General features: G+C 72.0%; 50 protein-coding genes, 1 tRNA gene and 1 rRNA gene (1 of these 52 only partly in view). 12 read left to right on the top strand and 40 right to left on the bottom strand.

What is annotated here, in order from left to right; genetic code table 11:
* The 4 genes from HQQ85_RS00260 to HQQ85_RS00245 form a co-directional block, all read right to left on the bottom strand.
* Positions 1–288: the beginning of an SPFH domain-containing protein gene (locus HQQ85_RS00260; protein WP_173180516.1), read on the bottom strand. It extends 1,263 nt beyond the left edge of the window; 288 of the gene's 1,551 nt are visible here — the first part of the coding sequence; the start codon lies at positions 286–288; the stop codon falls past the left edge of the window.
* A gap of 85 nt (positions 289–373) precedes the next feature.
* Positions 374–1,408 carry a Gfo/Idh/MocA family oxidoreductase gene (locus HQQ85_RS00255; RefSeq protein ID WP_173180515.1) on the bottom strand — a complete coding sequence of 345 codons (1,035 nt, stop codon included), beginning with the start codon at positions 1,406–1,408 and terminating at the stop codon, positions 374–376.
* A gap of 23 nt (positions 1,409–1,431) precedes the next feature.
* Positions 1,432–2,079 (bottom strand): hypothetical protein, encoded by a 648-nt coding sequence (locus HQQ85_RS00250; protein ID WP_173180514.1) that lies wholly within the window; start codon positions 2,077–2,079, stop codon positions 1,432–1,434.
* A gap of 7 nt (positions 2,080–2,086) precedes the next feature.
* Entirely contained in the window at positions 2,087–4,774 is a 2,688-nt protein-coding gene (locus HQQ85_RS00245; protein ID WP_173180513.1) for a phosphoenolpyruvate carboxylase, read from the bottom strand.
* Positions 4,775–4,841: 67 nt separating this feature from the next.
* Here HQQ85_RS00245 and HQQ85_RS00240 point away from each other — a divergent pair, with 67 nt between their 5' ends.
* On the top strand, positions 4,842–6,659 hold the full coding sequence (locus tag HQQ85_RS00240) for a DEAD/DEAH box helicase (protein ID WP_173180512.1): 1,818 nt from the start codon (positions 4,842–4,844) through the stop codon (positions 6,657–6,659).
* A 28-nt stretch (positions 6,660–6,687) separates the two neighbouring features.
* Here the strand turns inward: HQQ85_RS00240 and HQQ85_RS00235 are convergent, their stop codons facing one another.
* The 7 genes from HQQ85_RS00235 to HQQ85_RS00205 all read right to left on the bottom strand — a co-directional run bounded on the left by HQQ85_RS00235 (position 6,688) and on the right by HQQ85_RS00205 (position 14,626).
* A complete protein-coding gene (locus tag HQQ85_RS00235; RefSeq protein ID WP_173180511.1) occupies positions 6,688–7,668 on the bottom strand; it encodes a LacI family DNA-binding transcriptional regulator in 981 nt (326 codons plus the stop codon).
* A 127-nt stretch (positions 7,669–7,795) separates the two neighbouring features.
* Positions 7,796–8,698 carry a tagatose-bisphosphate aldolase gene (locus HQQ85_RS00230; RefSeq protein WP_173180510.1) on the bottom strand — a complete coding sequence of 301 codons (903 nt, stop codon included), beginning with the start codon at positions 8,696–8,698 and terminating at the stop codon, positions 7,796–7,798.
* A 112-nt stretch (positions 8,699–8,810) separates the two neighbouring features.
* Positions 8,811–10,196: an L-fuculokinase gene (locus HQQ85_RS00225; RefSeq protein WP_173180509.1), complete on the bottom strand. Its 1,386-nt coding sequence runs from the start codon at positions 10,194–10,196 to the stop codon at positions 8,811–8,813.
* A gap of 462 nt (positions 10,197–10,658) precedes the next feature.
* A complete protein-coding gene (locus HQQ85_RS00220; protein ID WP_173180508.1) occupies positions 10,659–11,426 on the bottom strand; it encodes an SDR family oxidoreductase in 768 nt (255 codons plus the stop codon).
* Positions 11,427–11,463: 37 nt separating this feature from the next.
* Positions 11,464–12,213, bottom strand: a complete 750-nt coding sequence (locus tag HQQ85_RS00215) for an SDR family oxidoreductase (protein WP_173180507.1) — start codon at positions 12,211–12,213, stop codon at positions 11,464–11,466.
* Positions 12,210–13,127 carry a class II aldolase/adducin family protein gene (locus HQQ85_RS00210; RefSeq protein ID WP_173180506.1) on the bottom strand — a complete coding sequence of 306 codons (918 nt, stop codon included), beginning with the start codon at positions 13,125–13,127 and terminating at the stop codon, positions 12,210–12,212. The genes HQQ85_RS00215 and HQQ85_RS00210 overlap by 4 nt, the downstream gene beginning before the upstream one ends.
* A complete protein-coding gene (locus HQQ85_RS00205) occupies positions 13,124–14,626 on the bottom strand; it encodes a rhamnulokinase family protein (RefSeq protein ID WP_173180505.1) in 1,503 nt (500 codons plus the stop codon). The genes HQQ85_RS00210 and HQQ85_RS00205 overlap by 4 nt, the downstream gene beginning before the upstream one ends.
* A 97-nt stretch (positions 14,627–14,723) precedes the next feature.
* Here HQQ85_RS00205 and HQQ85_RS00200 point away from each other — a divergent pair, with 97 nt between their 5' ends.
* On the top strand, positions 14,724–15,485 hold the full coding sequence (locus HQQ85_RS00200) for a DeoR/GlpR family DNA-binding transcription regulator (RefSeq protein ID WP_173180504.1): 762 nt from the start codon (positions 14,724–14,726) through the stop codon (positions 15,483–15,485).
* A gap of 155 nt (positions 15,486–15,640) precedes the next feature.
* On the opposite strand, the gene HQQ85_RS00195 is transcribed toward HQQ85_RS00200, so the two are convergent.
* Genes HQQ85_RS00195 through HQQ85_RS00185 form a run of 3 tightly spaced genes read right to left on the bottom strand, consistent with a single transcriptional unit; the run spans position 15,641 to position 19,019 of the window.
* Positions 15,641–16,627: a 1-phosphofructokinase family hexose kinase gene (locus tag HQQ85_RS00195; protein WP_173180503.1), complete on the bottom strand. Its 987-nt coding sequence runs from the start codon at positions 16,625–16,627 to the stop codon at positions 15,641–15,643.
* Positions 16,624–17,388: a DeoR family transcriptional regulator gene (locus HQQ85_RS00190; RefSeq protein ID WP_173180502.1), complete on the bottom strand. Its 765-nt coding sequence runs from the start codon at positions 17,386–17,388 to the stop codon at positions 16,624–16,626. The genes HQQ85_RS00195 and HQQ85_RS00190 overlap by 4 nt, the downstream gene beginning before the upstream one ends.
* Positions 17,385–19,019: an FGGY-family carbohydrate kinase gene (locus tag HQQ85_RS00185; RefSeq protein ID WP_173180501.1), complete on the bottom strand. Its 1,635-nt coding sequence runs from the start codon at positions 19,017–19,019 to the stop codon at positions 17,385–17,387. The genes HQQ85_RS00190 and HQQ85_RS00185 overlap by 4 nt, the downstream gene beginning before the upstream one ends.
* Before the next feature lie 193 nt (positions 19,020–19,212).
* Between HQQ85_RS00185 and HQQ85_RS00180 the strand changes: the two genes are divergently transcribed.
* Both HQQ85_RS00180 and HQQ85_RS00175 read left to right on the top strand, forming a co-directional pair.
* Positions 19,213–20,016 carry a DeoR/GlpR family DNA-binding transcription regulator gene (locus HQQ85_RS00180; protein WP_173180500.1) on the top strand — a complete coding sequence of 268 codons (804 nt, stop codon included), beginning with the start codon at positions 19,213–19,215 and terminating at the stop codon, positions 20,014–20,016.
* Positions 20,013–20,831: a class II fructose-bisphosphate aldolase gene (locus tag HQQ85_RS00175; RefSeq protein ID WP_173180499.1), complete on the top strand. Its 819-nt coding sequence runs from the start codon at positions 20,013–20,015 to the stop codon at positions 20,829–20,831. Before HQQ85_RS00180 ends, HQQ85_RS00175 begins: the two co-directional genes overlap by 4 nt.
* Positions 20,832–20,947: 116 nt before the next feature.
* Here the strand turns inward: HQQ85_RS00175 and HQQ85_RS00170 are convergent, their stop codons facing one another.
* The 5 genes from HQQ85_RS00170 to HQQ85_RS00150 form a co-directional block, all read right to left on the bottom strand.
* Complete coding sequence (locus HQQ85_RS00170; RefSeq protein WP_173180498.1) at positions 20,948–21,943, bottom strand: ABC transporter substrate-binding protein; 996 nt, start codon at positions 21,941–21,943, stop codon at positions 20,948–20,950.
* Between the two features lie 49 nt (positions 21,944–21,992).
* Positions 21,993–23,114, bottom strand: coding sequence for an ABC transporter permease (locus tag HQQ85_RS00165; protein WP_216851387.1), 1,122 nt, complete (start codon positions 23,112–23,114; stop codon positions 21,993–21,995).
* Positions 23,111–23,872 carry an ATP-binding cassette domain-containing protein gene (locus HQQ85_RS00160; protein WP_173180497.1) on the bottom strand — a complete coding sequence of 254 codons (762 nt, stop codon included), beginning with the start codon at positions 23,870–23,872 and terminating at the stop codon, positions 23,111–23,113. The genes HQQ85_RS00165 and HQQ85_RS00160 overlap by 4 nt, the downstream gene beginning before the upstream one ends.
* 111 nt (positions 23,873–23,983) lie before the next feature.
* Positions 23,984–25,036, bottom strand: coding sequence for a class I mannose-6-phosphate isomerase (locus HQQ85_RS00155; RefSeq protein ID WP_173180496.1), 1,053 nt, complete (start codon positions 25,034–25,036; stop codon positions 23,984–23,986).
* Positions 25,033–26,175, bottom strand: a complete 1,143-nt coding sequence (locus HQQ85_RS00150; protein ID WP_173180495.1) for a LacI family DNA-binding transcriptional regulator — start codon at positions 26,173–26,175, stop codon at positions 25,033–25,035. The genes HQQ85_RS00155 and HQQ85_RS00150 overlap by 4 nt, the downstream gene beginning before the upstream one ends.
* Before the next feature lie 85 nt (positions 26,176–26,260).
* Between HQQ85_RS00150 and HQQ85_RS00145 the strand changes: the two genes are divergently transcribed.
* Entirely contained in the window at positions 26,261–27,481 is a 1,221-nt protein-coding gene (locus HQQ85_RS00145) for an HAD-IA family hydrolase (RefSeq protein WP_173180494.1), read from the top strand.
* Between the two features lie 118 nt (positions 27,482–27,599).
* The gene (locus HQQ85_RS00140) at positions 27,600–29,939 is read left to right on the top strand and encodes an excinuclease ABC subunit UvrA (RefSeq protein WP_173180493.1); all 2,340 of its coding nucleotides are present in this window, start codon (positions 27,600–27,602) and stop codon (positions 29,937–29,939) included.
* 238 nt (positions 29,940–30,177) lie between these two features.
* Here HQQ85_RS00140 and HQQ85_RS00135 read toward each other — a convergent pair whose 3' ends face one another.
* Positions 30,178–31,659, bottom strand: a complete 1,482-nt coding sequence (locus HQQ85_RS00135; protein ID WP_173180492.1) for a mannitol dehydrogenase family protein — start codon at positions 31,657–31,659, stop codon at positions 30,178–30,180.
* Between the two features lie 39 nt (positions 31,660–31,698).
* On the bottom strand, positions 31,699–32,361 hold the full coding sequence (locus HQQ85_RS00130) for a nucleoside/nucleotide kinase family protein (RefSeq protein ID WP_371741706.1): 663 nt from the start codon (positions 32,359–32,361) through the stop codon (positions 31,699–31,701).
* 217 nt (positions 32,362–32,578) lie between these two features.
* Between HQQ85_RS00130 and HQQ85_RS00125 the strand changes: the two genes are divergently transcribed.
* Positions 32,579–33,307, top strand: a complete 729-nt coding sequence (locus HQQ85_RS00125; RefSeq protein WP_173180490.1) for an SDR family oxidoreductase — start codon at positions 32,579–32,581, stop codon at positions 33,305–33,307.
* A gap of 345 nt (positions 33,308–33,652) precedes the next feature.
* Complete coding sequence (locus HQQ85_RS00120; protein WP_173180489.1) at positions 33,653–34,636, top strand: LacI family DNA-binding transcriptional regulator; 984 nt, start codon at positions 33,653–33,655, stop codon at positions 34,634–34,636.
* Between the two features lie 70 nt (positions 34,637–34,706).
* Here the strand turns inward: HQQ85_RS00120 and HQQ85_RS00115 are convergent, their stop codons facing one another.
* Positions 34,707–35,855, bottom strand: a complete 1,149-nt coding sequence (locus HQQ85_RS00115; RefSeq protein WP_173180488.1) for a Gfo/Idh/MocA family protein — start codon at positions 35,853–35,855, stop codon at positions 34,707–34,709.
* On the bottom strand, positions 35,852–36,742 hold the full coding sequence (locus HQQ85_RS00110) for a class I fructose-bisphosphate aldolase (RefSeq protein WP_173180487.1): 891 nt from the start codon (positions 36,740–36,742) through the stop codon (positions 35,852–35,854). Before HQQ85_RS00110 ends, HQQ85_RS00115 begins: the two co-directional genes overlap by 4 nt.
* Before the next feature lie 154 nt (positions 36,743–36,896).
* Here HQQ85_RS00110 and HQQ85_RS00105 point away from each other — a divergent pair, with 154 nt between their 5' ends.
* Both HQQ85_RS00105 and HQQ85_RS00100 read left to right on the top strand, forming a co-directional pair.
* Positions 36,897–38,003, top strand: coding sequence for a carbohydrate kinase family protein (locus HQQ85_RS00105; RefSeq protein WP_173180486.1), 1,107 nt, complete (start codon positions 36,897–36,899; stop codon positions 38,001–38,003).
* Positions 38,004–38,008: 5 nt separating this feature from the next.
* Positions 38,009–39,121, top strand: a complete 1,113-nt coding sequence (locus HQQ85_RS00100) for a LacI family DNA-binding transcriptional regulator (RefSeq protein ID WP_173180485.1) — start codon at positions 38,009–38,011, stop codon at positions 39,119–39,121.
* 10 nt (positions 39,122–39,131) lie between these two features.
* On the opposite strand, the gene HQQ85_RS00095 is transcribed toward HQQ85_RS00100, so the two are convergent.
* Both HQQ85_RS00095 and HQQ85_RS00090 read right to left on the bottom strand, forming a co-directional pair.
* A complete protein-coding gene (locus tag HQQ85_RS00095; protein WP_173180484.1) occupies positions 39,132–39,524 on the bottom strand; it encodes a PPOX class F420-dependent oxidoreductase in 393 nt (130 codons plus the stop codon).
* Positions 39,525–39,636: 112 nt separating this feature from the next.
* Positions 39,637–39,710 (bottom strand) — tRNA-Pro (locus HQQ85_RS00090).
* A 239-nt stretch (positions 39,711–39,949) separates the two neighbouring features.
* On the opposite strand from HQQ85_RS00090, the gene HQQ85_RS00085 reads away from it, so the two are divergent.
* Together HQQ85_RS00085 and HQQ85_RS00080 are read left to right on the top strand one after the other, a co-directional pair.
* Complete coding sequence (locus HQQ85_RS00085; RefSeq protein ID WP_173180483.1) at positions 39,950–40,618, top strand: TetR/AcrR family transcriptional regulator; 669 nt, start codon at positions 39,950–39,952, stop codon at positions 40,616–40,618.
* Between the two features lie 147 nt (positions 40,619–40,765).
* Entirely contained in the window at positions 40,766–41,710 is a 945-nt protein-coding gene (locus tag HQQ85_RS00080) for an ROK family protein (protein WP_371741705.1), read from the top strand.
* 164 nt (positions 41,711–41,874) lie between these two features.
* Here the strand turns inward: HQQ85_RS00080 and der are convergent, their stop codons facing one another.
* The 15 genes from der to rrf form a co-directional block, all read right to left on the bottom strand.
* Positions 41,875–43,416 carry a ribosome biogenesis GTPase Der gene (der, locus tag HQQ85_RS00075; RefSeq protein WP_173180481.1) on the bottom strand — a complete coding sequence of 514 codons (1,542 nt, stop codon included), beginning with the start codon at positions 43,414–43,416 and terminating at the stop codon, positions 41,875–41,877.
* A gap of 51 nt (positions 43,417–43,467) precedes the next feature.
* Positions 43,468–44,202, bottom strand: coding sequence for a (d)CMP kinase (gene cmk / locus HQQ85_RS00070; RefSeq protein ID WP_173180480.1), 735 nt, complete (start codon positions 44,200–44,202; stop codon positions 43,468–43,470).
* A complete protein-coding gene (locus tag HQQ85_RS00065) occupies positions 44,199–45,311 on the bottom strand; it encodes a prephenate dehydrogenase (RefSeq protein WP_173180479.1) in 1,113 nt (370 codons plus the stop codon). The genes cmk and HQQ85_RS00065 overlap by 4 nt, the downstream gene beginning before the upstream one ends.
* Positions 45,308–46,159, bottom strand: a complete 852-nt coding sequence (locus HQQ85_RS00060) for a pseudouridine synthase (protein ID WP_173180478.1) — start codon at positions 46,157–46,159, stop codon at positions 45,308–45,310. Before HQQ85_RS00060 ends, HQQ85_RS00065 begins: the two co-directional genes overlap by 4 nt.
* Positions 46,156–46,770: an SMC-Scp complex subunit ScpB gene (gene scpB / locus HQQ85_RS00055; protein WP_173180477.1), complete on the bottom strand. Its 615-nt coding sequence runs from the start codon at positions 46,768–46,770 to the stop codon at positions 46,156–46,158. Before scpB ends, HQQ85_RS00060 begins: the two co-directional genes overlap by 4 nt.
* Positions 46,760–47,635 carry a ScpA family protein gene (locus HQQ85_RS00050; protein ID WP_173180476.1) on the bottom strand — a complete coding sequence of 292 codons (876 nt, stop codon included), beginning with the start codon at positions 47,633–47,635 and terminating at the stop codon, positions 46,760–46,762. The genes scpB and HQQ85_RS00050 overlap by 11 nt, the downstream gene beginning before the upstream one ends.
* A complete protein-coding gene (locus tag HQQ85_RS00045; RefSeq protein ID WP_173181652.1) occupies positions 47,619–48,452 on the bottom strand; it encodes a ParA family protein in 834 nt (277 codons plus the stop codon). Before HQQ85_RS00045 ends, HQQ85_RS00050 begins: the two co-directional genes overlap by 17 nt.
* Positions 48,453–48,573: 121 nt before the next feature.
* On the bottom strand, positions 48,574–49,500 hold the full coding sequence (gene xerD / locus HQQ85_RS00040) for a site-specific tyrosine recombinase XerD (RefSeq protein ID WP_371741704.1): 927 nt from the start codon (positions 49,498–49,500) through the stop codon (positions 48,574–48,576).
* 10 nt (positions 49,501–49,510) lie between these two features.
* A complete protein-coding gene (locus HQQ85_RS00035; RefSeq protein WP_173180475.1) occupies positions 49,511–50,155 on the bottom strand; it encodes an NUDIX hydrolase in 645 nt (214 codons plus the stop codon).
* Complete coding sequence (locus HQQ85_RS00030; protein ID WP_305847251.1) at positions 50,148–51,827, bottom strand: CTP synthase; 1,680 nt, start codon at positions 51,825–51,827, stop codon at positions 50,148–50,150. Before HQQ85_RS00030 ends, HQQ85_RS00035 begins: the two co-directional genes overlap by 8 nt.
* Before the next feature lie 164 nt (positions 51,828–51,991).
* Complete coding sequence (gene recN / locus HQQ85_RS00025; RefSeq protein ID WP_173180474.1) at positions 51,992–53,707, bottom strand: DNA repair protein RecN; 1,716 nt, start codon at positions 53,705–53,707, stop codon at positions 51,992–51,994.
* Complete coding sequence (locus tag HQQ85_RS00020; protein WP_371741703.1) at positions 53,700–54,614, bottom strand: NAD kinase; 915 nt, start codon at positions 54,612–54,614, stop codon at positions 53,700–53,702. Before HQQ85_RS00020 ends, recN begins: the two co-directional genes overlap by 8 nt.
* 3 nt (positions 54,615–54,617) lie before the next feature.
* Entirely contained in the window at positions 54,618–55,421 is an 804-nt protein-coding gene (locus HQQ85_RS00015; protein ID WP_173180473.1) for a TlyA family RNA methyltransferase, read from the bottom strand.
* On the bottom strand, positions 55,414–55,572 hold the full coding sequence (locus tag HQQ85_RS00010) for a hypothetical protein (protein WP_173180472.1): 159 nt from the start codon (positions 55,570–55,572) through the stop codon (positions 55,414–55,416). The genes HQQ85_RS00015 and HQQ85_RS00010 overlap by 8 nt, the downstream gene beginning before the upstream one ends.
* A gap of 102 nt (positions 55,573–55,674) precedes the next feature.
* Positions 55,675–55,791: ribosomal RNA gene (gene rrf, locus HQQ85_RS00005) — 5S ribosomal RNA — on the bottom strand.
* Positions 55,792–55,959 lie beyond the last annotated feature (168 nt).

Raw genomic sequence — 55,959 nt, 5'->3', positions numbered from 1 at the left:
GGTCGCCTGCACGTTGAGCTGCCGGCTGCGGAGCGAGAGCTTGAAGTGCGCCTCGACGATGGGCTTGACGAACACGCGCGAGCCGAAGACGACGCGCTGGCCGGCGTTCTCGGTCTCCTCGAGCGCCGTCTGGCCCGACTTGACGGCCTTCTGGCGCGAGGTGACGATGATCGCCTCGTCGGGCTTGGCGACCTTGATGCCGCGGAGCAGGGTGATGACCACGATCAGCGCGATCAGCACCACGACGCCGACGACGGCGACGATGATGAGGGAGTCGAACGGGAACAAAGAGCGGCCTTCCTGAAGGGAGCGGTCGTGCGGGGATGGGAGCCGTTCGGGTCGAGTCCTGCCCCCAGTATGTCGGAGGTCGCCCCTACCGCGCCTGCCCGTGGGCCTCCTCGATGATCCGCAGCACCTCGACGGCGTCCTCGGGCGCGACCGGCACCGGAGCTCCCGAGAGCACGGCGGCGGCGAATCCGCGGTAGAAGGCGGGGTAGTCGCCGGCGTCCAGTGGCAGCTCCTCGTCCGGCGCATCCGGCCGGGAGAGCACTCCGACCGCCGCGCCCTCGAGCCCGTAGCCCGGGTCACCGGGCTTCGCGCCGCCCGCGAGCTGCGCCTCCTGCGGATCGAGACCGCGCGTCGCGAAGACCGCCGACGAGCCGATCACCCGGAACCGCGGCCGGGCCGACGGCGCCACGAGGCTCGTCCAGAGGCGCGAGCGCACCCCGTTCGCGTGCCGCAGGGTCACGAAGGCGTCGTCGTCGGCCACCGCTCCGTCGCGCCGCGCGTCGAGCTCGGCGTGCACCTCGGTCACGGGCCCGAACAGCTGCAGCGCCTGGTCGATGACGTGCGGGCCCAGGTCGAAGAGCACTCCCCCGCCGTCGACGGCTGCCGCGCCCTCCTTCCACTTCTTGGCTCCCAGCGTCGGCTTCCACACCTCGAACGCCGACTCGAACACCCGTACGTCCCCGACGAGTCCGTCGGCGATCACGCGGCGCACGGTGAGGAAGTCCCCGTCCCAGCGGCGGTTGTGGAACACCGAGATCGTGCGGCCCACCGCCGAGGCGTGCTCCACGAGCGCGGTGGCGTCGGCCGCGGTCAGGGCAAAGGGCTTGTCGACGACGACGTGCAGTCCGGCATCCAGGGCCCGGTGCGCGAGCGGTGCGTGGGTGGCGTTCGGGGTGGTCACGACCACCACGTCGAAGTCACCGGCGCGGGCGAGGAGGGCATCCGCATCCGGGATCACGATGTCGCCGTACTGCTCCCGCACCGCGTCAGCCCGCGACGGCGAGCCGGTCACGACCCCGTCGAGCGAGTAGTCGGGCGACGCGGCGAGGAACGGCGTGTGGAAGACGCGGCCGCCGAGGCCGTAGCCGATGACAGCGGTGCGGAGCGGTGCGGAGGTCATGCCCCAACGCTAGCGAAAGCCGCTCAGCCCCAGGTGCCGGGCGGCGACGCGTACACGGGCACCGGCGACTGCGACCAGTGCGAGCCGTTGCCGTAGTGCGAGGTCGCCCAGGGCGACGCCCAGATGGCCGCCTCGATCTGCCCCGTGGGCGCCGAGCTCGAGAACCCCGCCACGATCGCCGAGTACCCCGGGTTGCCGTGCAGCGCGTTGCCCACGTTCGCCGCCGCGGTCACGAGCGTGTCGTAGCTGCCGAGCCCCGAGCCGCCGCCCGAGCCCCAGCCGTTGTTCAGCGGGTTGTTGCGCAGCCACCAGTCGTCGGGGCCGTTCTCCTGGCGCATCCACCGCATCATCACCGTGATGTTCGACTCACTCGTCGGGAAGCCCGCCATGTAGAGCACGAGCACCGCCCAGTCGCGGTTGGTGCTGCCCTTCGAGAGGTTCTGCAGGCCCGAGACGGCGTCGTACGAGTCGCGGGCGACGGATGCTCCGGCCGCCCCGCCGGGCACGGTGAACGTCTGCCCGACCGAATCGGGGCCGGCGGCCGCCTGCGCCGCCTCGATCTCCTGCTCGAACGGGGACTCCACGGGCAGGGGCGGCGGCGCCAGCGCGGTCAGCGCGGCGAAGCCGACGACGGTCGCGCCGGCGATGACGGAGAGCGCGGTTCGGACCATCTCTCCATCATCCGGTGTTCTGCAGGCCGGCGGCGATCCCGTTCACGGTCAGGAGCAGCAGGCGATGCGGCGCGTCATCGGGATTCGTGCTCCCCGTCGCCCGCACCTCGCGGAGCGCGCGCAGCTGCAGCAGCGACAGCGCGTCGACGTAGGGGCTCCGCAGCCGCACGGCGCGGCGCAGCACCGGGCGGTCCTCGAGGATCGAGGTGTGCCCGCTGGTGCGCGCCACCCATTCGCGGGTGAGCTCCATCTCCTCGCGCACCAGGGCGGCTAGGTCGTCGCGGTCGCCGAGCTCGAGGTAGCTCGCGGCGATGCGCGCATCCGTCTTCGCCAGCGACATCTCGACGTTGTCGATCATCGAGGCGAACAGCGGCCAGCGCGCGTAGGCGGTGCGCAGCCGCTCCTCGTCGCCGACCGCGGCGAGCGCCGAGCCGAGGCCGAACCAGCCGGTGAGGTTGATGCGGGCCTGGGTCCAGGCGAACACCCACGGGATGGCGCGGAGGTCTTCGAGCGACTCGACCGACAGCCCGCGGCGGGCCGGCCGGGAGCCGAGGGCCAGGAGGCCGACCTCCTCCATCGGCGTGACCTGGGCGAACCAGGGCGCGAAGCCCTCGGCCTTGACGAGCTCGAAGAAGCGCCGGCGCGAGGCCACGTCGAGGGCGGACGCCACGTCGGCGAACTCCTCGGCGGCGGCGCGGTTGCGCTCCTCGTTCGCGGGGCTCGACGCGAGCAGGGTGGCCGCGGCCATCTGCTCGATGTGCCGGGCGGCGATGGTCTTGTCGCCGTACTGCGCGAAGATCACCTCGCCCTGCTCGGTGAGCTTGAAGCGGCCCTCGACCGATCCCGGGGGCTGGGCGAGCACGGCCTCGTTGGCCGGCCCGCCGCCACGGCCGAGGGCGCCGCCGCGGCCGTGGAAGAGGGTCAGCTCGATGTCGTTCTCGGCGGCCCAGCGCGAGATGCGGGCCTGCGCGTCGTAGAGCGCGAGCGTGGCCGACACGGGCCCGACGTCCTTCGAGGAGTCGGAGTAGCCGAGCATCACCTCGAGCTTCCGGCCGGTCGCGGCGAGGCGCTCCTGCACCGGGGGCAGCTCGATCATCTCGGCCAGGATGCGCGTCGAGGCGTTCAGGTCGTCGAAGGTCTCGAACAGCGGGATGGCGTCGAGCACTGGGGCCGCCTCCGCCGATCCGAGCGCGGCCTCGGCCAGCGCGTAGACCGTCGCGATGTCCTCCGACGACTGCGTGAACGAGACGATGTAGCGCCGCGACGCCCGCACGCCGTAGCGCTCCTGCAGGTACGCGATGGTGCGGTAGACCTCGAGCACCTCGACGGTCATCTCGTCGAGTTCACCGCCCGCCCGCACGTCGGCGAGGGCCTTCCGGTGCACCTGCGAGTGCTGGCGCACCTCGAGTTCGGCCAGGTGGAAGCCGAAGGTCTCCACCTGCCAGATCAGGTTCTGCAGCTCGCCGTTCGCGCTCCGGTGCGCTCCCCCGTCGCGCAGCGACCGCTGCACCACGAGCAGGTCGGCGAGCAGTTCCTCGGGCCGGTGGTAGGCGAGCGGATGCTCGTCCCGCCGCGTCGCCGCGAGACGCTCCGCCACCACCAGCAGCACCCGGCGGTGCGGCTCGTTGGGGGCACGGGTGCCGATGCCCGAGGTGATCTGCCCGGCCATCCGCTCCTGGCTCGCGGCCAGCTCGCGGAGCTCGTCGCTCGCGGGGGTGTCGGCGGCGTCGAGCGTCAGCGTGCGGCCGATCCGGCTGGTGACGTGCTCGAGGCCGAGCAGCACGTGCTCGGAGGCGATCGCGGCGGCGGCCTTGGTGACGTCGGCGGTGACGAAGGGGTTGCCGTCTCGGTCGGCGGCGATCCACGAGCCGAGGCGGAGGAAGGCGGGCGCCTCGGCCGGTACGCGACCGGCGTCCGCTCCGAGCAGCCAGTCGTCGAGCATCCGGTAGACCCGGGGCACGACCTGGAAGAGCGTCTGGTCGAAGATCGACATGGCCGTGCGCACCTCGTCGAGCGGGGTGGGGCGGGTTGTGCGCAGCGGCGAGGTGCGCCAGAGCACGTCGATCTCCTCGAGCAGCCGGCGCTCGTTGTCGGCGAGCAGCACCGACTCCTGGCCCGCGCCGTCGCGTTCGGCGAGCAGCTCGCTGATGCGGCGGATGGCCGACGCCACGGCACGACGCCTGGCCTCGGTCGGATGCGCGGTCAGCACCGGGTGGAACCGCATCGTACGCAGCCGCTCGGCGGCCTCCTCGGCACCGACCTCGTCGACGATGCGCTGCACCGCGGCGGGCAGCGAGTCGGCACCGGTGGCGGGGCGGGCGTGCAGCACGCGCACCCGGTGGTGCTCCTCGGCGAGGTTGGAGAGGTGGAAGTAGCAGGTGAAGGCGCGGGCGACCTGCTCGGCGCGCTCCTGGCCGAACGACGCGACGAGCGCCTCGGCGTCGTCGAGCGATGCCCCACCGCCCTGCTCGTAGGCCCGGATCACGAGCCCGCGCAGCCGCTCGACGTCGGCCAGCAGCTCCTCACCGCCGGCCTCGGTCAGCACGCGGCCGAGCAGCGCACCGAGCAGGCGCACGTCGGAGCGCAGGTCGAGATCGACCTCGTGGCTCACGCTGCGGCGGTCGGCGTCGGTGGGAAAGGGTGGTGTCGCGTCGGATTCGCTGGTCACACGCTCACGGTAGCGCCCGCACCGCATCCCACGAAAATCGGCCGTAGCACCCCGGTAACACGGAGGGCACAGGGCGAGGCGGTACCGTTGAGGCATGGCATCATCCAGTACCACCGCGCCCGACGAGGCGCTCGACGCCCGCGAGCAGACGACCTTCGCCGACCTGGGCCTCAGCGACCCGGTGATGAAGGTGCTCAAAGACGTCGGCTACGAGACCCCCTCGGCCATCCAGGCCGCCACCATCCCCACCCTGCTGGCCGGCCGCGACGTCGTCGGCCTCGCCCAGACCGGCACCGGCAAGACGGCGGCGTTCGCGTTGCCGATCCTCTCCCGGCTCGACCTGTCGCAGAAGACCCCGCAGGCCCTCGTGCTCGCGCCCACCCGCGAGCTCGCCCTGCAGGTCTGCGAGGCGTTCGAGAAGTACGCGGCGCACCTCAAGGGCGTGCACGTGCTCCCCGTCTACGGCGGGCAGGGCTACGGCGTGCAGCTCTCCGCGCTCCGCCGCGGCGTGCACATCGTCGTCGGCACCCCCGGCCGCATCATGGACCACCTCGAGAAGGGCACCCTCGACCTCAGCCAGCTGCGCTTCCTCGTGCTCGACGAGGCCGACGAGATGCTCAAGATGGGCTTCGCGGAAGACGTCGAGACGATCCTCGCCGACACCCCCGACTCCAAGCAGGTGGCCCTGTTCTCGGCCACCATGCCCGCGCAGATCCGCCGCATCTCCAAGCAGCACCTGCACGATCCCGAAGAGATCACGATCAAGAGCACCACCACGACCTCGGCGAGCATCGCGCAGCGCTACCTGATCGTGTCGTACCCGCAGAAGGTCGACGCCCTCACGCGCATCCTCGAGACCGAGAACTTCGAGGGCATGATCGTGTTCACGCGCACGAAGAACGAGACCGAGACGCTCGCCGAGAAGCTGCGCGCCCGCGGTTACACGGCCGCCGCCATCAACGGCGACGTGGTGCAGGCCCAGCGCGAGCGCACGGTGAACCAGCTGAAGTCGGGCAAGCTCGACATCCTCGTGGCCACCGACGTCGCCGCCCGCGGGCTCGACGTCGAGCGCATCAGCCACGTCGTGAACTTCGACCTGCCGATCGACACCGAGTCGTACGTGCACCGCATCGGCCGCACCGGCCGCGCGGGCCGCACCGGCGACGCGATCAGCTTCGTCACCCCTCGTGAACGACGGATGCTCGCCGCCATCGAGAAGGCGACCCGGCAGCCGCTCACCGAGATGCGGCTCCCCACGGTCGACGACGTCAACGCCACCCGGCTGACGCGCTTCGACGACGCCATCACGGCGGCGCTGTCGGAGCCGGAGCAGATCCAGACCTTCCGCGACATCGTCGGGCACTACGTCTCGCACCACGACGTGCCCGAGGCCGACGTGGCCGCGGCGCTGGCCGTGGTGGCGCAGGGCGGAACGCCGCTGCTGCTCTCGGCCGAGGACGAGCGCCGCTCGCAGGCCGTCGAGCGCGAGCGCGACCGCGGGGAGCGCGCCGAGCGCGGCTCCGACCGCGGTGGCCGGCCCGACCGCTCCTCGCGCGACCGCTACTCTGACGGAGACGGCGACCGCGACCGTGGCTCCCGCGGTGGCGGCGGGCCCAAGGCCACCTACCGCATCGCGGTCGGCAAGCGCCAGATGGTCGAGCCGCGCCAGATCGTCGGCGCGCTGGCCAACGAGGGAGGCCTCCGCCGCGAGGACTTCGGCGCCATCCAGATCCGGCCCGACTTCTCGCTCGTCGAGCTGCCGGCCGACCTGCCCGCCGACACCCTGCGACGCCTGAAGGACACCCGGATCAGCGGCAAGCTGATCGAGCTGAAGCCCGACCGCTTCGGCAGCTCGGCGAAGCGCCCCGATCGCGGCGACCGCGAGTCCCGCCCGCCGCGCGAGCGCTACTGAGCCTGATCGTGCGCGCTGCGGCTGCTCCTCAGGGGCAGCCGCAGCTGCGGCGCACCGTGAGGCCGACCGGCACGACGGTCGAAGCCTCGTAGCGGGCCTTCGGGTCGTTGAAGCGCTCGAGGGCGCGGGTCGCCGCGAGGCGGCCGAGGCGCGCCGGGTCCTGGTCGATCACACTGACGGAGGGCGTCAGCCGATCCGCCATCGGGAAGTCGCCGAAGCCGACGAAGGCCGTGCCCGCGTCCTTCAGCGCCGAGAAGGCGTGCATCGTGACACGGGCGTTCGAGGAGAAGGCGGCGGTGGGGGCATCCGTCAACCGGCGGAGCCGTTCGAGCTCGCGGGCCGCCCCGTCGTCGCTGCCCGCGTCGAAAGCGATCAGCCGCTCGTCGAGCGGTAGGCCGGCGTCGGCCAGGGCCTCGGTGTAGCCGGCGAGACGACGGCGCGAGCTCGGCGGATGCGTCTGGTCGGCGAGGAACGCGACCCGCGTGTGCCCGTGCTCGAGCAGGTGCCGGGTGGCGAGATAGGAGCCGTGCCGGTCGTCCTCCACGAAGGAGTCGGCGTCGAGGTCGATCGGCGCGCGGTCGACGAACTCGATCGGGGTGTGCTCGGTCCAGGGCGCGAGCCAGGCGTGGTCGGCGGCGACCGGAGCGAGCACGAGGCCCATCAGTTGGGTGCGCAGCAGCGCCTCGAGCACCGGCTTCTCGCGGGCCGGGTCGTCGCCGATGCTCGTGACGAGCGTGGTGATGCCGCTGGCCGAGCAGACCCGCTCGACCGCGCGCACCACGGCGGCGAAGAACGGGTCGACGACGTCGGGCACCGCGACGCCGACGCTCGAGGAGCGGCCGGCGCGGAAGGTGCGGGCGAGCACGTTCGGCACGTAGTTCAGCGTGCGCATCGCCTCCGACACCCGCTCGCGGGTCTCGGGCAGCACGTGCGGGTCGTCGTTGAACACGCGCGACACGGTCTTGGCGCTCACGCCGGCGCGATCGGCCACGTCCTGCATCGTCGCCATGTGCACGCTCCTTCACCGGGATGCGCCGGGACGGGCATCCGCTCTGCTCACCCTCGCGGGAGTCGGCCCGCACCGGGTCGGGCTCGCACGAGAGTCTACGGCGGCCCGGCCCGGCACCCGGGGAGGGCTACTCGCGGTTCGCGAGCACCTCGTCGATGATCGCGGCGAGCTCCTTCAGGCGGGGCACGGCCTTCGTGGTGAGCAGCTCCTCGCGCTTCTCGGACGAGATGGAGAGGCTGTCCTTCCAGAGCGAGCGGCCGGCCATGGCGCCACGGGCGCCGTTGACGACGGCGGTGCGCACCTGGTCGACGAAGGTGGCGTGGTCGACACCGGCCGAGAGCACGGCCCACGGCACGCCGGCGGCGGCCTCGGTGACGGCGGCGGCGGCCTCGGCGGAGCCCGCGTACTGCAGCTTCAGCACCTTGGCGCCGGCGGCGACGCTGAGCTCGGCCGCGCCCGAGATGAGCGAGGGGAAGACGTCGGCGTAGTCCTCGTCGCTCTCGTCCTCGAGCTGGTAGGTGAGGATCTCGACGATCAGCAGAACGCCTTCGGCCGCGCACTCGGCGGTGAGGCGGGCGATGTCGTCCAGCACGACCTTCTCGTCGTCGCGGCGGTCGGCACGCAGGTACCAGAGCATCTTGGCGGCGTCGCCACCGAGTTCGCGCACCTTCCGGGGGGTCATGCCCTCGACGTAGCGGGTGCGCTTCAGGCCGTTCTCGACGGCGAAGCCCGACTCGTCCATGGCGACCACGAGGCCGGTGTCGCTGTCGAGCGTGCCGTCGTCCACGACGCGGGGCAGGGCGGTCGAGGGGTCGAGCAGGATGGCCGGGGCGGCGTTGCCGAGGTGCTTCAGCAGGTCGCTCTTGGCGTCGGCCAGCTCGTCGCGGCTGATGCCCTCTGCGCCGTTCGGGGCGTCCTTCATGACGGCCTTCATGCCGTTGCGCTGGTCGGCGGCGACGATCAGCATGCCGCCGGCGGGGGTGCTGATCTTGGCGAGCGCGCGGCGCTCGAGGGTGGTGAGTTCGTTCACGGGAAGGGCTCCTTGGGTGGGGTGGTGGGGTTCGGGGGGTGTTCTGGTCGTGGGGCGTGCGGTCTGCCCGAGTGGGCGGTCGGCGCGGTCGCGGGCGGTGCCGCGGCGTGGGTCAGGCGGGTCGGTCGGCGCGCGCATCCGTCGTCGTGGGCGGAGCCGCGGTGAGGAGACGTGACGCGAAGACGGCGGCGCCGTAGGCGGTGTCCTGCGAGCGGTCGGAGACGCGCACGCCCGCCAGCACCTCGGCACGGGCGCGCTGCACCGAGCGCATGCTCGCCCAGCCGCCGGTGAGGAGGGCCGAGGTCGCGGGCGGGACCTCGCGGTCCATCGCCTCGACGAGCAGGGCGAGTTCGTCGTTGCCATGCCGGAGCACCGCACCGAAGAGGTCGGCCGGGCCGGCGCCGTCGGCCTGCACGACGAGACGCAGCACGCCGTCGTCGTTGCGGGCTCCGGACACCTGCACGTCGCCGGCCTGCAGCACGCCCTCGTAGGGCTGCTCCATCACTGCGGCATCCAGGGCGTCGCGGCCGGCGCGGTCGTTCACGCCGACGAGCTGCAGGGTGCGGCGCATCAGCAGCCCGGTCTTGACGCCGGCGACGAGCACCCACTTCCCCGGAACGACGTGGCGCACGCAGTTGATGAGCCAGTCTGCGAGCCGCTCGCGGGCCTCGAACGGCAGGGGCGCGTCGAGCACCCGCAGGAGCACCTCGGCGGTGCCCATCGAGACGTGGTAGCGGTCATCCGGGAACTCGCCCGTCGAGACGGCCGAGACGAGGTGGTCGTGGCCGGCGACGGTGAGACGGGCGCCGACGAAGGCGGCCGGCAGCCACTCGGCGTCGGCCTGGCCGAGCGGAGTGCCCGCGTCGACGAAGGGCGGGAGGAAGTCGAGGGTGACGCCGAGGTGAGCGAGCAGCTCGGGCCAAGGGGCGCCGGTGTCCTGGTCGAGGAGGCCGGTGCGCGAGCTCAGCGAGTACTCGGCCGCCTGCTCGCCGCCGAGGGCCGCCACGACGAACTCGGGCAGGTTCAGCCAGCGGGCGCCCGTGAGGTCGAGGCCCTGGTCGCGCAGGTGCAGCAGCTTGATCACCGAGACCTGCACGCCGAGCGGCAGTCCGGTGCGGCCGGCGAATTCGCTCCGGATGCTCGGCGGCAGCGCCTCGACCTGCTCGGCGCCGCGGGGGTCGAACCACGCGATCGCCGGGGCGATCGCACCGCCGTCGGGGCCCAGCACCACGCCGGACTCCCCCATGCCCGACACTGCGACGGCGCCGATGCGGGCGTCGCCGCCGCGCAGCTCGCCGAGGTCGGCGGCCACGAGCTCGAACAGCTCGCGGACGGTCTGCACGAGGTCGGCGGCCTCCATCGTGGTGGTGCCGGCGGCGCCCGCGCGCCACGGCGTCGGCAGCTGGCGGATCAGCACCTCGGCGCCGCTCTCGTCGGCCACGAGGATCTTCACGCCGGTGCTGCCGAGGTCGAGCCCGGCGACGAGGGGGGTGCTCATGGTGAAACTCCTGGATCCCGATGCGGGCTCTGGCGCTGCGCCTGTGCAGCCGCCCATGTCATCGATGTCATGCGCCACGCTACCACACCCATGTCATCGATGTCACGGCCCGGTCACGACCCGAGCATGGCTGAGTCACGGCCGAGTCACCGCCGAAGCACGGCCGAGTCACGGCCGAAGTCCCACCCGCCGTCGCGCCCGTCCGCCACCCCCAGGCACCACCTGCGATCGATTTGCCACAATCCGCCCTAAAACGGGCACCTTAGGGCGGAAAGTGGCAACTCGATTCCGTAAGCAGCGCCTCCACCGCGACCGAGCTCGCCTTCACCGCGACCGAGCGCGCTCCACCGCGGCGCCGCCCGCACGACGATCGAGTTGGCCCTGCCCGTTCCAGAACGTCGGACGAAGGACGGGAAGGGCCAAGTCGATCGCGCGAACGGCGCGAGCGCTCAGCGTCGGGCGTCAGAGGGCCGTGTAGCCGCCGTCGATGACGATGCTCTGGCCCGAGAGGTACGACGACGCGTCTGATGCCAGGTACAGCGCCAGCCCGTGCAGGTCGGCGGGCTCGCCCATGCGCCCCGCCGGGATCGTGCCGATCCACCGCGCCGCGAGCTCCGGGTTGGCCTCCGTGAACTCCCGCGTCATGTCCGAGAGGAAGTACCCCGGCGCGATCGCGTTCACCCGCACCCCCGCCGGCGCCCACTCCACCGCGAGCGACGCCGCGAGGTGGCTCACCGCCGCCTTCGAGGCGTTGTACGAGGCCTGGAACTGCGGCTGGTTCACGATGAACGCCGACATCGACGAGATGAAGATCGCCGACGCCGGTACCCCCGCCAGAAGCGCCCGCCGCCCGAACGACTGCGCCGCGAAGAACGTGCCGTCGAGGTTCACCGCGAGCACCTTCCGCCACGTCTCCGCCGGAACGTCCACGCTCGCGCCCCAGATCGTGATCCCCGCGGCGGTCACGAGCAGCGACGGCACCCCGAGGTCGGCCTCCGCAGCGGCGAAGGCCGCTTCGACGGCGTCGGCATCCGTCACATCGACCTCGTAGCCGCGCGCCTCGACGCCGTAGTCACGCGAAAGGCGCGAAGCCGACTCCCCCACGATCGGCAGCAGGTCGAGCAGCGCGACCTTCACGCCCTGCCCCGCCAGCGCCGTGGCGAGCGAGTAGCCGAGCCCGCGGGCTCCCCCGGTGACGACCGCGGTGCGGCCCTTCAGATCCTCGAACATGCGCACTCCTTCGTGGTGGGTGATGAGACGGCCACGATCAGATCTCCTGATCCGTGGGAAGAATGACGAGGTCGCGAACGGTCACGTGCCGCGGCCGGGTGAGCATGAACAGCACGGCGTCGGCGACGTCCTCCGAGCGGATGCCCGTGCGGTCCCCCACCGCCTGATCCACCCCGTCGGCGCCCTCCGCGTACCCCCACAGCTCGTTCAGCACGACCCCGGGGGCCACCGCTCCGGCGCGCACGCCGGTTCCGACGAGCTGGCGACGCAGGGTGTGCACGAACGACTGCATCGCGTGCTTCGTGGCGGAGTAGACGGGCTCCCAGTGGATGTCCTGATGCCCCGACACCGAGCTCGTCACCAGCACGTCCCCCGTGCCGGCCGCGATCAGGTGCGGCAGGGCGGCCCGCACGGTCGCCATCGCGCCGAAGACGTTGACCGACACGAGCTGCTCGATCAGCGCCGGGTCGGTGTCGACGAAGTCGCCCCCGGTGTAGAGTCCGGCGTTCGCAAGCACGTCGTCGAGCCGCCCGAAGGCGGCGAGGGCGACGTTCACGGCCTGCTCCGAGACCGACGGATGCGCGACATCCCCCGCGACGACCCGAACCTCCCCCGGCAGAGCGTCCGCGACCTCGCGGAGCCGCCCCTCGTCGCGCCCCACGAGCACGAGCCGGGCGCCCTCGGCGGAGAGCAGCTGCGCGTACGCCCGCCCGATGCCCGAGCTGCCGCCGGTGATCAGGGCGACGCGGCCGTCCAGCCGGCCGGTGGTGGGAGGGGTGGTCGTCATGTTGAGGCTCCATCGATCGAAGGGGAGGCGGACGTCGCGGCGCCGGCAGCGAGGGCCGCCCGTCGCAGAAGCTCGTCGGGGCGGGTGTCGATGCGCGCTACGTCCTCGGCCGAGAGGAAGACCGGGCCGCCGGCCGCCAGCGAACCGAGGACGACCTGCGCCACCTTCACCGCCATCTCCGTGATGCGCAACACCTCGGCCGGGCTCGACCCGAGGGCGAACATCCCGTGGTTGCCGAGATAGACCACTTTCGGCACGGAGCCGGTCGCGGCCAGTCGCTCGCCGAGCATCCGCCGCACGACCCGCGCGAGCGGCAGCCCCGGGTCGGCGTACGGCACCAGCAGCGGATCCGTGCCGAGCACCACGATCTGGTCGGGGAACAGCGCCCCCTCCACCAGCAGCGACGCCCGCGGCGAGCACAGCAGCGCGTTCACCGGCACCGGATGCGTGTGCCCCACCGCCTCGACCCCCGGCAGCGCGAGACACACCGCGTGCAGCAGCGCCTCGACCGAGGGCCGCCGCCCGCCAGCGGCCGCCGCCGCGAAGAGCGCCCGCACGGCCTCGTCGTCGTCGGCCGAGTGGCCGGCGCCCGGGCCGGCGTCGGCGGCGAGGTCCACGCCTGCGCCCGTATCCACCGTCGCCCCGGTGGCACAGGCACGGTCGGTAGCGGCAGCCGGGTCGTCCGGGGCTGCGTCCACCAATGCCAGCACCTCCGGCAGGCCCACGGCGACGAAGTCGCCCGGCACGGCGATGGCCATGGACGCGCCCGAGGCCTTCACGAGCATCCGCCCGTCGCCGAGTGCGACCGAGGTGTTGCCCTCGGCGAGCACCGCCCACGCTCGGTCGGGGCGGCCGAGCTCGCGCGAGAGCTCGACCAGTGCGACGCGGGCCGCCGCGTCGCCGTCGTCGGTCATCGGGTCGCCGCCTCTCCGGGTTCATGGTGCGCGATCGCGCCGCCGGCCGAACCGCCGGCCGCATAGACGTCGGACAGGCTCGCGAACTCCCCCGCCGCCACCAGCTGCACCGCGAGGTTGCCGAACGCCGAGGCCTCGGCCGGGCCGGCTATCACGGGCAGCCCGGTCAGCGCGGCGGTACGGCGACAGAGCAGCTCGTTGCGCGACCCGCCGCCGACGATGCGAACCGAGCGGATGCGCGTTCCGGCGACCCGCTCGAGCACCCCCACCGACTCGGCGTACGCCGTCGCGAGGCTCTCGACGATGCTGCGCACGGTGCCGAGCACGCCCTCCGGCGCCGGCTGTCCGCGCTCCATGCAGAGCGCGGCGATGCGCTCCGGTATCCGGCCCGGGGCCAGCAGCCGCGGGTCGCCGACGTCGAACACCGGGGCGCGCCCGTCGGCGGCATCGTCAGGCGCCAGCGAGGCTTCGCGCACGAGCTCGACCGGGTCGAGCATCCGCCCGCCCTCGATCGACCACTGGCGCGCGCACTCGGACAGCAGCCAGAGCCCGGCGAGGTTGCGCAGCAGCAGGGTCGAGTCGCCGACCCCGCGCTCGTTCGTCAGCCCGGCCGCGAGCGCCTCGGCCGTGAGCACGGGCTCGGCGACGCTGATGCCGGCAAGCGACCAGCTCCCGCTCGACACGAGCAGCTGCCCGTCGCCGGGCGCGGCGAAGGCCAGCGCGGAGGCGGTGTCGTGCTCGGCCACCCGGTACACCGGCACCGGCTGCGACCCCCCGAGACGACGGGTGATGTGCGGCAGGGTGACGCCGGCCGGAGTGCCTGAGGCGACGACCGCGGGGAAGTCGATCCGGGCGAGCCCCCACGCTTCGATCAACGGACGCGACCACTCGCCGCCCCGCACGTCGAGCAGCTGGGTCGTCGAGGCGATGGTGAGCTCGGCGCCGACCGCACCGCTCAGCAGCCGCACCAGCAGGTCGGGCACGAGCAGCAGCGTCCCGGCCGGGTCGGTGGCGGCGTGCAGCCGCACCGAGGTGTTGATCGACTGGGGAGGTATGCCGGTCGCGGCATAGGCCTGCTCGGCCCCGACGACGGCAGCCGCCTCCTCGACCCAGGAGGGCTCGGCCCCGCGGTGGTGCTCCACCCGCGGAACCGCCTGAACCCCATCGCTCGACGACACGAGCGCGTAGTCGACGCCCCACGAGTCGACCGCGATGCCGGCGAGCGTGCGGCCCTCGGACGCGGCGGCCGAGACCGCAGCCGCCAGCCCCTCGAGCGTCTCCTCCACGAGGCGCTCGACGTCCCACTCGAGCGTCGCACCGGGCGCGAGCGAGGTGGGCCGGGGGCCGTTCGCGAAGCGGTGCACCTCGATCATCCGGATGCGCGGCGAGCTCTCCGAGCGATCGACGACCCCGAGCATCACCCGCCCGCTCGACGCGCCGAGGTCGACCGCCGCGTAGGCATGCGCCCCGGAGGCAGCCGGGCGGTCGGTGGTGGGCATGTCACGTCCTCGTGATTGATGTTATTTCGTGTGAAATGTATCATCGGTGAACAGGATCCGGCAAGGGTCCGGCGTACGGCACGACCGGAGGATGGCAATGGCACTGAAGGGCACGCTCGACGGCGAGACCCGGCGCGCCGCCCTGCTCGAGCTCGCCGAGGAGCGCGGCGGCCTGCCGCTGGCCGAGGCGGCCGAGCTCTGGGACGTGCATCCGATGACCATCCGCCGCGACTTCGAGCTGCTCGAGAGCGCGGGGCGGGTGCGGCGGGTGCGGGGCGGGGTGGTTCCCGTGCAGGCGGATCCGTTCGCGGCGCGGCAGGCGCAGAACGTTCGGGCGAAGGAGCGGATCGCGGCGAAGATCCTGCCGCTGCTGCCCGCGGGTGCCGCCGTGGGGCTCGACTCCTCCACCACGGCGTTCGTGGTCGCCGAGGCGCTGCCGGCCGAGCATCCGCTCACCGTCGTGACGAACGGCCTCGCCGCCTTCGAGGTGCTCACGCGCAAGCCCGGCGTGCGCGGCTACCTCACCGGCGGCGAGCGCGAGGAGCAGAACCTCAGCCTCGTCGGCGCGCTCACCGAGTCGGCGTTCTCGGCGTTCCACTTCGACGTCGCCGTGGTCTCGGCGCTCGGGCTGCACGCCGGCAGCGGCACGAGCGAGAGCACGCTCGCGCAGGCCGCGGTGAAGGGTGCGCTCGCCCGCGCCTCGGCAACGGTCGTGCTGGCGCTCGACGCCTCGAAGCTCGAGTCGCGGGCACGGGTGCGCTCGCTCGCGCTCGACCGCGTCGATGTGCTGGTCACCGAGCTCGACCCGGCGGATGCGCGGCTCGACCCGTACCGGGCGCACCTCCCCCGCATCCTCTGACCCCGGCGCCCGAGCCGCCTCGCCGGGTGCCCCCGTGCCCACCCGGAGTGGACAACCGCACGAATCCCGCCCACCGACGCCGTAGAGCGCGCGGTGCCCGGGATTCGTGGCGTTGTCCGCTGCCCTCGCGCCCGAGAGCGAGGCGGGCCAGGGCCCTACGCCGTGGCGGGCTCGGAGAGCGGGGTCGCCGGATCGGGGTCGTGCACCAGGGTCGCGCGCGGCGCCGCCTCCACCGAAGAGAGCAGCGTCGTGGCCTGCGTCACCGCGAGCGCTCCCCACGAGGCCGCGAGATACACGCCCGCCGCGGCGTCGAGCGTGCCACCCGGCCCCGACGACCCCACGAGGAACCCCGCGAGCGACGCATCGCCCGCGCCGGCCGTGTTGACGACCCGCGCGCGAGCTCGGGCGAGCTGCACGCCCGACGCCGAGACGGCGAGCGCCCCGTCGGCCCCCATGCTCACGTAGACCACGTCGCAGCCGGCCTCGTGCAGCGTTCGGGCGGCCGCGACGACGTCACCGACGGTGCGCAGCGCGGTGCCGGTCAGCTCGGCGAGCTCGTGCGTGTTCGGCTTGATCAGCGACACCGCCGAGAGATCGGCGACGACCGCCGACAGCGCGGCCCCGGCAGTATCGACGGCGACCCGCACGCCCGTGTCCGCCGCGCGGCGCACCAGGTCGAGGAACGGCACCATCTGCGCGGTGCCGGCCAGCAGCGGGATCGACCCCGACACCACGAGCCACCCCGCGTCCAGCCGCCGCAGCTCGGCCTCGGCCCGCGCGGCGATCGCATTCCACAGCTCGGCCGACACGGGCGGCGCGCCCTCGTTGACCTTCGTCGTGGTGCCCGTGGCGTCGAGCAGCGTGGTGTTGATGCGCGTGCGCCCCTCGTCGGGCACCCCGGCGAGCAGCCCCGCGAAGCCGCCGTCGCGCGCGAGCTCGGCCCCCTGCGCGCTCAGCGCGAGCACGGCCGAGACCGGCAGCTCCGACAGCGCCACGGCCCGGGCGACGTTCACCCCCTTGCCGCTGAGCTCGGTGTGCACGGCCTCGGCGCGGTTGACCTCCCCGAGGTCGAGCCGCCCGACCCGGTACGTGAGGTCGATGGCCGGTGCCGGCGTCACGGTCACGATCGCGTCGCCGCTCATGCCGCCACCTCCGTCACGGTCGCCCCCTGCTCGGCGAGCAGCTGCAGCACCCCGGCGTCGAGAACCCCCGGCACCACCACTGCATGCGCGACCCGATCGAGACCGATCGAGACGGCCAGCCCGTCATCCGAGCGGCCCGCCATCACCATCACGACGGTGCCGGCAGCCGAGGCGATGGCCGCGGTCACGGCGGCGCGATCGGGGTCGGCGGCGAGCAGCTCCTCCCCGCCCAGCCCGAGCGGCTCGAGAACGGCCACGTCGACGTGCACCGACCGGGCGAGCTCACGCGTCCAGTTCCCCGACGCCGTCGCCGCCGCGCCGACAGCCCCACCCAGCAGATGCGTCTCGGTGGGCTCGGGAACGAGCGCGGCGGCGAGTGCCACGGCGACCGACGCGGTCACCATCCGCACCCCGCTTGTCACGTCGAGCAGCCCGGCGAGCGCCTCGCCCACCGGCCCCGCGTCGAGATAGACGGACGACCCGATCGGCACGAGTTCTCGGACGGACTCCGCGATGGCACGAGCAGCAACGTCCGGTTCCGGATGCTCGACCCCGGCCTGCAGGGAGATGGCACCCCCATGTGCGCGGCGCAGCAGCCCCTCCCCCTCGAGCGCCCGCAGATCCCGCCGCACGGTCTCCTCGGCGACGCCCAGCGACGCTGCAAGCTCACCGACCTCCACGCGCCCGGCCAAGGCGAGCGCCGCCCTGATCCGATCGCGCCGCTCGGCGACCGCCAATCCGGACAGTGCCGCCCCGCTCACGCCCCGGCCCCCTCGCCGCGCACGGCAGCCGGGTGACCGTCGACGCTCACCACCGGCGCACCGGCCCCTGCAGCACCCGCAGCACCGGCGCCACCGCCAGCACCGCCCGACCCCGCCCGCGCCGCCCACCACGGCCCCAGCGCCGCCACCGCCTCGTCGAACGACTCGATGACCCCCGCCCAGTACCCGGCCGACGCGGCCGTCGGCAGCACCGGCTCCGCCCGCGTCACCAGCTCCTGCGCCTCCTCCACCGACGCGAACACCCCCACCGACACCCCGGCGACCGCCGCCGCCCCGAACGCCCCGGCCTCCTCGTTCTGCACCACCGTCACCGGCGATCGCAGCGCGTTGGCCACGAGCTGCACGTACAGCGGCGCCCGCGCGATCCCGCCGCCGAGCACCACCGGCTCGTCCCAGTCGAACTTCTCCCCCAGCGCCCGCGTGTGCCACACGTGCATCAGCGTGATGCCCTCGAGCGTGCCGCGCAGCACGTGCGCCGGCGTGTGCCAGCCCCGCACCCCGGCGAGCGCCGCCGAGGCCGACGCCCCGAGCGGCGAGTCGAACAGGAACGGCAGCACGAGCGGCACGGACTCCTCGGGATCGAGCGCCGCCGCCTCGGCGAACAGGCGGTCGCGGGCCTCTTCCCCGCCGGGCGCCGCGAGGTCGACGCCGAGCATCCGCAGCACCCAGTTCAGCGCCGGGGACGCGGTCGCCGAGGTCGACATGGCAATTCGCAGCTCGGGCCGGATCGACAGCCGCGACTGCCACCGCACGTCCACATCGGGCCGCGTCGTCGTGACCCCGTTCGTGCTGAACGACCCCGCCACGAGCGCGAGCCGCCCGGGCACGAGCGCGCCCATGCCGATCGACGCGGCCTGCACGTCGTGCATCCCCGCGATCACCGGCGTGCCGACGGCGAGCCCCGTCAGCTCGGCTGCGGCGGGCAGCACGGCGCCCACGACGTCTCCACTTGCATGCAAGGGCGGCAGCAGCCGCATCAACGACTCTGGCAGACCATAAGCCGACAGGATCGCAGGGCTCCACTCGGCCGTCGACGTGTCGAGGAACGATGCCGTCGCATCCGAGTAGTCCGTCGCCACTACCCCGGTCAGCCGCAGCCGGATCACGTCCTTGCAGAACAGCATCGCCGCCGCCGCCTCGACCCGCGCCGGGTCGTGCACGAGCAGCCAGCGCAGCAGATTGCCCGCAGCGCCCGGCGTCGGCTCCTGCCCCGAGCGCTCGAGCACCACGCGCATCCGCGAGGGGTCGGCCGCGAGCGAGGCCGCCTCGAGGTGCGCCCGTGAATCCATGGCCGTGATGGCCGGCCCCACCGGTGCACCAGCCGCGTCGACCAGATGCAGCCCGTCTCCGTGCCCCGTGATGCCGACCGCCACGATCTGCGCCGGGTCGACCCCCGACGACTCCACGGCCTCCCGGATCGCCGAGGCCGCGGCCTGCCAGAGCGCCTCCTGCGGCCGCTCGGCGAACCGCGCCGTCGACCGGTCGACCGGGCTCGAGCGCCGCCCGATCCCCACGGGCCGCAGCTGCTCGTCGTGCACCACGGCCTTCACCGCGGTCTGGCCGGCGTCGACCCCCAGCAGGTAGCGGGGGCCCTCGGGTCGTGCAGCCATCTCGATCCTCTCCGATCGACGTGCGAGATCTCGACGCACGAGAACTCGCCGTACGAGAACGCGGGGCCGTCGATGCAGAGCGGATGCTCGCGCCCGACTTCGCCCGTTTCGAGAAGCATATCAACCCATTCGGTCACCGCACCGGACGAATTCGGGTAGAGTCGCGCTGTCACGACCCGGATCGGCGGAGCAGATGTACCCAGCGGAGCGGCACACCGCCATCCTCGCCGCTGCCCGAACCCATCCTCAGGGCGTGCAGGTGCAGCAGCTCAGCGCCGAGCTCGGCGTGACCCCCGAGACCGTGCGCCGCGACCTCGCCGCCCTCGAGCGCCGCGGCCTCGTGCGCCGCCGCCACGGCGGGGCCGTGCTCGCGCCGACCGCCCCCTTCGAGCCGACGCTCTCCCAGCGCACCCGCGAGGACGCCGCCGAGCGCCGTGCCGTCGCCCTCGCCGTCGTGCGCGAGCTGCCCGACGAGGGGGTCCTGCTGCTCGACAGCGGTTCGATGACGCTCGAGATCGCGTCGGTGCTGCCCGCGCGTTCGGCGCTCGTGGTCGTCACGAACAGCCTCCCGGTCGCCGCGCTGCTGGGCGGGCATCCGTCGATCACCGTGCTCGCCCTGCCCGGCGAGGTGCGCCCCGTCACCCAGGCCGTCGTCGGCGCCTGGACCGAAGCCCGCCTCGACGAGCTGCACGCCGACGTCGCCGTGCTCGGCGCCAACGGCGTGCTTCCGGGCCGCGGAGCCTTCACGACCCTGCCCGACGAAGCCGCGGTGAAAGAGCGGATGCTCGCCGCCGCCGACCGCCGCATCCTCGCCGTCACGGCGCCGAAGTTCGGTACCGCCTCCCTCTGCCGATTCGCCACGCTCGACCGCTTCGACCGGATCGTCTCCGACGACCGTCTCGACCCCGCCACCGCCGAGGCCCTCCGCGCCGACGGCGTCGACCTCGAGCTCGCGCGGACCGCCCCCGACCCCACCACCCCGAGAGGAACCCCATGACCCTCGTCACCACCGGCGACATCCTGGCCCGCGAGCGCGCGGTGCTCGCCTTCAACGTGATCCAGCTCGAGCACGCCGAGGCGATCGTGCGCGGCGCCGAGGCCGCCGGTCGCCCCGTGATCCTGCAGATCAGCGAGAACGCGGCCCGCTACCACGGCGGCCTCGCGCCCATCACGCTCGCGACCCTCGAGCTCGCCCGCCTGGCCGGCATCGACGCCGCCGTGCACCTCGACCACGCCGAGAACGAGGCCCTCGTGCTCGAGGCCGTCGAGCTCGGCGCCACCTCGGTGATGTTCGACGCCGCGACCCTGCCCGACGACGAGAACGTCGCCCGCACCGCCGCGATCGCCCGCGCCGCGCACGATCGGGGCGTCTGGGTCGAGGCCGAGCTCGGAGCCATCGGCGGCAAGGGCGGGGCCCACACCCCGGGCGTCCGCACCGATCCGGCCGAGGCGGCGTCATTCGTGCAGGCCACCGGGGTCGACGGCCTGGCCGTGGCCGTCGGCAGCTCGCACGCGATGACGTCCCGCAGCGCCTCGCTCGACTTCTCACTGATCGCCGAACTCGCCGCCGCGGTGCCGGTGCCCCTCGTGCTGCACGGCTCGAGCGGGGTGGCCGACGCCGACCTCGTGCGCGCGGTCGAGAGCGGGATGCGCAAGATCAACATCTCGACGCACATCAATGGCATCTTCAGCCGCCGGCTCCGCGAGGTGCTCGCCGCCGACGAGGCGCTGGTGGACCCGCGGAAGTACCTCGGCCCGGCCCGGGACGCGGTGGCCGCCGAAGTACGGCGCCTGCTGGAGCTCGTGGCCTGAACGGCCGGCACGGGCATCCGCTCAGAGGACCACGCGGATGCCCGGCACGAGACAGACAGCGAGAAGCGGCGCCGGGGATGACCCCCGACGCCGCTTCTTCGTTCAGCAGGTGCTGACTAGCAGCTGGACTTGTAGACCGCGTCCGCGCCTTCACCCTCGATGTTGTCCTTGGTGAGGATGGTGAAGCCGGTCTGGATCTCGGCCTCGGTGTCGCCGCCGTCGAGAGCCGCGATGGCCTGCTCGACGCCGTCCTGGCCGATGGTGGCGGGCTCCTGGGCGACGAGCGCCTGAACCGTGCCGGCCTTCAGCTGCTCGACCTGGGCGGGACCCGCGTCGAAGCCGACGATGGTCACCGAGTCCTGCTTGCCGGCCTGCTGCACGCCGGTGGCGGTGCCCTCGGCGGCGAACAGGTTGGCGGCGAAGATGCCCACGATGTCGGGGTCCTTCTGCAGCGCCGCGGTCACGATCTCGGCCGCGGTGGCCGGCTCGTTGTGGCTGTACTGCACGCCCAGGTAGTCGAAGCCGTCAGCGCCCTCGGCGGCCTTCTGGAAGCCCTCGACGCGAGCGTCGGTGGTCGAGATGCCGGGGTCGACCGAGACGACGAGCACCTTGCCGCCGTCGGGGTGGGCGTCCTGGATGGCCTTGAAGGCCGCCTCGCCGCCACCGACGTTGTCGGAGGCGATGGCCGAGACCGCGAAGGACGGGTCCTCGACCGTGGTGTCGACGAGGACGACCTTGATGCCGGCGTCGGCGGCGGCCTTGAGGGGCGCCTCCATCGCGGTGACGTCGGTCGGGGCGATCAGCAGGGCGTCGGGCTTGGAGGCCACGATCGAGTCGACCAGCGGCTTCTGCAGCGTCGGGTCGAACTTCTCGGGGCCCTGCGTGGTGACGGTCGCGCCGGCCTTCTCGGCCGCGGCCTCGATGCCGCACTGCATGGAGATGTAGAACTCGTCTCCGGCGACACCCTGCACGAAGGCGATCTTGTAGCCGTCGCTGCCGGCCGCGCCGGTGCTGGAGCCGCCGCCCGAGTCTCCGCCCGAGCATCCGGCCAGAGCCAGACCGGCGGTCGCGCCGATGGCGACGACTCCCAGGATCTTCTTGTTCCACTTCATCGTGTTACCTGTCCTTCTTCTAGTGATGCAATTACGGGATTGGTGCTGTTCACTTGTTGTTCCGTCTGGCGAAGTGGCGCCAGAGGCTTGTGGAGGCCCCTCGGGCCGCGGAGGCCCGTCGGACCTGGTCGACGTACACCGCCGCGATCAGCACGGCGCCGACGGCGACCTGCTGCCAGAACGGCTGCACGCCGGTGATGACGAAGCCGTTCTGCAGCACGGCCGGGATGAAGAGGCCGACGACGGTGCCGAAGATCGTGCCGTAGCCGCCGAACAGCGAGGTTCCGCCGATGACGACCGCCGCGATGACGTTCAGGTTGGTCTGCGACTGGCCGGCGATGGCCGTGGTGCTGAACTGCGACAGCGACAGGATGCCCGCGAGGCCGGCGAGTGCGCCGGACAGCGCGTACACCTTGATCAGGTGCCGGTCGACCTTCACACCGACCCGGCGTGCCGCCTCCTCGCTCGAGCCCACCGCGTAGGTGTAGAGGCCGAACTTGGTCTTGTGCAGCACGATCGCGCCGATGATCACGATCACGAGGGCGATCACCGAGATGATCGGGATGCCGCCGAGGATGTTGCCGTAGCCGATCGAGGTGGTCAGCACGGAGGGCACCTGACGGATGTCGACACCGCCCGTGATGATCTGCGAGAGGCCGAGCGCCATGCCGAGCGAGCCCAGCGTCACGATCAGCGGCGGCACCTTCGCCTTGGAGATCAGCACACCGTTGAAGATGCCCCAGGCGAGACCCGAGAGGATCGAGACGATGATGCCGATGGTGGCCGTGCCCCAGTCGTCGCCGCCGATGGCCCGCATCACGATCGCCGAGACGACGCCCGAGAACACGAGCACCGAGCCGATCGAGAGGTCGATGCCCGAGGTGATGATGATGAAGGTCATGCCGACGCCGAGCACCGCGAGGATCGAGGCGTTCTGCACCACGAGCCGCAGGTTCGACAGCTGCGCGAAGGTGTCGGGGGCGAGCGCGCTGAAGATCGCGACGATCACGATCAGCACGATCAGGATCTGGAAGGCCTGAGCCTTCAGCAGCTTGGTGAACCCGTTCTCCTTGGCCTGGGCCATGTTGATCGAGGTCGTCTCGGGGCCGGCCGCATCCGTCTGGCCGAACTCGGCCTTCTTCAGGTCTGCGTCTCTCACGTCGTCGCTCATGCCACACCCCTCGTGCTCGCGCCGGTCATCAGACCGACGAGTTCTTCCATGTTCGTGCTCTTGGTGTCGATCGCCGCGGCGCGGTGACCGAGACGCAGCACCTGGATGCGGTCGGAGACCTCCATCACGTGCGGCATCGAGTGGCTGATGAACACGACGGCGATGCCCTTGTCGCGCACCCGCCGGATGGTCTCCAGGACGTTCTTGGTCTGCCGAACGCCGAGCGCCGCGGTGGGCTCGTCGAGGAAGACGACCTTGTTGGCCCAGTGCACGGCGCGGGCGATCGCGATCGCCTGACGCTGACCACCGGACATCGAGCCGACGGGCGAGGTGAGCGAGCGCACCGTGGCGCCCAGCTCGTCGAACGCGCGGCGCGACTGGGTGCGCATCTCGGCGACGTTCATGAAGCCGAACGCGCCGCCGATGCCCTTCTTCATGACCTCGCGGCCGAGGTACATGTTCTGCACCGGGTCGAGGTGGGGGGCGAGCGCCAGGTCCTGGTGCACGGTCTCGATGCCGAGCGCGCTGGCCTGCATCGGGTTGGTCAGCTGGAGGGGGTTGCCCTCGAACTTGATGACTCCGGTGTCGACGGCGAGGTTGCCCGAGAGGGCCTTCACGAGCGTCGACTTGCCGGCGCCGTTGTCGCCGATCAGGGCGGTCACTTCTCCGGGGTAGACCTCGAAGTCCACGTCGTCGAGCGCACGGACGTGTCCGAACGCGCGGGAGAGGCCGCGGGCCTCCAATACGGGGGTGGTCATGTCAGTTCACTCCTTTCCGGCCGGTCGGGGCCTGCGGGTGGTTCTGGGCTGCGGGTGATTTTCGGTTCGGGAATGGTTCCGGGTTGCGGGTGTGGTCATGGGACGCTCCTGTCATACGATTCCGCCGGTCGCCAGCGAGTGCGGCCAGCCGACGCCCGGGGTCGCGACGAGCACGCTGCCCGTGCCCCGCACCTCCCAGGGGCCGAAGCCGGACGGCACCGCGAAGACCTGGCCGGCGCGGTAGTCGACGTGCTCCTGGCGTCCGGCGAACTCGCCCGAGCCCTCGAGCACGAGGGCCACGGCGAAGCCGGGGTCGAGGGCGACGGCTCCGCCGGTGGTCGGGGCCGCGTGCAGCACGCGGAAGTAGGGGTCGGCGGCCGGGGCCAGCACGCTCGCGGCGGTGGCGCTCCGTGCCGTGAGGTCGGCGCGGCTGACCAGGCGCTGCAGCGCATCCGGAGCCAGCGCGTCGACCGAGACGGCAGGCATCACGGTCTCGAAGCCGAGACCGAGGTGCGACTCGTCGCGGGTCGAGGTCGTGACCGACCACTCCAGCACGATCGAGAAGTCGGTGGGCTCCTGCACCTCGGCGAGGAAGATGCCCTCGTCGATGGCGTGCACGGTGCCGGCCGGAACGACGACGCCCATGCCGCGGGAGACCTCGATGCGATTCATCCGCGAGAGCATCCACTCGGAGTCCTGCGCGTCGCGGCGGCGGTCGAGCTCGTCGCGGTCCTCGGGTTCGCTCCAGCCGAGGTGCACGGCGGCTCCGGGCTCCGCGTCGAGGATGAACCAGGCCTCGGTCTTGCCGTAGGGGCAGTCGAGGTGGCTGGTGGCGAAGGCGCGCGAGGGGTGCACGTGCACGGGGAGGCGCTGGCGCGCATCCAGCAGCTTGACCAGGATGCCCGTGTCGGTGCTCGACGCGGCGTCGGCGTGGTCGGGGCCGACCCAGGCGGCCGGCTCGGCGCCGACGAGGTCGCGCAGCAGCTCGCCGTCGACGGTGCGGGCGAGGCCGATGTCGCCGTGGTCGGCGCGGGAGACGGTGGCGCCGAGCCACTCCTCGGGCTGGAACTCGGAGCTCTGCTCGATGCCGCGGAGCGCCGCGATGCGGTCGCCGCCACGGTAGAAGTGGTCGATCAGATTGGGGGCGAGGGCGGCCGGCTTCATGCGACGTCTCCTTCGGCGAGTCGGGCGGATGCGGTGGGACGGACGGACGCGGCGGCCACGGGGCCCTCGATCTCGCCCGAGCCGCGCTGCAGCAGGGCGGTCGGCACGATCCACTCACGGGGATCGCCGGAGGGCTGCTCGCGGAGGGCCAGCAGGCGCTCGATGGCGGCGTTGCCGATCAGGAACGGGTCCTGGTCGATGCAGCTGACACCGGGGCGCAGCACGTCGGCGAAGGAGAAGTCGCCGAACGCGATCATCGCCGTGTTCTGCCGGTGGATGCGGTGGAGCGCCGTGGTGAGGCCGATGGCCGCCTTGGCGTTCGAGGCGAAGAAGGCGGTCGCGGGGTTCTCGAGCCCGAGCAGCCGTTCGGCCTCGCTGAGGTAGTCGAGGCTCCCGTCGACGGTCGAGGAGACGAGCTCGGGGTCGAACTCGATGCCGGCGCCGCGCAGAACGTCGAGGTATCCGCTCATCCGCCGGTGGATGGTCGAGAACCGCTCGTCGCGGTCGAAGAAGGCGATGCGCCGGTGGCCGAGGTCGACGAACTGCTGCACGGCGAGCGCCGCGGCCCCGCGGTCGTCGACGACGACGCTGTCGATGCCCACGCGCGAGCGGTCGACCGCGACCACCGGCGTCGTGGTGCGGTACGGCTCGAGGTACGGATGCTCGGACGCGACCGGCGCGAAGACGACGCCCGCGACCTGATGCCCGGCCACGAGGCTGAGGAGCTGCTCGCGCTCCCGGTCGCGGTCGAGGCTCGAGGAGGCGACGAGGACGCTGAGGCCCTCGTTCAGCGCGCGGGTCTCGATGGCGCTCACGAGCGCGGCGAAGAAGGGGTCGGCGAGCGAGTCGATGACCACGCCGATGGCCCCGCCGGTGCCCGACTTGAGCGACCGGGCGGCGGTGTTGGGCACGTAGCCGAGCTGCTGGATGGCGTGCAGCACGCGCGCCCTCGTCTCGGGGTGCACGGCCTCCTCGGCGTTCACCACACGGGAGACGGTCTTGATGCTGACGCCGGCGCTGGCGGCGACGTCCTTGATACCGGGGCGGCGGTTCATGAGCGGCCCCCGCCGGTCGGGGTGGTGCGCGAGTTCGGGGTCGTACCGGGCATCCTCGCCCACCTCCTTTGACAGCGTTGTCATCTACGGAGTGACCCGAATTCCCGGACTCCGTCGTTCTCGTTCCGCCTATACTGACTCTCAGCGACAACGTTGTCAAGTGGTCGCGATGTCTCAATTCGATAACCTCGGGAGCACCATGATCATCGTCGTCGCCGGAGCCGCAGGAAGCGGCAAGAGCACCCTCGGGCTGGAGCTCGCGCGGTCGCTCGGTGCCGCCCTGCTCGACCTAGACTCGCTCACGAACCCGGTGCTCGAGGGTCTCGGGCAGGAGCTCTCCGCGGGCGCCCATTGGAACGACCCGGCTCTCCGCCCGGTCGTGCGGCCGGCTCGCTATGCGGCTCTGCGGGCCGCCCTCGCCGACCAGGTGCGGGCCGGCGTCGACGCCGTGCTGATCGCCCCCTTCACCGCCGAGCTGGCGGGGGGCCCCGAGTGGCAGCAGCTGGTCGAGGCGGCCGGCGGCCCGCCCGAGGTGGTCTGGCTTCGCGCGTCTCCCGCCCTGCTCGCCGAACGGCGCGGCCTCCGCGCGGCCGCGCGCGACGTGCACGTGGTCGACCCGCCGGCCGACGCCGAGCCGCAGGTGCCCCACCTCGTCGTCGACGCCTCCCTCTCCACCGCGCAGCAGCTCGCCTCCGTGCGCCGTCGGCTCGGTGGCGGTCGCCCGCTCCCGGCCGACTCCCCCGTCTTCTCCCGCACCTTCGCGGCCGGGCTGTTCGACCTCGACGGCACCCTGATCGACTCCACCCCCTCGGTCGTGCGCTCCTGGCAGCAGCTCGCCCGCGAGTACGGCCTCGAGGTCGACCTGCTCGCCGAGGGGCACGGCCGCCCCGCCGCCCAGGTCATCGACACCTTCTTCTCGGGCGAGCAGGCCGCCGAGGCGCTCGCCCGCGTGACCGAGATCGAGGTGAACGACCTCGACGACGTGATCGCGCTCGACGGTGCCGCGGCGCTGCTCGGCTCCCTGCCCGACGAGGCCCGCGCCATCGTCACGAGCGGCACCCGGATCATCGCCACCAGCCGGCTGCGCGCCGCCGGGCTCACCCCGCCGGCCGTGCTGGTGACGTTCGACGACGTCGAGAACGGCAAGCCGCATCCGGAGCCCTTCCTCACGGCGGCCGCGCGGCTCGGGGTCGACCCGGCCTCGTGCGTGGTGTTCGAAGACGCCCCGGCGGGCCTGGCGGCGGCGAAGGCGGCCGGATGCACGACCGTCGCGATCGCGGGCACCCACGAGTCGCACGAGCTCGACGCCGACCTCGTCGTCGACGGGCTGTTCCAGCTGCGGGTCGTGCTGCAGCCCGGCGGCGGGTTCCGGCTCGAGCCGGCCCTCTGATCCCTTCGTCCCGCGCCGACTGAGTAGCGATCACCCCTCCCGCCCGCCACCCGGCCTGTGGAAGAATCCGAGGCGTGACCACCGCATCCGCCGCCCGCCCGTTCGAGACCCGCTGAGCATGGGCGAGGTCATCCGGGTGCAGGGGGCGCGCGAGAACAACCTGAAAGACGTCTCGGTCGAGATCCCCAAGCGCAAGCTGACCGTGTTCACGGGCGTCTCGGGCTCGGGCAAGAGCTCGCTCGTGTTCGACACGGTGGCCGCCGAGTCGCAGCGGCTGATCAACGAGACCTACAGCGCCTTCGTGCAGGGCTTCATGCCCACGCTCGCGCGTCCCGACGTCGACGTGCTCGAGGGGCTCACCACCGCGATCATCGTCGACCAGGCGCGCATGGGCTCCGACCCTCGTTCGACCGTCGGAACGGCCACCGACGCGAACGCGCTGCTGCGCATCCTGTTCAGCCGGCTGGGTGAGCCGCACATCGGTTCGCCTCAGGCCTACTCGTTCAACGTGGCGTCGATCTCGGGGGCGGGCGCGGTCACCACCGAGAAGGCGGGCGTGGTCACGAAGGAGCGACGCAGCTTCTCGGTCACCGGCGGCATGTGCTCGCGCTGCGACGGGCGGGGCAGCATCTCCGACATCGACCTGTCGCAGCTCTACGACGACAGCAAGTCGCTGAACGAGGGCGCCATCACGGTGCCGGGCTACACGGCCGACGGCTGGATGGTGCGCATCTTCGCGAAGTCGGGCTTCCTCGACGGCGACAAGCCGATCCGCGACTACAGCGACGCCGAACGGCAGGACTTCCTCTACAAGGAGCAGGTCAAGGTCAAGTTCGAGAACATGAACATGACCTACGAGGGCCTGGTGCCGAAGATTCAGAAGTCGTTCTTCGCGAAGGACCGCGAGTCGATGCAGCCGCACGTGCGGGCCTTCGTCGACCGGGTGGCGACCTTCACGGCCTGCCCCGACTGCGGCGGAACGCGCCTGAGCGAGGCCGCCCGCTCGTCGAAGGTCGCGGGCCTCAGCATCGCGGATGCCTGTGCGATGCAGATCAGCGACCTCGCCGAGTGGGTGCGCGGCCTCGACGAACCGTCGGTCGCGCCGCTGCTCGAGGGGCTGCGGCACCTGCTCGACTCCTTCGTCGGCATCGGCCTCGGCTACCTCTCACTCGACCGTGCCTCGGGCACGCTCTCGGGCGGTGAGGCGCAGCGGGTGAAGATGATCCGGCACCTCGGCTCGGCGCTGACCGACATCACCTACGTCTTCGACGAGCCCACCACGGGCCTCCACCCGCACGACATCCAGCGCATGAACGAGCTGCTGCTGCAGCTGCGCGACAAGGGCAACACGGTGCTCGTCGTCGAGCACAAGCCCGAGGCGATCGCCATCGCCGACCACGTCGTCGACCTCGGCCCGGGCGCCGGGGCGGCGGGCGGCACGGTCTGCTTCGAGGGCACGGTCGACGAACTGCGACGCTCGGGCACCGTCACCGGGCGGCATCTGGATGACCGGGCCGCCCTGAAGCCCGCGGTGCGCGCGCCGTCCGGCACGCTCGCGATCCGCGGGGCCTCCTCGCACAACCTGCGCGGGGTCGACGTCGACCTCCCGCTCGGGGTGCTCGTGGTCGTCACCGGCGTGGCCGGCTCGGGGAAGAGCTCGCTGATCCACGGCTCGGTGTCGCCGCGCGACGAGGTCGTCACCGTCGACCAGACGCCGATCCGGGGCTCGCGACGCAGCAACCCCGCGACCTACACGGGGCTGCTGGAGCCGATCCGCAAGGCGTTCGCCAAGGCGAACGGGGTGAAGCCCGCCCTGTTCAGCGCCAACTCGGAGGGCGCCTGCCCCGTCTGCAACGGCGCCGGAGTCGTGTTCACCGACCTCGGCATGATGGCGTCGGTGTCCACCACCTGCGAGGAGTGCGAGGGCCGGCGCTTCGACGCCTCGGTGCTCGGCTACCACCTCGGCGGGAAGGACATCACCGAGGTGCTGGCCATGCCCGTCTCGGAGGCGCTGCCGTTCTTCGCCTCCTCCAGCGAGGCCGCGCTCCCGGCGGCGCACGCGATCCTGGCGCGCCTGTCCGACGTGGGGCTCGGCTACCTCGCGCTCGGCCAGCCGCTCACGACTCTCTCGGGCGGCGAACGCCAGCGCCTGAAGCTCGCCGCCGACATGGCGGGCAAGGGCAGCGTCTACGTGCTCGACGAGCCGACGACCGGGCTTCACCTGGCCGACGTGGCCCAGCTGCTCGGGCTCCTGGACCGCCTGGTCGACTCGGGCAAGTCGGTGATCGTGATCGAGCACCACCAGGCCGTCATGGCGCACGCCGACTGGATCGTCGACCTCGGTCCGGGCGCCGGCCACGACGGCGGCCGCGTCGTCTTCGAGGGCACCCCGGCGGCCCTCGTGGCCTCGCGCGCGACCCTCACGGGCGAGCACCTGGCGAACTACGTGGCGCGCTGACCCCGGCCACCCCCGCCCACCCCTCCCTCCGCTCCTCCTCCTCTTCTCCTCGCGAGTCGCCAAAAACCGCCCCTTCCGAAGCGGAAAGGGGCGGTTTTCGGCGAGTCACGAGGAGTGGCACCCCCTTCCGCGATCGAACCGTCGCAAATCGCCCTCTCAGCGCCGCGAAAGGGCGGTTTGCGACGGGTCGATCCAAGCGGGCGCCGGCGCGCCGGGTGCCGGGGCGGCGCCGCGCGGGTCAGCGGGCGGCGAGCGCCTCCAGGGCGCCGCGCGCACCGCGGGCCGCGAGGAGAGCCCGCGCCTCGACGAAGGCCGCGCGGAGGCGGGCGTCGGAGCCGAGGTCGCCGAAGACGGGGGCGTAGTCAAGGAAGCTCCCGGGAGCATCCGCCTCGCCCGCCACCGCGGCCCGCAGCTCGTCGAGCCGCTTGTCGACGGGCGACAGCGCGCTGCCGTCATCGGCCACGCCCTCGAGGAAGCGGCTCCACGCCGCCAGCACCAGCACCGAGCGCTCGATCTCGCCGCCCGACGCGAGCTGCGCGCGCACCACGGGCAGCAGGAACTTCGGGATGCGGTCGGAGCCGTCGACGATCTGGCGCATCAGCGTGTCCTTGATCGCCTCGCTGCCGAAGCGCCGCATCAACTCGGCGCTGTACTCGTCGAGGTCCACCCCGGGCACCGGCGCGAGCGTCGGCCGCGCCTCGTCGTGCATGTAGCCGAGCAGGAAGTCGGCGAACAGCCGATCGCGGCAGACCTCGTGCACGTACTCGGCGCCCGAGAGCAGCCCGAGGTAGCTCATCGCCTGGTGCGAGGCGTTCAGCAGCCGCAGCTTCATCAGCTCGTACGGCTCGACGTCGGACACGACCTGCACCCCGACCTCCTCGAACGCCGGCCGCCCCGCGGTGAAGGAGTCCTCGAGCACCCACTGCACGAACGACTCCGAGAGCACGGGCCACCGGTCCTCGATGCCGAACTCGTCGGCGACCCGTTGCCGCGACGCGTCGGTCGTGACGGGCGTGATCCGGTCGACCATCGAGTTCGGGAAGCTGACCGCCGACCCGATCCAGTCGGCGAGCGCCGGCTCGACCCGCTCGGCGAACGCGAGCACCGCGGCCCGCGCCACGTGCCCGTTGCCCTGGATGTTGTCGCACGACATCACCGTGAACGGCACCGCCCCGGTATCCCGCCGCTCGCGCAGCCCGGCCACGACGAACCCGAGGGCGCTCTCGGGCACGGCTCCGCCCGCGAGCCCGTCGAGGTCGGCCAGCGTGGCGGCATCCCGCGGCTCGAACGCCCCCGTGGCGTCGTTGATGCCGTACCCGCCCTCGGTGATCGTCAGCGAGACGATCCGGGTGGCGGGGTCGCGCAGGGCGTCGAGCACCGCCTCGGGCTGCTCGGGCGCCAGCAGGTAGCGGGTGATCGACCCGACCACCCGCGCCTCCACCACCCCGTCGGGCGCGGTGGTCACCAGCGTGTACAGCTCGTCCTGGGCCGAGAGCGCGTCGAGCATCGCCGCGTCGGACGCCAGCGTGCCCACCCCGGTGATCCCCCACCCCTCGGCACCGGCCGCGAGCAGCCGGTCGACGAACATCGCCTCGTGCGAGCGGTGGAACGCCCCCACGCCGAAGTGCACGATCCCGGGCCGCACGGCGGCCCGGTCGTACGCGGGCACGGCGACCCGAGGGTCGAGGCTGCCGAGGGTCTGGGCGCTCAGGGTGGTCATCGTGTCTCCAGTCGGGTGGGAAATGTGAAAATGTGCACGTCAGAGCACCGTCGTCAGGTGCACCAGCAGGTCGGCGTTGCCGCGCGACCCGTCGACGATCCGCGCGTTCGCCTCGTCGACGTCGCGCACCCAGTCGGCCGAGTCGCCGGGCGAGTGCCCGTACGAGACGCGTCGCCGCACGAGACGGTCGTGCCGCACATCCGGGGCCACGTCGAGGAACCACGACTCGTCGAGGTGCTCGCGCACGCGCTGCCAGCCGTGGCCGTCGCCGAGGAGGTAGTTGCCCTCGGTGATCACGAGCGGCACCCCGGCCGGCACGGGCACGGCGCTGCCGATCGACTCCTCGAGGGCGCGGTCGAAGACGGGCGCGTAGACGACGGGGGCGTCGGCCCGGGCGAGCCGGCCGAGCAGGGCGACGTAGCCGTCGACGTCGAAGGTGTCGGGGGCGCCCTTGCGATCGCGCCGGCCGAGGCGCTCGAGCTCCTGGTTGGCGAAGTGGAAGCCGTCCTGGCCCACCAGCACCGCGTCGCCGTCGAGCGCGGCGATCAGGGCGGCGCAGAGCGTCGACTTGCCGGCGCCCGGCGTCCCGACGATGCCGAGGATGCTCCGCGAGCCGCTCGCGATCAGCGCCCGGCACCGCGCGAGCAGCTCGTCGAGCCCGACGGGGCGCGCCTCGGGCAGCGGTGAAGGGGCGTCGCTCACAGGTCCTCCTGGTCGTCGTCGACGGATGCGCGGCGGCAGGTCCCGAAGGCCCTCCGCCGCGCCTACGGTACGCATCGCGGCGCCCCGTGTCAATCGCGATGACACCGGTGTCAGCGAATTCGATGACACGGGTGTCATCCGCGCCGTTCCGCCGCTATGCTGATGCCGCCCCGACGACGCGACGCAGCGCCGTCCCGCCCACTCGAACGGACTCACCATGACTGACTTCACCGGCCGCACCATCCTCGTCACCGGCGCCAGCGGCGGCATCGGCGGCGCGATCGTGCGCCACCTCGTCACCGCGAACGCGACCGTCCTGGCCGCCGGCCGCAACCTCGAGCACCTCGAGACGCTCGCCGCCGAGACCGGCGCGACCCCGCTCCCCTTCGACCTCACCTCGGAGGACAGCATCCGCGAGGCCATCGAGGGCAAGGACATCTGGGGCGTCGTCAACTCCGGCGGCTGGGGCGGCGAGATCGCCACGCCTCAAGACACCGACATCGACGTCTTCGACAAGGTCATCAGCATCAACGCCCGAGGCTCGCTGCTCGTCACGAAGTACGCCTCGCGCGAGATGATCCGTCAGGGCAACGGTGGCGCCATCGTCAACATCTCGAGCCAGGCCGGCCTCGTCGCCCTCCCCGGCCACATCTCCTACGGCTCCTCGAAGGCCGCCCTCGACAACATCACCCGCGTCTCGGCGCTGGAGCTCGGCAAGTACGGCATCCGCGTCAACAGCGTGAACCCCACCGTCGTCATGACCCCCATGTCGGCCTGGTACTGGGGCCGCCCCGACATCGAGGGCCCCTTCCTCGAGGCGATGCCGCTCGGCAAGTGGGCCACCGAGGACGACATCGCGGCCCCCGTCGTCTTCCTCCTCTCCGACGCGGCGGGCATGATCTCGGGCGTCTCCCTCCCCATCGACGGCGGCTACACGGCCCGCTGACCCGCGCGCGGCGGCCACCCGGCCCGCTGACCCCGCCCGGCGGCGGCCACCCGGCCCGCTGAGCCGCGAGGACGCCCCACCGGCCCACGCTGGCCACCCGAGCCGAGCAGCGGATGCTCGCCCAGAACCCCCGGCGAGCATCCGCCCCACCCGCCCACCACCCCACGCAACTCGTGGCAAGTCGCCCGGGTGCCCCCACCCCGCCCGCGACCCGCGCGACCGGCGCGACCGAGTCGCGGCAAAACGTCGCGATTCGGCCCGAGTCGCGGCAGAACGTCGCCACTTGCCGCGACTCACCGATCACGATCAGCCGCCCACTCATCACACGCACAGCGAGGAGACGTCATGGCCACCATGCGCGAGGTCGCGACCGCCGCCGGCGTCAGCCCGAAGACCGTGTCACGGGTGCTGAACGACGACCCGCACGTCTCCCCCGAGACCCGCACCCGCGTCGAAGCCTCGATGCGCGAGCTCGCCTACGTGCCGAACGCGATGGCGACGACGTTCCGCTCCGGACGCTCGCCCGTGATCGGCGTCGCCGTGCCCGACCTCGTCGACCCGTTCTTCGCCGCCATCGTCACCGCGGTCGAGGAGGAGGCCCTCGCGAACGACCTCTCCACCCTCGTCACGAGCCTCGGCCACGGCCAGGACCCGGCCCGCGAGCGCGTCGCCCTCGAATCAGTCCTGCGCCGGCATCTGAGCGGCCTCGTCGTCGCGCCCACCACGAACGACCACGCCTGGCTCGAGCCGTGGGCGGCGCGCATCCCGATCGCCTTCGTCGACCGCGCGCCGGGCGACCTCGAGGCCGACGCGTTCCTCCAGGACGATCGCGGCGGCGCCCGCGACGCCACCGCCCACCTGATCGGCCACGGACACCGCCGCATCGGCTTCCTCGGCGACTCCCTCTCGGCCCCCACGATCGCCGAGCGCCTCGAGGGCTACCGCGAGGCCCTCGAGGCGGCGAGCATCCCGTTCGACGACGACCTCGTCGCCCTCGGCGCGGCCACCCGCCCCGGTGCCGCCGACGCCCTCGCCCGCCTGCGGCAGAACTCTAACGGGGTGACCGCCGTCTTCTCCTCGGATGCCCGCTGCACCATGGCCGCCGTGCCCACCGTCACGGCGCATCCGATCGCCCTCACCGCGTTCGGCGACTTCCCCCTGGCCGACTCGCTCACCCCCGCGATCACGGTCGTCGCGCAGGACCCGGCGGCACTCGGCCGCCTCGCCGCCGCCCGCCTCGTGGAGCGCGCCGCACATCCCGACCGCGTGCTCCCCCGCCGCACGGTGCTCCCCGTGACGCTCATCGAGCGCACCTCGTGCCGCGTCTGACGCGATCGACTTGGCCCGTCCCGTTCCAAAACGCGATTTCTAGGACGGGACGGGCCAAGTCGATCCTCGCTCAGGGCGCGACCGCGCGGCCCTCGGCGTGCGAGGTCGCCGCCGCCCGGTAGATCGCGTGCGTGAGCGCCGCCTCCGACGGGCGGGCCGCCCCGAAGCGGTCGCCGAGCGAGCCGTGGCGCTCCGCGAGGAACACCGCCCACATCTGCAGGATCGAGTCCGAGAAGCCCGACTCGAAGATCCCGCCCGTGACCGTCGGCCACACCGACTGGCTGCCCACGTCGATCTGCTGCCAGACCTGCTCGCGCCCACCGCCCGGAACATCCGTCACCGTGAACACCGACACCGTCTTGGGGTTCTTCGTGCTGAACCGCACGCCCCCGTCGAGCCCGATCGCCTCGAACTCCCAGGTGTTCTTCTGCCCCGGGTCGATGCGCTTGGTCTCGGTCGTCAGCGGGAACAGCTGCCCCTCGTGGCGGGCCCAGCTGTGCAGGGTGGCGTTGTCCCAGGTGTCGCACGGCACCGGCGAGCCGTCGGGCCCGGGCCGCGTCGGCACGAGGTTCTGCAGCACGCCGTAGACCGTCTCGGGCGCCCAGCCGAGGCGCAGCGGGACGTGCCAGGTGTGCATCCCGAGGTCGTTCATCACGCCGGCCTCGCCGCAGAACTCGACCTGCCGCTTCCAGTTGATCGGCTTGTGGATGTCGAGATCGCTCGAGTGCAGGAAGCTGTTGCGCGCCGACACGATCGTTCCGAGCGCCCCCGACTTCACGTAGTCGATCGCCAGCTGCGCCCCCGGGAAGAACGGCATCTCGCTCGAGACGCGCACGAAGGCCTCAGGATGCTCGGCCATCGCCGCGAGCACAGCCTGGGCCGCGGCACCGTCGATGCCGAACGGCTTCTCGGCGAGCAGGCTCTTGCCGCTGGCGATGACGTCGCGGTAGATCGCCTCGTGCAGGTCGTGGCGCACGGCCACGTAGACGACGTCGATGCTGTCGTCGGCGAGCAGCTCGTGGTAGTCGGTCGTCTTCGTGACCACCGTGTCGATCTCGTCGAACCACTCCATCGCCGCCGGGTTGATGTCGCAGACCGCGGTCAGCCGGGGTCGCACGGGGTGGTCGATCAGGGCCGGCCAGCGCTGGATGGCGGCCGCGATCTCCCGCCCCATCAGCCCGCCGCCGACGATGGCGACGTTCACTGTCTCGGCGCTCATGCCGACACCCCCGCGTCGCTCGCAGCGCCGCCGGCTCCGGATGCCCGCCCCGCCGACTCCGCGAGAATACCCAGCCCGTCCTCCACCGAGGCCCCCTCGTGCAGCACCGCGAGCAGCGCCGCCGTGATGCCGGCGGGGTTCTCGTGCTGCACGATGTTCCGCCCGTAGACGATGCCGCGGGCCCCCGCCGCCAGCACGGCGACCGTGCGCTCGAGGAGGGTCCGATCATCCACCCGCCCCCCGCCCCGCACGAGCACCGGAACGTCGCCCGCGACCTCGATGACCCGCCCGTACTCGCTCAGGTCGTCACTCGGGTCGGCCTTGATCAGGTCGGCGCCGAGCTCGACGCCCTGGCGCACGAGCGTCACGATCTTCTCGATGTCGCCGTCGACCATGTAGCCGCCGGCCTTGGAGTTGTCCTGCATCACGAGCGGCTCGACCATCAGCGGCATGCCGTACTTCGTGGCCTCGCGCCGCAGCTCGAGGATCGAGGTGATGTTCGCCTCGCGCACCTCCGGATGCCCGGGCAGCTCCATCAGGTTCACGCACACCGCGACGGCGTCCAACCGCACGGCCTCCTCGATCGCGTGCGGGACGTGCCGGCTGAACAGCACGGGGTCGAGCGGGTTGCCGTAGACGTTCGCGATGTCGGTGCGGAGCACCAGCCCCGGCTTCTGCTTGCCCGGGATGCTCTGCAGCCGTCGCGCCTGCCCGATCGTCAGCTGCACCGCGTCGGGGCCGGCGTCGACGAGGGTGCGCACGACCTGATCCATGTTCTCGATGCCCGTGATGAACGAGCGCTCCCCGAAGAAGCCGTGGTCGACGGCCACGTCGAGTGCCCGGCCCGAGCGCGGATTGAAGAGGCGATTGAGGCGGTACAGCGTCATTGCGGTGCTCCTGATCGTGGGGAACGTCGGGTCGGGGGCTTTCGAACGGCCCCTCGATGTGTCAGAGTAACCCCGTGAGACAACGTTGTCTAGCCGGTCGCACCGGCTCGTCCGCCCGCTGCCGCTCGCTCCCCCACCGTCGAGAGGATGCCCGATGACCCCGATCGTCGTCGCCGGCCACATCTGCCTCGACCTGACCCCGGCCCTCGGCCCCGGCGCCGCCCTCGACCCCGGCCGCCTGATCGACGTCGGACCCCTCCGCATCGGCCTCGGCGGCTGCGTCGCCAACACCGGCCTCGCCCTCGCCGACCTCGGCGCCGACGTCTCCCTGCACTTCACCGTCGGCGACGACGAGCTCGGACGCATCGTCGCCGACACCATCGCCCGCCGCCCCGGCCTCACCGCCGACCTGCACGTCGACCGCGACCACGCCACCTCCTACAGCCTCGTGCTCGAGCCCGAGGGCCACGACCGCACCTTCTGGCACCACACCGGCGCGAACGCCGTCTTCACGGGCGAGCACCTCGACGTGGGTGACACTGATCTCCTCCACCTCGGCTACCCGCCGCTGCTGCCGGCGCTGCTCGCCGACGGCGGGGCTCCGCTCGAGGCCGTGCTGGCCCGCGCCCGCGCCCGCGGCGCCACGACGTCGCTCGACCTGGCCGTGGTCGACCCGGCGTCGGCGGTCGGCGCGGTGGACTGGCCGGGCATCCTGAAGCGCGCCCTCGCCGTGACCGACGTGATCACGCCGAGCCTCGACGACCTCACCTCGGCGCTCGGCCCGGCCCTCGGCATCCCGCCGCTGCCCGCCGCCCGCGCCGCCGGCCTCTACGCCGACCTGCTGCTGTCGTGGGGAGCCGCGGTGGTCGCGATCTCGGCGGGCTCCGAGGGGCTGCTGCTGCGCACGGCCTCTGCGTCCCGCCTTGCCGCAGGCGGCCGGATGCTCGCCCCCCTCGCCCGCCGCTGGGCCGACGCCTCGCTGCGCGTGCGCCCCCTCGCCGTTCCCCGCGTCGCCACCACGAACGGCGCCGGCGACGCCTCGACCGCGGGCCTCCTCTTCGCCCTCTCCCGCGGATCCTCCCCCACCCTCGCCGCCCACCTCGCCGCCGCCACGGCCGCCGCCGTCATCGCGGGCGACCGCCCCACCCCGGCCACCCTCACGTCCCTCCTCCCGGCGGCGGCCTCGCTCTTCGCCCCTCGCCCCACCGCGCCCGCCACCAGCGCGCCCGCACCCGACGGGCCGCCGCACCCGCCACAATGAACCCCATGCCCAAGCCGCCCACCATGAAGGACGTCGCGGCGGCCGCGGGCGTCGCCCTGAAGACCGTCTCCCGTCACGTCAACGGCGCCACGAACATCGACCCGGCCCTCGCCGCCCGGATCGCCGCCGCCATCACCGAGCTCGGCTATCGTCACAACCTCGCGGCCGCCAGCATCCGCCCCGGGCGTTCGGCCAAGGTCATCGGCCTCGTCATCTCCGACCTCGCGAACCCCTACTGGTCGCTCCTCGCCCGCTCGGTCGAACGCACGCTCAGCGCCAACGGCTATCTCCTCATGACGGTCAGCTCCGAGGAGGACGCCGACCGCCACCGCCTCCTCATCGACCGCCTCCTCGCCCAGCGCGTCGACGGCCTCATCGTCTCCCCACCCCGCCGCGACACCACCGCCTGGGCGGCCGCCGCGGCCCCCCTCCTGCCCGTGGTCGCCATCGACCGCCCCGCGCTGTCCGTCCCGCCGCTCCCCGCTCAGCTGCAGGATGCTCGCGCCACCCCCGAGGCGCCCGGCACCTCGCGCACCGAACCCGACGTCGCCTCGAATGCGAGCGCCGATGCGAAGCGGCGACCCCACCCTCCCCTCGTCGACACGATCCTCGCCGACAACGCCGGAGGCGCGGAAGCCGCCACCCGCGAACTCCTCCGCCACGGCGCACGCCGCATCCTCTTCCTCGGCGACTCCCTCGAGCTCTACACGATGCGCGAACGCCACGCCGGCTTCCTCCGGGCCCTCGCGTCGGCCGCTGCCGACGGCGCCAGCTCGTCGGTCGCGACCGCTCACACCGCGGCCGAGGCATCCGACGTGGTGACGGCCCTCCTCGGCACCGGACGTATCGACGCCGTCTTCGCCGCCAACAACCGCGCCTCCGTCGGCGCCGTCGACGCCTTCACGCGCGCCGGCACCCGCCTCCCGCTCATCGGTTTCGACGACTTCGAGGCGGCCACCCTCGTGCGCCCCGGCGTCTCGGTCGTCGCCCAGGACGTGGCCCTGATGGGCGAGGCCGCCGCCCAGGCCGTCCTGGCACGCCTCACGGGCGACACCCCGCCCCCGGCCACGACGACGCTGCCCACCCGCCTGATCCTCCGCGGCTCCGAGCTGCCATAGACCCGGCCCGCTACTGGGTCGTGGTGCTCTCGATGCTCATGACGAGCACGACGCGGTCGGCCGAGTCGGGCGGCGGCGTCTGGCCGGGGTTGCCGTAGCGCTTGCCGAGCACCACGTAGAAGGCGCCGGTGGGATCGGATTCCACCGCGATCAGCCGGCCGCGCACCTCGAGGTAGCGGAACGGGTTCGCCGGGTCGATCACCGACAGGCTCATCGACGGGTTGTGCTGCAGGTTGCGGTACTTCGCCCGCTTCGTCGTGTGTGTGAAGCGCAACGTGTCGCCGTCGCGCAGGTACCACATCGGGTTCACCTGCACGGTGTCGTCGGGCCGGATCGTGCCGAGGTGGCCGTAGTTCGCCTGCTCCAGCAGCTCGGCGTAGTCGGGAGGGATGACGTCGCTCATGCGGATATCCAACCACCACGCGGGGGCACGCGACAGGACCAGATGAGGAAGATTCGATGCGCCTGGAACGAAGAAGAGGGCCGCCCGGTGGGCGACCCTCTCTTCGTTTCTGTCGGGCTGACAGGATTTGAACCTGCGACCCCTTGACCCCCAGTCAAGTGCGCTACCAAGCTGCGCCACAGCCCGTGGCCGTCACCCGGAGAAGCGAACCGCTCCAGACAACTTGTCCATGATAGCGCCTCCCGAGACGCCCCGCTGACACCTCGGCGGCGACCCGGACGCAGACCCGGCGGGCACCCCGCAAAGCGGCCCGACCCGCAGTGTCACGAACCGGAAAACGCATGCCCGAGAAGATAGGAAGAAAGTTTGGGACTCAGAGTCCTAAAACAGGGCGAATCCTGATCTTCGTCATTGCATAATTGAGCATGCCCCAGTCAACCGCCTTACCCGCGACTCCATCCCGACGCCAGGGCGCATCCGTCAACCCGGCCGAACCCCGAGCGGCCCGCACCCATGAAGCACTGACGACTGCCCTGTTCGAACTCCTCCGCCAGCACGATCTCACCGAGATCTCCATCTCCGAGCTCTGCCGCACGGCGGGGGTGCACCGCACCACCTTCTACGGCCACTACGCCGACATCTTCGCCTTCGCGGCCGACTCGTTCGCGCACATCCTCGACGAGCTCGGCAGCGTCGGCGAGGGCACCTACGACGGCTACTCCCCCGAAGCCGTCACCCAGGTGTACGCCGACTCCATCCGCCGCGAGCTCGGCCACATCGTCGACCACCGCGCGGCCTACCGCATGATGTTCGGCACCCGCGTCGACGCCGGCTTCCGCCGCGAGCTCTACCAGCGCGCCCTGCGCCGTGCCTCGCTCGCGATCGCGGTCTGGCAGCGCCACGGCTACGGCACCGGCATCGACACCGCGACCGCCGCCGCGTACATCGCCGGCGGTTCGGTCGGCGTGCTCGAGGCCTGGGCGTTCAGCGAGTCCGTCGACACCGACGCCCACACCGACGCCGTCATGGCGTCCTGGCCGGCCTGGTGCGCCTCGTCCGCGCCCACCGAGGCCCTCATCGAGAAAGCCGGCTAGCCGAAACCGGTACCTGCGCCACCCCCAGACCCGCCGATTGCGCGCCGACCCGAAAGGTGCGCACCCGGCGCCACCAGGAGCCCGGCTCGTCCCCAACGAGCCGGGCTCCTGCACGTCCGCCCCCGCCCCATGGTGTGGAATGGACCGGTGACCACCACCGCCCCCGACCGCCCACTCGCCCTCGCCGTCGACGTCGGCGGCACCAAGGCCGAGGCCGCCCTGGTCGACGCCGACGCCCGCCTCGTCCCCGGCACCCGCTTCCGGGCCCCCACGGGCTCAGGCAGCAGCCGCGAACAGATAGCGGATGCGGTGAGCCACGTCGTCCGCGAGGCCACCGCCGCGCTCCCGACCGGGGCGCAGCTCCTCGGCGCGGGCATCGGCAGCGCCGGCCCCATCGACGCCGAACGCGGGACCGTCTCCCCGCTGAACCTCGCCACCTTCCAGCGCTACCCCCTCCGCGACCTGGTCGCCGAAGCCTCGGGCCTGCCCGACCCGGTGCTCCGGCTCGACGGCCTGTGCATCCTGCTCGCCGAGCACTGGGCCGGAGCCCTGCAGGGCTACCGAACCGCGATGGGCATGATCGTCTCGACCGGCATCGGCGGAGGCCTCCTCGTCGAGGGCCGCCTCGTCGGAGGTCGCACGGGCAATGCCGGGCACGTGGGGCAGATCCAGCTGCACACCCATGAGTCCGAGGGGCGCGACCACTCCGTCACGCTCGAGGGCATCGCGGCGGGCCCCCGCATCGTGGCCTGGGCCAATGCGCAGGGCTGGGAGGGGTCGAGCGGCGAGGAGCTGGCGGAGAGCTACCGGAACGGGCATCCGCTCGCCCGCGCCGCCGTCGAACGGTCGGCGAACGCCATCGGCGAGGGCATCGCCTCGGTCTGCGCCCTGCTCGACCTGGAGGCGGTCGCCATCGGCGGCGGGTTCTCGCGGGTCACGCCCGACCTGTTCGACCTCATCCGCGCGCGGATCACCGCGATGGCGCCGCTCGACACCATCCCGGGCGTGACGGTGCTCCCGTCGGCCCTCAGCGACGAGGGCCCGCTGATCGGCGCGGGCGGCCTGGTGCACCGCGCCGACCTGCTCCCCTGACGACCGGCCCGAACCGGGCGTCAGGCAAGCAGCCGCGAGAACGCGAGCAGCCGGCGAGAACGCGAGCAGCCGGCGAGAACGCGAGCAGCTGGGGAGAACGCGAGCAGCCGGCGCCAGCGTGAACAGCCGGCGCTATCGCGAGCAGCCGGTGTGAACGCCGAGACCTACCGCTTCCGCTTCTCCCGCACCCGCATGTTGACGACGATCGGCGACCCCTCGAAGCCGTAGATCTCCCGCAGCCGGCGCTGCACGTACCGCCGGTACCCCGGGTCGAGGAACCCGGTCGTGAAGAGCACGAAGGTCGGCGGACGCGACGCCGCCTGCGTGCCGAACAGGATGCGCGGCTGCTTGCCGCCCCGCACGGGGTGCGGGTGCGACGCCGTGAGCTCGGCGAGGAAGGCGTTGAACTTTCCGGTCGGAACCCGCGTGTCCCACGACTCCAGCGCGAGCTCGAGCGCGGGCACGAGCTTCTCGAGGTGACGGCCGGTGCGCGCCGAGATGTTGACACGGGGCGCCCAGGTGACGTGGTGCAGATCCTTCTCGATCTCGCGCTCGAGGTAGCGACGACGGTCGTCGTCGAGCAGGTCCCACTTGTTGAACGCGAGCACGAGCGCGCGGCCCGACTCGAGCACGAGGTCGATGATGCGCAGGTCCTGTGTCGAGATGGGCTCGGTCACGTCGAGCACGACGACGGCAACCTCGGCCTTCTCGAGCGCGGCGGATGTGCGCAGCGACGCGTAGAAGTCGGCGCCCTGCTGCAGGTGCACGCGCTTCCTGATGCCGGCGGTGTCGACGAACGTCCACACCTTGCCGCCGAGCTCGATCTGCTCGTCGACCGGGTCGCGGGTGGTGCCCGCGAGCTCGTTCACGACGACGCGCTCCTCGCCCGCGGCCTTGTTGAGCAGCGAGCTCTTGCCGACGTTCGGGCGCCCGAGGATCGCGACGCGACGCGGGCCGCCGAGCTCCTGCTTGGCGACGGCCGAGACCTCGGGCATCTTCGCCATGATCAGGTCGAGCAGGTCGGCCACGCCGCGGCCGTGAAGCGCCGAGACCGGGTACGGCTCGCCGAGGCCGAGCGACCACAGCGCCGAGCTCTGCGCCTCCTGGCGCGCGTCGTCGACCTTGTTCGCGGCGAGGAAGACCGGACGGTTCGCCCGGCGCAGCAGCTTCACGACGTGCTCGTCGGTCGCCGTGGCGCCCACGTTCGAGTCGACGACGAAGAGCACCACGTCGGCGAGGTCGATGGCGACCTCGGCCTGCGCGGCGACGGCGGCGTTGATGCCGGCCGCGTCGGGCTCCCAGCCGCCGGTGTCGACGAGGGTGAACCGGCGCCCGGCCCACTCGGCCTTGTAGGCCACGCGGTCGCGGGTGACGCCCGGCTTGTCCTCGACGACGGCCTCGCGGCGGCCCAGGATGCGGTTGACGAGCGCCGACTTGCCGACGTTCGGCCGGCCCACGATGGCGAGCACGGGCAGCGCCGGCATCGCGACCATGCCGTCGGGGAACTCCTCGGCGAACTCGAGCAGGTCGAGGTCGCCCTCGTCGAGCTCGTAGTCGGACAGGCCCGAGCGCAGTGTCTCGGCGCGGCGCTCGGCGAGCTCCTCGTCGACGACGGCGAGCCGCTCGGCGAGGTCGTCGGCGGGTGCGTCGAACTCCTCCGACGCGTCGAAGTCGTTGCCCGAGATGGGGCCCTGGTTATCCGCCATGCGGGATCCTCGCTGTCTGCGACGTCGGAGACGCCGGGGTCGTGTGGGAAGTCAGTGTCGTGGGGTGGTCTCGTTCGTTCGCGCGACCCGGTCGTTCACCACGCCGACGACGGCGGACACGGTCTGCTCGAAGTCGAGGTGGGTGGAATCGACGGTCGTCACGCCATCGGCGGCCTTCATGAAGTCGACCACGCGGGAGTCGGCCTGATCGCGGGTTCGGAGCGCCTCGCCCACGGCGGCGGCCGATTCACCGGTCAGTTCTTTCGAACGCCTGGCCATTCTAGCCTCTTCGTCGGCTGTGAGCAGGATGCGCACCGGCGCATCCGGTGCCACCACCGTCGTGATGTCCCGCCCCTCCGCGACGATCCCGTCGAAGGCGGTGTCCCGCATGATGCTCCGGAACCGCTCGGTCAGCCAGCTCCGCACCTCGGGGATGCGCGCCACGGCGCTCACCGCACCGGTCACCCGGGGCTCCCGAATGGCCTCGGTCACGTCCGTCGCACCCACCCGCACGAAGTACGCGTCCGGGTCGGTGCCGATCGCGAAGTCGAAGTCGCCCAGGGAGGCGACCACAGCATCCGGCACCGAGGGGTCGACCCGTTTGTCGAGCAGGTTCCAGGCGAGCGCCCGGTAGCTGGCGCCGGTGTCGAGGTAGGCGTAGCCGAGGGCGCGGGCCGTGGCCCGGCTGACGCTCGACTTGCCGCTGCCCGCGGGTCCGTCGATCGCGACGACGACCGGCACGGTGGCGTGGGGGTCGGCGGTGGTGTCTGCAGTGGGTCCGGTCATCCGGCGATCCTCCATCCTCGCGCGGCGAGCGCGCTGGTCACGGTGTCGAGCGTCTCGGGCAGCACGGCGATCTCGGCGAGGCCGATCTGCGCGCCCGGCGAGTGCTCGAGTCTCAGGTCTTCGAGGTTCACGCCGTCCTCGCCGAGCTCGGTGAGGAGGCGGGCGAGCTCGCCCGGGGCGTCGTCGACCATCACGACGAGCTGGGCGTAGCGGCGGTCCTGGCCGTGCTTGCCCGGGATGCGCGCCACACCGGCGTTGCCGCCCGCGAGCGTCTCGGCGAGCGCCCGTCGCCAGGGCGTTCCGTTCGCCGCGGCAGCACCATCGGCCGACGCCGCGTCGAGCGCCGCCAGCACCTCGTCGAGGTCGTCGCGCACCCCGCGCAGCACCTCGGCGGTCGCCCCGGCGTTGGCGCCGAGGATCTGCACCCACAGCCCCGGGTCGCTCGACGCCACCCGCGTGACGTCGCGCAGCCCGCCGCCGGCGAGGTTCACGGCCGCCTCGGGTGCCGAGACGAGGCGCCGCGCCATCAGCGTCGACACCACCTGCGGCGCGTGCGAGGTGAGCGCCACGCTCGAGTCGTGCTGCTCGGCGGTCATCTCGACGAGCGTCGCGCCCAGGTCGAGCACGAGGTCGTCGACGGCCGCGGCGGTCTGGTACGAGATGTCCGGATGCCCGGCCACCACCCACGGGCGCCCGAGGAACAGATCGGCGCGGCCCGACATCGGCCCGCCCTTCTCGCGCCCGGCCAGCGGATGGGACCCCACGTACCGCGTCACGTCGGCCCCCGCCGCGCGCACCGCGGCGAGCACCGGACCCTTGACGCTGGCCACGTCGGTGACGACCGATCGCGGGTAGGCCGAGAGCTCGCGCACGATCACCGACGCGGTGACGTCGGGCGGAACGCAGACGACGATCAGCTGCGGCTCGTCGGCGTCACCGGCCGAGCGTCCCGCTCCGTAGTCCATCGCGATCCGCACGTTCGTCGGCGAGGCGTCGGACAGGATCACGTCGACCCCGCGGGCGCGCAGCCCGAGCGCGATGCTCGTGCCGAGGAGGCCGACCCCGACGACCCGCACCGGGCCCGTCAGCCGGCTCTCGGGCCCTGTCACTCGCCGTCCTCGTCCGCATCCGGATGCTCAGCCGAACCGGCTGCGTCGGACGAGCCGGAACCACTCGAACCCGACCCCGTCGCCTCACGCGACAGCGTCAGCAGCTTCCCCACCTCGGCCTTGGTCAGCTCCCGCACCGCCCCCGCCTTCAGCGAACCCAGGTTGAGGGGCCCGAACGAGCGGCGCACGAGCTCCACCACCGGGTGACCGACGGCATCGAGCATCCGTCGCACGATGTGGTTGCGCCCGGAGTGCAGCGTCACCTCGACGATCGAGTGGTCGCGCTCGACGTCGAGCAGCCGCGCCTTGTCGGCCTTGATCGGCCCGTCCTCGAGGTCGATGCCATGGGTCAGCGTCGCCAGCGTCTGCGGCGTCACCCGACCGTCGACCTTGGCGATGTACGTCTTCAGCACGCCGAACGAGGGGTGCGCGAGCACGTGCGCCAGGTCACCGTCGTTAGTCAGGATGAGCAGTCCGCTCGTCTCGGCGTCGAGGCGCCCGACGTTGAACAGACGCTCCTCGAACTCGTCGGTCCAGCGGCGCAGGTCGGGCCGGCCGCGCTCGTCTTGCAGCGAGCTGACGACGCCGGTCGGCTTGTTCAGCATGACGTAGCGCTTCTCGGGGTCGAGCTGCACGGCCATCCCGTCGACGGCGACCAGGTCGGTCACGGGGTCGATGCGGCGCCCGAGCTCGGTCACGACCTGCCCGTTGACCTCGACGCGACCGGCCTCGATCAGCTGCTCGGAGACGCGGCGCGACGCCACACCGGCGGCCGCCATCACCTTCTGCAGGCGCACGCCCTGGGGCTCGGCATCGGCGTCCCACGGCGGGATCTCGAACGGGGTCATCGCACTCCTTGAAGGTCGTCGAAGCCCTCGCTGCCGTCGGCGAGCAAGGGCGAGATCTTGGGCAGCTCGTCGAGCGAGTTCAGGCCCAGCTGGGTGAGCAGCATGTCGGTGGTGCCGTACAGGATCGCTCCGGTCTCGGCCTGGGTGGACACCTCGGTGATCAGCCCGCGGCTGAGCAGCGTGCGCACGACCGAGTCGACGTTGACCGCCCGGATCGAGGCCACGGCGCCCCGGCTGATCGGCTGCTTGTAGGCGATCACGGCGAGCGTCTCGAGCGCCGCCTGCGAGAGCCGCGAGGGGTTCTGGGTCATCACGAAGTCGCGCACGAGCGGGTCGTGCTCGCCGCGCACGTAGAGCCGCCAGCCCCCGGCGACCTCCCGCAGCTCGAAGCCGCGGCGCACGCTTCCGGATGCACGGCCGTCGTAGTCCTCGACCAGCCGCTCGACACCCTGCCGCACGACCGCCACCGGACGCCCCAGCGCGGTCGCGAGCGACACCAGGCTCTGCGGCTCGTCGGCCACCATGAAGATCGCCTCGAGCGCCCGGTCGATGTCCACCGACGGCGAAGGCACAGGTGCGGACGCCGGCGTCACCTCGGTCTCAGTTGTCATAGTCGGCTCCGAGGTTGGCAAGGTCGTCCTCGTTCCAGGTCTCCGCCGTCCACATCAGCGTCAGATCCCCGAGCGGCTCGAGCTGCTCGAACGAGATCGACGCGTGCCGGTACAGCTCGAGCACCGCGAGGAACCGCGCGATCACGACCCCCTTCTCGTCGATCCCCGCGATCAGCTGCCGGAAGCTCACCGTCGTTCCCGCGGCAGCGGCCGCTCGCAGCACGGTCACGACGTGCGCCGCCTGCTCCCGGATGCTCACGAGCGGTGCGTGCAGATGCTCCAGTCCCACGGTCGGCAGCTCACGAGGTGCGAGCGCCATGGCGGCGAGCGCCGCGAAGTCGTCGGCGGTCAGCGTCCAGACGAGCTCCGGCGTCTGCTGCCGGTACTTCTCCTCGAGCCGCACCAACCGTGGACGCCGCGTGCCCTCCTCGTCGAACCGCTCGGCCAGCCACGCCGACACCTGCTTGAAGGCGCGATACTGCAGCAGCCGCGCGAACAGCAGGTCGCGGGCCTCGAGCAGCGCGACGTCCTCCGCGTCGACGAGCTCGCCCTGGGGCAGCAGCCCGGCGATCTTGAGGTCGAGCAGTGTCGCCGCGACCACCAGGAACTCGGATGCGCGGTCGAGCTCCTCGGCGGAGTCGAGACCCTTGAGGTATCCGATGAACTCGTCCGTCACCCGGCTGAGCGAGATGTCGGTGATGTCCAGCTCGTGCTTCGTGATCAGCGAGAGCAGCAGGTCGAAGGGGCCTTCGAAGTTGTCGAGGCTGAGCGAGAACCCGGGCGCGGCGGAGCCGGCCGCATCCGGATCACCACCCGGCGACGGGTCGAGGAGCGCGGCGAGCGCCGGCTCAGGCGACCGCGCCACGGGCGACCAGTTCTCTGGCCAGCTGCTTGTAGGCCTTCGCCGAGGTGTGCTCGGGCGCGAACTGCGTGATCGGCTTTCCGGCCACGGTCGCGTCGGGGAACTTCACCGTGCGGCCGATGACCGTCTCGAACACCTTGTCGCCGAAGGTCTCGACGACGCGCTCGAGCACCTCGCGCGAGTGCAGGGTGCGCGGGTCGTACATGGTGGCGAGAATGCCGTCGAGCACGAGTGCCGGGTTCAGCCGGTCACGCACCTTGTCGATGGTCTCGACGAGGAGGGCCACGCCGCGCAGCGCGAAGTACTCGCACTCGAGGGGGATGAGCACGCCGTGGCTCGCGGTGAGCGCGTTCACGGTGAGCAGGCCGAGCGACGGCTGGCAGTCGATCAGGATGACGTCGTAGTCGTTGCTCACCTTGCGCAGCACCCGCGCCAGGATCGACTCGCGCGCGACCTCGCTGACGAGGTGCACCTCGGCCGCCGACAGGTCGATGTTCGCCGGGATGATGTCGAGCCCGGGCACGCTGGTCGAACGGATGGTCTCGGCCGGGTCTTTCACCGTGCCGATCAGCAGGTCGTAGATGGTGGGGATGTCGTGGGTCATCACGCCGAGCCCCGCGGAGAGCGCGCCCTGCGGGTCGAAGTCGATGGCGAGCACCTTGCGCCCGTACTCGGCGAGCGCCGCGCCCACGTTGACGCTCGTCGTGGTCTTGCCGACGCCGCCCTTCTGATTGCAGAGCGAGATGATGCGCGCGGGCCCGTGCGAGGCGAGCGGGGCCGGGTCGGGGAACTCGGTGACGGGGCGCCCGGTCGGGCCCATCTTCGGCAGATCGAGGCCGCTCAGCTCGGAGGTCTGTGCCGTCTTCGCCGTTCTCGTGCTTCTGATGGCCACCGAAGTCGCTCCTCATTCCTGCGCGCCATCCCGGCGCACTCGCTCGATTCTACCGGGCGCGGGGGTGGGCGGTCTGGTACATGTCGATCAGCGTGTCCGCGGTCACGTGCGTGTAGAGCTGGGTGGTCGCCACCGAGGAGTGCCCGAGCAGGTCCTGCACCACGCGCACGTCGGCGCCGCCCTGCAGCAGGTGGGTCGCGAAGGAGTGCCGGAAGGTGTGCGGCGACACGTGCGTCGAGAGCCCGGCCCGCTCGGCGGCGGCCTGGATCACGAGCCACGCCCCCTGCCGGCTGAGCCGCTGGCCCCGGATGCCGAGGAACAGCGCCGGGGTCGACCGCCCCCGGGTCGCGAACGCCGGACGGACCCGCACGAGGTACGCGTCCAGCGCCGTGCGAGCATAGCTGCCCACGGGCACCACCCGCTGCTTGCTGCCCTTGCCCGTCACCCGCACCATGTCGCCCTCCTGCACGTCGTCGACGTCGAGGCCGACGAGCTCGGAGATGCGGGCCCCGGTCGCGTAGAGCAGCTCGAGCAGGGCGCGATCGCGCACCGCGATCGGCTCCTCCCCGCCGGTCGAGGTGAGCAGCCGCTCCATCTCGTCGATGGTGATCGCCTTGGGCAGCCGCAGCGCGAGCTTCGGCGGCTTCACGTCGTGCGCGACGTCGACCTCGACGAGTCCCTCCTCGACCAGGTAGCGGTGGAACCCCCGCACGGTCGACAGGATGCGCGCGACCGACGCCGCCGACAGCTTCTCCCCCTCGGCGGAGCGCAGCGCCTGCGTGAAGGCGCCGATGTCGTTCTCACCGATCCGGCCGACGTCGGCGATCCCCCGGGCATCGAGCCAGGACGCGTAGCGCACCAGATCGCGCCGGTACGCGGCCACCGTGTTGCCGGCCAGCCCGCGCTCGACCGTGATGTGGCGCAGGAACCGGTCGACGGCGACCGGCACGGCGGTCGCACCGGCCGCGACGACCACTGCGCCCGGCCTAGCTGCCCGAGGGGCGGTGCTTCGGGTGGTCGGGCCACGGCGCGTCGGCTGCACGCAGCGTCGACCAGCCGCGCGCCCGCGACGCCTGGGCGGCGAGCGCCCCGACGACGAGTGACGGGTTCTGCACCCGGCTCGCGAGAACGGCGTCGACCACGTCGTCGAGGGCGAACCACTGCGACTGCATGTCGGCCTCCTCGCCCTCGCGATCGAACGTCGACCCCGTGGGGCGCACCCCGCGGGCGAGGTACACCCGGATGGCCTCGTTGTTGCCCCCCGGGGTCGTCACGTAGTCGGCGAGCACGTGCCAGTCGTCGGCCTCGAGATCGACCTCCTCCGACAGCTCACGCTTCGCGGCGTCGAGCGGCGACTCGCCGCCCTCGTCGAGGAGGCCGGCCGGCGGCTCCCACTCGCGGCGGCGCACCGGGTGTCGGTACTGCTTGATCAGCAGCACCCGCTCCTCGTCGTCCATCGCGATCACCGCGACGGCGCCCGTGTGGTCGATGAACTCCCGCGTCAGCGTCTCGCCGCCGTAGCGGAACGTCTCGCGGCGAACGTCCCAGATCTTGCCCTCGAAGACGACCTCGCTCGAGTCGGCCTCGATGCCGACGAGCTCGTCGGCCGGTTCGGCACCCGACTCAGGCATCGGCGTCCTGTACGGCGAACAGGCGGCTGGCCTCCTGGCGGTCGAGGGCAGCACCCACGAGCCCCTTGAACAGCGGATGCGGCCGGCTCGGGCGCGACCGCAGCTCCGGGTGCGCCTGCGTGGCCACGTAGTACGGGTGCACCTCGCGCGGCAGCTCGACGTACTCGACCAGGTGACCGTCGGGCGACAGGCCCGAGAACGTCATGCCGGCTTCGGCGATCTGCTCGCGGTAGTTGTTGTTCACCTCGTAGCGGTGACGGTGGCGCTCGGAGGCGGTGGGCGCTCCGTACACCTCCTCGGCGATGGACCCGGGTGCGAGCTTCGCCTCGTAGAGGCCGAGGCGCATGGTGCCGCCGAGGTCTCCGCCGGCGATGATGTCGACCTGCTCGGCCATCGTCGCGATCACGGGGAACTCGGTCTCGGGGTCGAACTCGCTGGAGGACGCACCCTCGAGCCCGGCCATGTTGCGGGCGTACTCGATGACCATGCACTGGAGGCCGAGGCAGAGGCCGAGCGCGGGGATCTTGTTCTCGCGGGCGAAGCGCAGCGCACCGAGCTTGCCCTCGATGCCGCGCACGCCGAAACCGCCCGGGATGCAGATGCCGTCGACGTCGGCGAGCTCGCGCGCCGCGCCCTCGGGGGTCTCGCACTCGTCCGAGGCGATCCACTTGATCTTCACCTTGGTCTTGTGACCGAAGCCGCCGGCGCGGAGCGCCTCGGTGACCGAGAGGTAGGCATCGGGCAGGTCGATGTACTTGCCGACCAGGCCGATGATGACCTCGTGCTTGGGCTCGTGCACCGCGTCCAGCAGCGGCTGCCAGCCCGACCAGTCGACGTCGCCGGTGGCCTCGCCGAGCTCGAGGTGGTCGACGATGTACGCGTCGAGGCCCTGCGAGTGCAGCATCGACGGGATGTCGTAGATCGACGGCACGTCGACCGCGTTCACCACGGCGGCCTCGTCGACGTCGCACATCAGCGCGATCTTGCGCTTGTTGCTCTCGGAGACGGGGCGGTCGCTGCGCAGCACCAGCGCATCCGGCTGGATGCCGATGGAGCGGAGGGCCGCCACGGAGTGCTGGGTGGGCTTGGTCTTCTGCTCGCCCGAGGCGTTCATGAAGGGCACGAGCGAGACGTGCACGAAGAAGACGTTCTTGCGGCCGAGCTCGTGCCGCACCTGGCGGGCCGACTCGATGAAGGGCTGCGACTCGATGTCGCCGACCGTGCCGCCGATCTCGGTGATGATGACGTCGGGGCGCGACGCGTCGTGCGCCTGCAGCCTCATCCGGCGCTTGATCTCGTCGGTGATGTGCGGGATGACCTGCACGGTGTCGCCGAGGTACTCGCCGCGCCGCTCCTTGGCGATCACGCTCGAGTAGATCTGGCCCGTGGTGACGTTCGCCGCCTGGTTCAGGTTGATGTCGAGGAAGCGCTCGTAGTGCCCGATGTCGAGGTCGGTCTCGGCGCCGTCGTCGGTCACGAAGACCTCGCCGTGCTGGAACGGGTTCATCGTTCCCGGGTCGACGTTCAGGTAGGGGTCGAGCTTCTGCATCACGACCTTCAGGCCGCGCGCCGTCAGCAGATTGCCGAGGCTGGCGGCGGTGAGGCCTTTGCCCAGAGAGGAGACGACACCCCCCGTGACGAAGATGTGCTTCGTCATTCTCGTGTCGGTCATTCGGCCTGCGTCATGAGCTTCGTCCACGGAATTCCATCCTAACAGTGCTCTGAGGTCTCCATGTCGACATACCGGCGCCCCGCGAGCCGCGATGGATCTCAGTGTGGCACAGCGGCACCGGCACCCGGCAGGGCCCGACGGCGACGGACGTGACGTCTCGGCCGTCAGCCGGCGACGGCGAGCGACCGGGCGATCTCGAGCAGCTCGGCGGCGTGCGCCAACCCCGACTCCGAGTCGGGCAGACCCGATAGCAGCCGCGCCATCTCGGCCAGCCGCTCGTCGCCCTCGAGCTGCACCACGTTCGACGCGGTGACCGGCCCGTCGAGGTCCTTCTCGACACGGAGGTGGTTGGTGGCGAACGCCGCCACCTGCGCGAGGTGCGTCACGACGATGACCTGCGAGGTCTGCGCGAGCGCGGCCAGCCGGCGCCCGATCTCGATCGCGGAGGCTCCACCCACTCCCGCGTCGACCTCGTCGAAGACGAACGTCGGCACCGGGTCCGCGGTCGCGAGCACGACCTCGATCGCGAGCATCACGCGCGACAGCTCACCGCCCGAGGCGCCCTTGTTCAGCGGACGCGGCTCGGTGCCCTCGTGCGGACGGAGCAGGAACTGCACCAGGTCGCGCCCCGTCGTGCCGAGCTCCTCGCGGGGCTGCACGTCGACCACGAAGCGGGCGTTCGGCATCGCCAGGGCACCGAGCTCGGCGGTCACCTTCGCCGACAGCTCCTCGCCGGCCGCGCGGCGGAGCGCGCCCAGCTCGTCGGCCAGACGCTCCAGCTCGGCGAGCTCGTCGTCGACGAGTGCGGTCAGCTGCTCGATGCGGTCGGAGTCGGAGTCGAGCTCGAGCAGCCGGGGCTCGGCCGATTCGGCATAGGCGATCACGTCGGAAAGCCCCGGCCCGTACTTGCGCATCAGGTTCGTCAGGTCGGCCCGTCGCTCCTGCACACGGTCGAGCTCCCCCACCTCGTCGGTCTCGAGGGTTCCGGCGTAGCTCGCGAGCTGCGTCGAGATGTCGGAGACCAGGAAGCTCGCCGACGCGAGCGCCTCCACGATCGGGGCCAGGGCCTGGTCGTGGTGGGCGACCCGTTCGAGGCTGCGGAGCGCGGCGTCGATCAGCCCCACGGTGTCGGGGTGGTCGCCCGTCTCGCTCGAGATGGTCTCGCGCGCCTCGGCCGAGGCGATGCGCAAATCTTCGAGGTTCGTCAGTCGTGCGGCGACGTCGGCGAGCTCGTCGTCCTCCCCCGCCTGCGGCGCGACGGCGGTGATCTCGTCGATGGCGGCCCGCAGCTGGTCGGCCTCGCGGATGCGCGCCGTGCGCTCGGTGACGAGCGCCTCGATCTCGGCGGTGTGCGCCTGCCACGAGCCGTGCAACGACCGGTACTCGCTGAGCCGTGCGGCGAGGGCCGCGCCGGCGAAGCTGTCGAGCGCCCCGCGCTGGGCGGCCTGGCTCTTCAGCCGCAGCTGGTCGCTCTGGCCGTGCACGACCACGAGGGCGTCGCCGATCTCGCTCAGCACGCTCAGCGGAGCGGACCGGCCACCGACGACGGTGCGCCCGCGCCCCTCGGCCGAGACCGAGCGCGACAGGATGACCTCGCTGCCGTCGGGCCCGCCGTCGTCGAGGTCGCCGCCGATCTCGCGCACGCGCTCGGCCACGGCGCTCTCGGGGTCGACGAGGACGCGCCCCTCGACCCAGGCCTGCGCCGCGCCGGAGCGCACCGCTCCCGTGTCGGCGCGCTGCCCGAGCAGCAGCCCGAGCGCGGACACCACCATCGTCTTGCCCGCACCGGTCTCACCGGTGACGGCGGTGAACCCGCGCCCGAGGGGCAGCACGGCCTCGCCGATCACCCCGAGGTCGCGGATGGAGAGTTCTTCAATCACGATCCATCGGGCCTCTCCACCCGTTCACGGGCAGATTGAACTTGCGCACGAGCCGATCGGTGAACGGCCCCATCTGCAGCCGGGCGAGCCGCACCGGGATCGGGGATCGCCGCACGACGACGCGCGCACCCTTGGGGAGGTCGCGCATCCGTCGCCCGTCGCTCCAGAGCACGGCACCGCCCTCGGATCGTTCGAGCACCTCGACCGCCAGCGCGGAGTCGGGGCCGACGACGAGCGGACGCGCAAACAGCGCGTGCGGGCTCAGCGGAACCATCAGCAGGGCATCCAGGCTCGGCCAGACGACCGGACCGCCCGCCGAGAAGGAGTAGGCGGTGGAGCCGGTGGGCGTCGACATCACCACGCCGTCGCAGCCGAAGCTCGACAGAGGGCGGCCGTCGACCTCGATGACGACCTCGAGCATCCGCTCGCGACTCGCCTTCTCGACAGTCGCCTCGTTGAGCGCCCAGCTCTCGTAGACCACCTCGGTGCCGAGCTTCACCCGCACCGAGAGCGTCATGCGCTCCTCGACGAGGTAGTCGCGGGCCAGCGCGCGCTGCACCGTGGCGGTGAGGTCTTTTCGCTCGCTCTCGGCGAGGAACCCGACGTGGCCGAGGTTCACGCCGAGCAGCGGCACCGTGGCGCCGCGCACGATCTCGGCGGCGCGCAGGATCGTGCCGTCACCACCCAGCACCATCACGAGCTCGAGGTCGTAGACCGAGATGCCGGCGCCGAGCGTCGCCACCTCTCCCAGCTCGTCGAGCACCTCGGGGTGGTCGCCCTCGTCGAAGGGGGGCAGCACCGGCGTCACGCCGGCCTCCCGCAGCTGGTCGCAGACGCTCGCAGCGGCCAGCACGGAGTCGCGCCGGCCGGTGTGCAGCACCACGAGCATGTATCGCTCAGTCGCCACGCGTCACGCTCCTGTCATCTCGGTCACCCGGTGCAACCATTCTGTCGGATGGGACCCGACCTCCCGATTGAACCAGACCAGATACTCCTGATTCCCGGCACTTCCGGCAATGGGGGACGCGATCATGCCCGCTGTGGACAACCCGAGATCGTAGGCCGCCCAGAGCACGTTCGACACGGCGTCGGCCCGGAGGGCCGCGTTCTTCACGATGCCCTCCTTCACCCCGGTGCGCCCCACCTCGAACTGCGGCTTCACCAGCAGCACGAAGTCGGCGTCGGGCGTGGCCACGCTCTGCAGCGCCGGCAGCACGATCCCCAGGGAGATGAACGACAGGTCGCCCACCACGAGCTCGACGGCGTCATGAACACCGGATGCTCCGCCGAGCGTCTCCCGTGTGGCGAAGCGCAGGTTGAACCCCTCCACCGCCACCACCCGCTCGTCCTTCGCGACGATCGGGTCGAGCTGGCCGTGCCCGACATCGACGGCCAGCACCTGACGCACCCCTCGCTCGAGGAGCACCTGCGTGAACCCGCCGGTGGACGCCCCGGCATCCAGCGCCAGTCGCCCCTGCACCGTCACCGGGAAGGCGTCGAGCGCAGCGATGAGCTTGTTGGCACCGCGGCTCACGTACCGGTCGACGGCGTCGACGGTGACGGTCTGCCCTTCGAGCACCGGATGCGCGGCCTTGACGATCGGCGCACCGTCGACCCGCACGTACCCGTTCGCGATCAGGCGGGCGGCGTGGGTGCGGGAACGCGCCAGCCCGAGGCCGGCGACGGTCGCATCGAGACGGGTGGAGCTAGGCATTCGACGGAAGCGAGTCCCCGCCCTCGAGGCGGCCCTTCAGCTCGTCGTGCAGCTGGGCGTACGCGGTCGCCCGCGAGTCGAGCGGCTGCTCCTCGATCACACGGATGCGCGGCAGCAGCGCCTCGTCGTCAGTCCGTTCCTCGCCGCTCATCACTTCAGCGTACCTCTCCCCCACGACGCCCGGTCGGCGCCATCGTCTCGGCCCTTAAATGCAGAATGCCCACCCCCGAAGGGATGGGCATTCTGAAAGTATGTCCGGCGGTGTCCTACTCTCCCACAAGGTCCCCCTTGCAGTACCATCGGCGCTGAGAGTCTTAGCTTCCGGGTTCGGAATGTGACCGGGCGTTTCCCTCTCGCTATGGCCGCCGAAACTCTAGAGACATATAGTCGTTGAAGTTTCGAACAGTCCAACACGAAATGTGTTGTGTGTTCGGGTTCTCGACCGTACATCGAGAACCACATAGTGGACGCAAGCAATCTTGGCCACCCATACCAGCCTTACAACATGTATGGGTGTAGTGATTATCAAGTTATCGGC

Source organism: Herbiconiux sp. VKM Ac-2851 (assembly GCF_013205105.1).
Taxonomy (GTDB): Bacteria; Actinomycetota; Actinomycetes; order Actinomycetales; family Microbacteriaceae; genus Herbiconiux; species Herbiconiux flava.
This window is presented reverse-complemented; position numbering and strand designations above follow the sequence as displayed.

What these genes read in the sequence shown, in the direction of transcription:
- HQQ85_RS00015 (WP_173180473.1), bottom strand. Translation starts at nt 55,421, where the DNA reads ATGCCTAGCTCCACCCGTCTCGATGCGACCGTCGCCGGCCTCGGGCTG.
- HQQ85_RS00140 (WP_173180493.1), top strand. Translation starts at nt 27,600, where the DNA reads ATGGGCGAGGTCATCCGGGTGCAGGGGGCGCGCGAGAACAACCTGAAA.
- HQQ85_RS00175 (WP_173180499.1), top strand. Translation starts at nt 20,013, where the DNA reads ATGACCCTCGTCACCACCGGCGACATCCTGGCCCGCGAGCGCGCGGTG.
- HQQ85_RS00045 (WP_173181652.1), bottom strand. Translation starts at nt 48,452, where the DNA reads ATGGGCCCGACCGGGCGCCCCGTCACCGAGTTCCCCGACCCGGCCCCG.
- HQQ85_RS00215 (WP_173180507.1), bottom strand. Translation starts at nt 12,213, where the DNA reads ATGACGACCACCCCTCCCACCACCGGCCGGCTGGACGGCCGCGTCGCC.
- HQQ85_RS00110 (WP_173180487.1), bottom strand. Translation starts at nt 36,742, where the DNA reads ATGACGCTGTACCGCCTCAATCGCCTCTTCAATCCGCGCTCGGGCCGG.
- HQQ85_RS00125 (WP_173180490.1), top strand. Translation starts at nt 32,579, where the DNA reads ATGACTGACTTCACCGGCCGCACCATCCTCGTCACCGGCGCCAGCGGC.
- HQQ85_RS00095 (WP_173180484.1), bottom strand. Translation starts at nt 39,524, where the DNA reads ATGAGCGACGTCATCCCTCCCGACTACGCCGAGCTGCTGGAGCAGGCG.
- HQQ85_RS00085 (WP_173180483.1), top strand. Translation starts at nt 39,950, where the DNA reads ATGCCCCAGTCAACCGCCTTACCCGCGACTCCATCCCGACGCCAGGGC.
- HQQ85_RS00185 (WP_173180501.1), bottom strand. Translation starts at nt 19,019, where the DNA reads ATGGCTGCACGACCCGAGGGCCCCCGCTACCTGCTGGGGGTCGACGCC.
- HQQ85_RS00100 (WP_173180485.1), top strand. Translation starts at nt 38,009, where the DNA reads ATGCCCAAGCCGCCCACCATGAAGGACGTCGCGGCGGCCGCGGGCGTC.
- HQQ85_RS00205 (WP_173180505.1), bottom strand. Translation starts at nt 14,626, where the DNA reads ATGCCCACCACCGACCGCCCGGCTGCCTCCGGGGCGCATGCCTACGCG.
- HQQ85_RS00235 (WP_173180511.1), bottom strand. Translation starts at nt 7,668, where the DNA reads ATGGCGACGATGCAGGACGTGGCCGATCGCGCCGGCGTGAGCGCCAAG.
- der (WP_173180481.1), bottom strand. Translation starts at nt 43,416, where the DNA reads ATGGCGGATAACCAGGGCCCCATCTCGGGCAACGACTTCGACGCGTCG.
- HQQ85_RS00220 (WP_173180508.1), bottom strand. Translation starts at nt 11,426, where the DNA reads ATGTTCGAGGATCTGAAGGGCCGCACCGCGGTCGTCACCGGGGGAGCC.
- HQQ85_RS00240 (WP_173180512.1), top strand. Translation starts at nt 4,842, where the DNA reads ATGGCATCATCCAGTACCACCGCGCCCGACGAGGCGCTCGACGCCCGC.
- HQQ85_RS00155 (WP_173180496.1), bottom strand. Translation starts at nt 25,036, where the DNA reads ATGAAGCCGGCCGCCCTCGCCCCCAATCTGATCGACCACTTCTACCGT.
- HQQ85_RS00165 (WP_216851387.1), bottom strand. Translation starts at nt 23,114, where the DNA reads ATGAGCGACGACGTGAGAGACGCAGACCTGAAGAAGGCCGAGTTCGGC.
- HQQ85_RS00225 (WP_173180509.1), bottom strand. Translation starts at nt 10,196, where the DNA reads ATGAGCACCCCCCTCGTCGCCGGGCTCGACCTCGGCAGCACCGGCGTG.
- HQQ85_RS00170 (WP_173180498.1), bottom strand. Translation starts at nt 21,943, where the DNA reads ATGAAGTGGAACAAGAAGATCCTGGGAGTCGTCGCCATCGGCGCGACC.
- HQQ85_RS00255 (WP_173180515.1), bottom strand. Translation starts at nt 1,408, where the DNA reads ATGACCTCCGCACCGCTCCGCACCGCTGTCATCGGCTACGGCCTCGGC.
- HQQ85_RS00030 (WP_305847251.1), bottom strand. Translation starts at nt 51,827, where the DNA reads ATGACCGACACGAGAATGACGAAGCACATCTTCGTCACGGGGGGTGTC.
- HQQ85_RS00145 (WP_173180494.1), top strand. Translation starts at nt 26,261, where the DNA reads ATGTCTCAATTCGATAACCTCGGGAGCACCATGATCATCGTCGTCGCC.
- HQQ85_RS00250 (WP_173180514.1), bottom strand. Translation starts at nt 2,079, where the DNA reads ATGGTCCGAACCGCGCTCTCCGTCATCGCCGGCGCGACCGTCGTCGGC.
- HQQ85_RS00195 (WP_173180503.1), bottom strand. Translation starts at nt 16,627, where the DNA reads ATGAGCGGCGACGCGATCGTGACCGTGACGCCGGCACCGGCCATCGAC.
- cmk (WP_173180480.1), bottom strand. Translation starts at nt 44,202, where the DNA reads ATGACCGGACCCACTGCAGACACCACCGCCGACCCCCACGCCACCGTG.
- HQQ85_RS00180 (WP_173180500.1), top strand. Translation starts at nt 19,213, where the DNA reads ATGTACCCAGCGGAGCGGCACACCGCCATCCTCGCCGCTGCCCGAACC.
- HQQ85_RS00150 (WP_173180495.1), bottom strand. Translation starts at nt 26,175, where the DNA reads ATGACAACGCTGTCAAAGGAGGTGGGCGAGGATGCCCGGTACGACCCC.
- HQQ85_RS00135 (WP_173180492.1), bottom strand. Translation starts at nt 31,659, where the DNA reads ATGACCACCCTGAGCGCCCAGACCCTCGGCAGCCTCGACCCTCGGGTC.
- HQQ85_RS00120 (WP_173180489.1), top strand. Translation starts at nt 33,653, where the DNA reads ATGGCCACCATGCGCGAGGTCGCGACCGCCGCCGGCGTCAGCCCGAAG.
- HQQ85_RS00160 (WP_173180497.1), bottom strand. Translation starts at nt 23,872, where the DNA reads ATGACCACCCCCGTATTGGAGGCCCGCGGCCTCTCCCGCGCGTTCGGA.
- HQQ85_RS00245 (WP_173180513.1), bottom strand. Translation starts at nt 4,774, where the DNA reads ATGCGGTGCGGGCGCTACCGTGAGCGTGTGACCAGCGAATCCGACGCG.
- HQQ85_RS00210 (WP_173180506.1), bottom strand. Translation starts at nt 13,127, where the DNA reads ATGACCGACGACGGCGACGCGGCGGCCCGCGTCGCACTGGTCGAGCTC.
- HQQ85_RS00115 (WP_173180488.1), bottom strand. Translation starts at nt 35,855, where the DNA reads ATGAGCGCCGAGACAGTGAACGTCGCCATCGTCGGCGGCGGGCTGATG.
- HQQ85_RS00200 (WP_173180504.1), top strand. Translation starts at nt 14,724, where the DNA reads ATGGCACTGAAGGGCACGCTCGACGGCGAGACCCGGCGCGCCGCCCTG.
- HQQ85_RS00035 (WP_173180475.1), bottom strand. Translation starts at nt 50,155, where the DNA reads ATGCCTGAGTCGGGTGCCGAACCGGCCGACGAGCTCGTCGGCATCGAG.
- HQQ85_RS00060 (WP_173180478.1), bottom strand. Translation starts at nt 46,159, where the DNA reads ATGACCCCGTTCGAGATCCCGCCGTGGGACGCCGATGCCGAGCCCCAG.
- HQQ85_RS00010 (WP_173180472.1), bottom strand. Translation starts at nt 55,572, where the DNA reads ATGAGCGGCGAGGAACGGACTGACGACGAGGCGCTGCTGCCGCGCATC.
- scpB (WP_173180477.1), bottom strand. Translation starts at nt 46,770, where the DNA reads ATGACAACTGAGACCGAGGTGACGCCGGCGTCCGCACCTGTGCCTTCG.
- HQQ85_RS00105 (WP_173180486.1), top strand. Translation starts at nt 36,897, where the DNA reads ATGACCCCGATCGTCGTCGCCGGCCACATCTGCCTCGACCTGACCCCG.